Source organism: Mucilaginibacter gossypii (assembly GCF_900100945.1).
Classification (GTDB): Bacteria; Bacteroidota; Bacteroidia; order Sphingobacteriales; family Sphingobacteriaceae; genus Mucilaginibacter; species Mucilaginibacter gossypii.
The window spans coordinates 1-57,268 of the sequence record NZ_FNCG01000026.1 but is presented as its reverse complement, the minus strand read 5'-3'; the positions used below and the strand labels follow the sequence as shown (position 1 = coordinate 57,268).

Here is a 57,268-nt window from a genome sequence, read left to right as displayed (position 1 = left end):
TTAGAAGCCGTGGCTGCCGACCGTTTTAACCAGTTAAGCCAGCCGCTCATTTTTAAATTTGACGTTATGCCTTTATGGTATCAACAGTTATGGCTGCAGGTGGTGGCTGTATTAAGTGCCATAATCATCGCTTTCCTGCTGGTACGGAAATATTATCAGTCCATCATCGGCTTACAAAAAAAGGACTATGAAAATGCACTTGCCCTGCAGCGCGAACGACAGCGGATCAGCAGTGAGGTGCATGATGATTTAGGGGCAAGCATCTCCGGCATTAAGCTCAGGACCGAATTGCTCAGCCGCAAAACGGCCGATCAGCCCGCTTTTAAGGAGATAGACGCTATTCATGAAGCCATCACCGATATATCTACCCAGGTAAGGTTAATTATCTGGAGTCTTGATGCCGAAAACGACGAAGTAAGCAACCTGGCCGGCTTTATTCATAAACAAGCCATTAAAATATTTGAATACAGCAATATTGACCTTCATGTAAATACCTCCGTTAGCGAAACCCCGGTTACCATCAGCGGCGAAAAAAGGCGCCAGATATACCTCCTTGTTAAGGAAGTATTAAACAATATTGTCAAACATTCGGAGGCACAAAATGCGTTTCTGGAAATCAACCTTTACAAAAACCGGCTGCAGATCAACATCCGTGATGACGGGCGCGGATTTGACCCTGATGTGCGCAAACACGAAACCATGGGCATCCGGAATATTTACGCCCGGGCAAAAAGATTGAACGCCGAACTCAAAATTGATACCGCCCACGGTAAAGGCACCTCCATCAGCCTTAAACTAAACCTTTAGCGTATACCCCATAATAGGTATTAAGAAACCCGGGATAATTTAGGAAATTAGCATTTTATATTTACTGCAAAGCATGCTCCAGATAATTTTGTTAGAGGATAATTTACACTACCGGCGTGGGCTGGAACAGATTATTCATGATATGAGCGGCGTAACTTTAATTGGTTCTTATCCCAATGCCGAAGCCGTATTAAAAAAAATTGATCTGCTTAAACCGGATATCTTTATAGTGGATATAAACCTCGAAGGCATGTCGGGCATTGAATTTATACGGCGGGCCAAGCCCTTTGTCCCGGATGCCGAATTTTTGATGTGCACCATCAACGACGACAACACCAATATTTTTGAATCCTTAAAGAGCGGCGCAACCGGCTATATGCTCAAAGAATCTTCGGCCGATGAGATCAGGAATGCCATTATCGAAATCGCGGCCGGCGGTTCGCCCATGAGCGCCTATATCTCGAGAAGGGTCATAGCATCATTCAATGCCGACGCCGATAAACCGCCTGCCCCTGCTGCCGAAAGCCTTACGGACCGCGAGGTTGAAGTACTTAACCACCTAGCCCGCGGCCTCCAGTACAAGGAAATCGCCGACCGCCTTGATATCTCTACCGGAACCGTTAAAAAACACATCCGCAATACCTACATCAAACTGCAGGTACAAAATAAAGTAGAAGCTATTAATAAATTTCGCGCAATCTGATATACCACTTTTTCAGTATTGCAGGGCTTAATGGTTAATGCTAATTTAGCGCTATAAAGAAACTAAAAGGCCTTGTTAAAATTAACTTCCCTGTTGGTGATCTTTAAAGCCTAAACCTTATCACAATTGAAAGATCACACCGTGAAAGATGTCATCTAATTAAATCCTAAAACTACTGCCGGATTTTTTTTCTAACAGGACCAATAATTATCACTGCTTTAATCTGCACATTTGCACATCTGTAATTGGCATACCTGCAATGATTATATCTGTCCCGCTCCGTATTATCGACCTGCATGACGACGGTTTCCACCCACTGGTTGAAGTCGTATTGTTTGAAAAAACTTTTATCATGGTGCTGGACACCGGCGCGTCAAAAACTGCTTTTGATCAAACGGTGCTTTCCGAAGCCAATGAAACCATGAACATCTTAGCCAGCGATAAACTCTCCACGGGCCTCGGCACCAATACCATGGAATCTTTTACCGCAACAGTAAGTGACCTCCACATCGGCGACTTGCCTATAGCCGAATTTGAAGTAGCTGTACTTGATCTTTCCACTATTAATGCCGCATACGGCCAAATGGGGCACCCGCAGGTACTGGGTGTTTTGGGCGGAGATATTTTAATGAAATATAAAGCCGTTATTGATTATGGGAAACGGGTGCTAAAACTAAAAAAAAATCTGTCAAGCAAACGCGGTACCTTATCTATCCGAAGGTAAATTTTAATTGATCAACAGGGTTTGTTCCCAAAACACCCGCTCGGTTAAAACAAAGCTATAATTGCCATAATAGTCAAAATGACAATTATAATTTCGATATTAATCAAATAAAAAGATAATAATTCCTAAAAAGAATATTTTTTTGTTATTTTCTATTATTAAATCCATAACATTTTATTTATATATTGCGTATAAGTTAAAAGCGCTGGCCGGCTGCTGAAATTAATTCTTCTTTTACATCTAAAACGTAACGAAAACAATGAAAAGAAAACTATTATTAGGGATCGGACTAAGCGTGCTTGTCGGAATCTCTGTACTATTCTCCTGTTCAAAAGACAAGGCTGCAAAAACTACAACTACCAGCCCAACCGCTATCCCGGATGATGTACTGAAAAGCATTACAAACTTAGGGTTCAGCACAGATGAAGTGCGCAGGCAGGGCGATGGCTATCTTGTTGAAGGTGATATCCTGCTCACTAAAGCCAATTTAGCCGAAGCAAGCACCAGCCCTACTTTAAGAATTGCCGATGTTGAGCAGTACCGTACCACAAACCTGGTTAAAAATCTGCCCAGAACAGTAACCGTCTCAGTTACAAACCTGCCTACTGTTTACCTTAACGCGGCTACCGCGGCAGTTGCACGTTACAATGCTTTAAACCTCACGCTTAAATTTCAAATGGTTAGCAGCGGCGGCACAATCGACATCATCGGCTTTAACGAGGGGCCAAGCGGTGGTTATATCACCTTAGGTTCATCAGGCTTCCCGACTTCATCGGGCGACCCGTATAACCAGATCCAGATGAACACCAACGAACAAGCTTATGGCACAAACCCTGATCTGGGTTATGTAACATCAGTTATTCAACACGAGTTGGGCCATTGTATCGGTTTCCGTCATACCGACTATATGAACCGCGCGTTCAGCTGCGGCGGCCGACATGTAAACGAAGGTTCGGCAGGCATAGGCGCTATCAACATTCCGGGCACACCAACCAAGGCGGATGCCGGCTCTTGGATGTTAGCCTGCTCAAGCGGTACCGACCGTACGTTTAATGCCAACGATCAGATAGCTTTAAATTATTTATACTAATAACGCCTATAGTTGTTTTTACATTTCAACTAAATAGCTTTATCAATAAAGGGGATGCTGCAGCTCCCCTTTATTGGTTTGATCACATTACCGCCTATGACAAAAAGAATACCTGTTACCGTATTACTCCTTTTTTTATGCTTTAAAGTGTCATGGTCACAAAAACACATGAGCGACGAGGCAATTGTTTCACTTTATAATGCAACATCTTTATCTCCGCAAAAAAATTCCAACCAGTATTACCTTGTAAAATTTAAAGATCCAGCACATATCGATAACCGGAAATACAATATCATCAAACGGGTTTCCTATAACTATTATGTAGTATCATCAGCCTCGGCTATCAAAAGCGATGCTAATATTATAAATAACAGCGCCGCTTCCCCCATCTGGAAAGCTTCGGATAACCTTGCGAAGAACTGGAAGCAGCATCCGGCACGCACACAAGCCGTTGAGGTTGCCGTTACCGCTGTCAATGACACGGTTATCAACCACATCCAACAATCCGGAGCCATTACAGGTCAAACCGGCAACCTAATACGTCTTAACATCAAATTAGAAAACCTGCCTGCCTTACTTCAGCAGGACTATATATTATTTGCCAATGAGGTGCGCCAACCTCATGCAGAACTTGCCATTAGCGATATTGATCTTGGTTTAAATACCATGTCGGCCATAGTGGCTAATTTTCCGGGCATAACCGGCTCCGGCATTAACATTTCGGTAAAAGAAGACCGCTATGATAATGATCTCGACCTGTTAGGCCGTAGCTTTACATCCTTTAAAGCCTCTGATATCACATCGGGCCATGCTACCACCATGGCAACACTCATAGGCGGCAACGGCAACTCATATATCAAAGGCCTGGGAGTTGCTCCTAAGGTAAATTTCACCTCATCATCTTTTGCGCAATTAATGCCCGACAGCACTACCATTTTTAAATCATTCAGAATTTCGGTACAAAACCACTCGTACGGTACCGGCATTGAAAATTATTATGGGGCCGAAAGTGCCGCTTACGATCAGCAGATTTTTGAAAATGATTCGCTGGTGCATGTATTTTCATCGGGCAATATCGGCAATTCGGCACCTGAAAGCGGAGTTTACAGCGGTATAAGCGGGGTAGCCAATCTCTCCGGCGACTTTAAGCAGGCTAAAAATGTATTGGTGGTTGGCGGTACCGGCAGGACGGGTGTCCCCGAATCCTTAAGCTCGGCCGGCCCAGCATACGATGGCCGCATCAAACCCGAATTGATCGCGGATGGTGAAGATGGCACGTCTGGCGCGGCAGCCCTGGTATCAGGCACGGTAGCTTTGCTGCAACAAGCTTATAGAACGCAATACAAACAGATGCCATCTGCCGCGCTTATAAAAAGTGTACTCATCAACTCGGCCGATGAAACAGGCTCATCCGGCCCCAACCATAAAACAGGCTATGGTTCGTTGAATGCATTGGAAGCATTACGCACCATCAATGAAAAACGCATTTTTACCGGTTCGGTTAGCAATGCTACACAAACAGACTATTCCATAACTGTCCCAGTAAATTGCAGGGAGCTTAAAGTTTCGTTAGCCTGGAATGACCCCGCAGCAGCCGTTAATGCACCATGGGCATTGGTAAATGATCTCGATCTTACTGTCACCACACCATCCGGGCAGCAAATTTTACCATGGGTGCTCAGCAGCTTCCCCTCTGCCGATTCGTTATCTGCCCCGGCAAAAAGACGAACAGATACCTTAAACAATGCAGAACAGGTAATTTTACAAAACCCGGCAGCCGGCACATACATAGTGCATGTTAAAGGCAGAAGGATTACTAACAGTGCTCAAAAATTTCATATTGCTCATCAGGAGACCATATCAAACCTGTTCGAATGGATCTACCCCTCGGTTGGCGACCAGCTTTTTGCCGGCGAGGATAATTACCTGAGATGGCAAAGCTCTTTCAATACCACATCGGGCACAATAAGCGTTAGCTACGATCATGGCCAAACCTGGCAGGCCATTAATAATGCCACCCTTGAAAACCGCTATTATACCTGGACAACGCCCGATGTTTTTACCAAAACCATGCTTAAAATGGATATCGGGGGGCAAACTTTTACCAGCGCGGAGTTCAGCATTTCAAAGCCTTTAACACTTGATATAGGGTATAATTGCGTCAGTGGCACACTCCTGCAATGGAAACCCCAGCCAGGAAGCATAGGCTACAACATTTATACAATTAAAGATAACCTGCTTCAAAAACTTGTATCAACAGCCGATACCAGCATCATTATACCCGCGCAACAACAAACTTCAACTTATTTTGCGGTGAGCGCCACAGGTAATAGCTTTGAAGGCCTAAAAAGTTATACCATTAATGCTACCACGCAGGGAGTTGGCTGCTATGTAAAAACACTACTTGCAAACGTGGTTAACAATACCATTGTGCTCAACCTGCAGTTGGGCAGCGTTTATAATCTTAAATCCATCACCTGGGAAAAAACAACAGCTGCGGGCCAATACGTTACTTTAAATACAATCCCGCTTAGTACAGCGGTGGATTACATATACGCCGACAATAATCCCCGACGGGGCAAACAATATTACCGGGCAAAACTCACCACAATTAACGGCGATATCATTTACTCCAACATAGCCGATGCTGTTTATTTACAGCCCAACCAATTTGTTATATACCCCAACCCTGTTGCCGGCCAAATCAATATCATCAGCGGCGATATCAATAATTACGAATTTAAACTATACAGCATCGACGGTAAGTTAACCCTGGTTAAAAGCATCAATGAATTACAAAACACCATCCCCGTAAATCTCGTGGCAGGCGTGTATGTTTATACCATCGAACTAAATGGCAAAGTAGTTTATAACGGTAAGCTGATAAGTAAAAAGCCCTCCGGTTAACCGGAGGGCTTTATATACTTGTTTATTGAAAATTATTGATTAACAAACCTTTTAGCGTTTACTTTACGCTCGTTTTCGGTTAAGTAGATTTTACGTAAACGCATGCTTTGCGGCGTAACTTCGATGTATTCGTCAGCCTGGATATACTCCATCGATTCTTCTAACGAGAATTTGATAGCCGGTGCAATACGAACGTTGTCATCACTACCTGATGCACGCATGTTGGTTAACTGTTTACCTTTAACAACGTTGATCACCAAATCGTTATCGCGGATGTGCTCACCAAGGATCTGACCTTCGTAAATATCAACACCCGGATCAACGAAGAAACGGCCACGGTCCTGCAGTTTGTCAATTGCATAAGCAGTTGTGTTGCCTTTTTCCATCGAGATCAATACACCGTTTGAACGGCCAGGGATTGGCCCTTTCCATGGCTCGTAAGCTTTAAAGCGGTGCGCCATGATAGCTTCACCGGCAGTAGCAGTTAATACGTTGTTACGTAAACCGATGATACCGCGTGAAGGAATTTCAAACTCTAAGTGTTGTAAATCACCTTTTGGCTCCATGATCAACAGGTCACCTTTACGTTGTGTTACCAGTTCAATTACTTTACCGGCAACTTCGCCAGGTACGTCAACTATCAGGGTTTCAACCGGCTCACATTTAACGCCGTCAATGTGTTTAACGATAACCTGCGGCTGACCTACCTGTAACTCGTAACCTTCACGGCGCATAGTTTCGATCAATACCGACAAGTGAAGGATGCCACGGCCATAAACCAGGTATGAATCAGGCGATTCAGTTTCAACAACCTTAAGTGCCAGGTTTTTCTCCATCTCTTTGTACAGACGGTCGCGTACGTGGCGTGAGGTAACAAATTTACCTTCTTTACCAAAGAAAGGTGAGTTATTGATGGTGAACAACATGTTCATGGTTGGCTCATCAATTTTGATCACCTCTAATTGCTCAGGGTTTTCAAAATCAGCAATGGTATCACCGATATCAAAACCGTCAATACCAACTACAGCACAGATATCGCCCGATTTTACTTCGGTAGCTTTTACTTTACCCAAACCTTCGAAAGTGTAAAGTTCTTTGATCCTTGATTTCTGGATAGTGCCATCACGTTTTACCAACGACACCGGCATGTTTTCTTTGATAGTACCGCGGGCAACACGGCCGATAGCAATACGACCTACGAAAGATGAATAATCTAACGAAGTGATCTGCATTTGCAGTGTTCCTTCAGCGATAGGTGCAGGCGGAATGTTTTCCAGGATAGCATCCATCAACGGGAATATATCTTCCGTTGGTTTTTTCCAATCTGTGCTCATCCAGCCTTGTTTTGATGAACCGTAGATAACCGGGAAATCCAGCTGCTCTTCGGTAGCTTCAAGGTTGAAGAATAATTCAAAAATCTGTTCGTAAACTTCTTCAGGGCGGCAGTTCTCTTTATCAACTTTGTTTACAACCACAATTGGCTTAAGGCCTAAAGCCAAAGCTTTTTGAGTTACGAAACGAGTTTGAGGCATGGCACCTTCAAAAGCGTCGCAAAGTAATAATACACCATCGGCCATTTTCAATACACGCTCAACCTCGCCACCAAAATCGGCGTGACCAGGGGTATCAATAATGTTGATCTTAACATCTTTATACCTTACAGATACGTTTTTTGAAACGATGGTAATACCACGCTCACGTTCAAGGTCATTGTTGTCAAGGATTAACTCTCCGGTTTGCTCATTGTCCCTGAAAATGGCACAGCTGTGCAGGATTTTATCAACCAAAGTAGTTTTACCGTGGTCAACGTGCGCGATGATCGCAATATTTCTGATTTTTTGCATGAAAATGCCTCTCTAAATTTGGCGCAAAGGTAAGGTTAAATTATGAGATTATAAAGCATTTAGCGGTTATTGTTTACAATTAACATTGAGTTTACCAAAGTAAGCTTGCAGGGCAGGCTTTGAAGGGTTGATCAGCGGAAATGATCGTAAGATTTTCAGAGATAGCCTGCGAGATAACAAGGCGGTCAAAAGGATCTCCGTGATGATGAGGCAGAGATATTAATTTACTTAAATGATAAGATGCTATATCAAGAACCTCAAATTGCTTCCCTATCAAATAGCTATAAAAATTCCCATAACCAATTTCGATATTAAGCTTTTTTAAAGCAACATTGATAGCCATCTCCCATAGTGATGCCATGCTTATATATCATTGGTTATCGGGGTTTTCAATTGATTGCTTGACTGTATTAGATAGTCTGTCATCAGAAGCTTGACACCAAAGAATTGCTTGTGTATCTATAAGCAATTGCATTACATATAATCTTTAAAATCCTCAAGCGGTTCGTCAAAGTCTTCCGACACCCAAATTTTCCCTTTTAAACTTCCATATCCTCTTATAGTTTGATCGCTGTTTACCAATTCAGCATTAGTAATTTTTTTCAAAAGCCTATCCACATCTTTCTCTATCTGAGTTTGTAAATCAGGGGGCAATTGATCAAGCTTTTTTATAGGTGCAACACTAACCATGTTCTTAAACTTAATTAAGCTGATTTACAAAAACTATACGTTATCTTCCAAAAGCCCAAACCAAAAACTTAGCCATCGCTTTTCGCCAGGTAGCTGTATCATGGGTACCTCCTACTACTTCAACATATCGAATTTCTTCAGGACGTTTAAAGCCTTTAATCTCCATTTCTTTAATCAGGTCGATGGTATCGTCAATGGCATCAATAATGCCGTTTTTATTTCGATCACTGGTTTCATCTTTAGTGCCGGTTTGCAGCCAGGCATTGATAGCCGGCTTGGTTTTGGTTTCCCTGATCACCTGGTGCATCAGCCTGTCGGCATCGGTATAGCCTTTGGCCAGGTCTTTTCCCCGCCACCAAAACGAACCTGAAAAAACGCCCGCTTTATCAAATAACACCGGGTTATTCCAAACAATATCAAAAGCAGATAAACCACCAAGCGAAAAACCAGCAAAAGCTGTTATATCAAACTCATTAAAGCCTGTCAAAGCTTGTAATTGCGGCAGCAATTCTTCTTTTATAAATTGAGTATATAAACCAGCCTTAGCACCCCGGCCTTTAAAATCGGGTTTACCGGCAATGCCATATTCATCCAGGCGGCTATCTCCGGCATGGATAGCTACGATCAGCACCGGCTTAAGGCGATTGGTGTTATATAATGTTTCGAGCGTGGTTTTTAATCCGAGGTTTTCAAGCTCCTGTCCGTCATTAAGCAGCAGCAGGTTTAGCGGTTCGGCGATATCACTGTCTTCCGGCTTTAGGATGGTTAAGGTCACTTCCCGCTCAATCAGCGCAGAGGTTATATTTATTTCATGTTCGGTTATCGTCATTTCAGTATCAAGCCAGCCCGGGTACATCTCTTTCTAAATTAAAATTAAGGGCGCAAAAATAAGTTATACTTTTTACTTTTTGACAGCTAAGGATTAATATTATCAGGCTGTTGCCTATTTCAAACAAACCTCCTAACTTACAGTCATTATAAAAACCACACTGCTTTGACCGAAAAATTTCACCGCTGGCACTCCCCCAACACCAATACCGACCTTGAAATGCTGGTATTCGGCGACCGCGGTTATCCTGTGATCGTTTTCCCTACTACCAAAGGCCGCTACTATCAAAACAAAGATTTTGGCCTGATCGGGAGTGTAAAATGGTTTGTTGATAATGGCCTGGTGAAGATCTATTGCCCCGATACCATCGACGACCGCAGTTGGTACAACAAAAGCATTCACCCGGCCGACAGGGCCAAAACTTATGCAGGGTACGATCGCATGTTGGTAAACGAGCTCATCCCCTGGGCCATGCACGAAACAGGCGTTGGCAACGTAGCTCTTGCCGGCTGTAGTTTTGGGGGCTATCATGCCGCCAATTTCGCATTCAAACATCCTGAAAAGGTTAGGCATTTGTTTACCATGGGCGGCGCTTTTGATATCAAAATGTTTACTGATGGTTATTATGATGATAACATTTTTTATAACAACCCGGTCGATTTTTTGCCGGGCAGCAACCATCATGACCTTTGGCAAATGAATATTGTTCTCGGCACATCCGAGTATGACATATGCAAAGGATATAACATCCAGCTCTCAAACATTTTAAAACAAAAAGACATTAAACACTGGCTGGATATCCGCCCCTTTGCCAATCACGACTGGCCCATCTGGCGCGAAATGTTCCCGCATTATTTATCAACGATTAAATAGAAACAAGAGATCAGGATTCAAGAAACAAGAAAATAAAAGGCAAGAGTTTAAGAGACAGGAAAAAAATGAAAAAATAAAGAGCAAGACTTACATCAACCTGAAACCCAAAGAAAAACAAACATATAAACACCTACTATCATGAAAAAAATCGGTATCTTATTCGGACAGGAAGATTCGTTTCCGCAGGCATTTGTTGACCGTGTAAACCAAAAAGCAGAAAAAGGCATCAGTGCCGAGTTTGTACGGCTCGATAAAGTAATGCAGGCCGAACCGCTTGACTATGCTGTGATCATCGACCGGATTTCGCAGGATGTGCCTTACTATCGCGCAGCCCTAAAAAATGCGGCTATTTGCGGTACAGCGGTAATCAACAACCCTTTTTGGTGGAGTGCCGACGAAAAGTTTTTTAACAACGCCCTTGCTGTAAAAATTGGAGTGCCTGTACCTAAAACCGTAATTCTGCCATCAAAGGAACTTCCTGATGATACCACCAATAAATCATTCCGCAACCTGGCCTACCCGTTAGATTGGAATGGCATTTTCAACTATGTAGGTTTCCCAGCCTATATGAAACCTTTTGACGGCGGCGGTTGGAAAGAAGTTTATAAACTGGAAAATGAGAAAGATTTTTTCAGCAAATACGATAAAACCAAACAGTATGTAATGATGCTGCAGGAAGAGGTTGTTTTTGACGATTACTTTCGCTGCTATTGCATTGGCGGCAAGCATGTGCGCATTATGCAGTATGAGCCGCGCAACCCTCACCACCTGCGCTATGAGCATGGTAAAGCACCTGCATCTAAAAAGCTATTGGACACCATTAAAGATTATGTCATAAAACTAAACCAATATTTAGGTTACGATTTTAATACAGTGGAGTTTGCTGTACGCGATGGCATACCTTACGCTATTGATTTTTGTAACCCCGCCCCCGACGCCGAAGTTACCAGCGTAGGCCAGGAAAACTTTGAATGGGTGGTTGAAACAGCCGCCGATTATGCCATTGAACGCGCAAAAAAACAAAAAGACGGCTTTGACAACCTTACCTGGGGCGAATTTGTAAAAACTTCGGCAGCAAAAATGCCGTTGGTAGCAGTTGCAAAAAAAGCGGCCGTTAAAGCAGATGTTTCCGTGGCTATGGTTGACCATGCTATTGAAGACGAGGGCAAACCGAAGAAAACCAAAACAACCAAAGCACCCGCAGCAAAAGCAGCTATGGCAAAAGAACCGGCGGTAAAAGCTGCCGCAGTGAAAGAAACGGCAGTAAAAACCGCTGTGGTAAAAGAGCCTGTTGCCAAAGCTACAGCCGTAAAAGAAAAAGCAGCGCCTAAGCCTAAAAAGGCAGCTAAGAAATAAATAAAAGGTTGTCATTTCGAACGAGGAACGAGGAGAAATCTCGTACGCGCGATAAGCTATTCGTATAAGATTTCTCCCTACGGTCGAAATGACAACCGTTTTTTTTAAGTAATAACCCTAACCAATTATGAACGAATTTACCTTAGGTGTTGAAGAAGAATTTATGGTGATTGACCCGGTATCGCGGGAGCTAAAATCGCATGAGCAAAAAATTGTGGATGCAGCCCAAAAAATCCATGAAGACCAGGTAAAAGCCGAAATGCACCAGGCCGTGGTTGAGGTGGGTACCCATATTTGCCGCAATACCCAGGAAGCCCGCAAGGAGGTAAGTAAGCTTCGTACCACGGTAGCGCAACTGGCGGGTGATATTGGTCTGCGAATTGGCGCCGCGGGTACACACCCGTTTTCGCACTGGCAGCATCAATTGATTACCGATAACCCCAGGTATTTTGAAATTGTGGATGAGATGCAGGAGGCGGCCCGCTCCAACCTCATTTTTGGTTTGCATGTGCATGTTGGCATCCAGTCGCGCGATATGGCTATTCACATTGCCAATCAGGTGCGCTATTTTTTGCCGCATGTGTATGCCCTTTCAACCAATTCGCCATTTTGGGAAGGGCGGAACACGGGCTTCAAATCATTCCGTACCAAGGTTTTTGATAAGTTTCCGCGCACCGGTATCCCCGATTATTTTAGCAGTATAGAGGAGTATGACCGCTACATAAAGCTGCTCGTAAAAACCAATTGCATTGATAACGCCAAAAAAATCTGGTGGGATATCCGGGTACATCCTTTCTTTGAAACTATTGAGTTCCGCATTTGCGACTGCCCTATGCTGGTTGATGAAACCATTGCGTTTACCGCTTTATTCCAGGCTTTATGTGCCAAATTGTACAAGCTCAGGGCGCAAAACATGAAGTTTATTAACTATTCGCGCGCGCTCATTAACGAAAATAAATGGCGTGCAGCCCGGTACGGTATCGACGGCAAAATGATAGATTTTGGTAAGGAAATGGAGGTAAACACCCGTTCGCTGATTTTGGAGCTACTTGATTTTGTAGATGACGTAGTTGATGAGCTTGGCTCACGCGATGACCTTCAATATGTACACAATATCCTGGAGCATGGCACCGGAGCCGACAGGCAGCTGGCTATTTATCAGCAAAACAATAACTTTGCTGACGTGGTGGATTATATCACCTCACAAACATTGAAGGGGTTGTAAGCCCCCTCAGCGACTATATAACAACGTCATTTCGATAAAGCAACCGTGGCTGAGCCGATGGGGCAAAAGAGAAATCTTATACACCATACAAATACATAATTGCTCAGCGCATATTGTATAAGATTTCTCCTCACAACCAACGCTTAATCCCAACTGGTTCGTCGAAATGACAATTATTTTAAATTGGTAAATACGGAATCCTAAAGCAAGGATAATATTAGAAAGATGCAGCAGATGACTGAGAAACCGGAAATAAAAGTAGCCATACTTGACTTGTATGATGGGATAGCGAACGAGGGAATGCGTGGTTTCCAGGATATTTTAAAACGTTACAGGGCTGAACACAATTTAAATTTAAGTTACCAGATCTTTGATGTACGCCGTAAATGCGAGATGCCGGGCACCGGTTTTGATATTTATATTTCAAGCGGAGGCCCGGGTAACCCATTGGAAACAGAAGGTACCGAATGGGAGAAGAAATACTTTAACCTGGTTGATAAGCTGGAAGATTATAACCTGTCCAACAACAGCAACAAAAAAAATGTTTTCTTTGTGTGCCACTCGTTTCAGTTAATGTGCCGTCATTACAAGCTGGGCGATATCAATATGCGGCGCTCCCCGTCATTTGGCGTACTGCCGGTAAATAAAACCGGGCTTGGATTAAACGAGCAATTATTTAAAGGTTTAGGCGAACCATTTTATGCGGTTGATTCCCGCAGTTGGCAGGTCATCAACCCGGATGAAAAACGCTTTAAAGAGCTGGGTATGCAACTGGTGGCTATAGAAAAAGAACGGCCGCATGTTGATTTGCCAAGGGCGATGATGGCCATCAGGTATAATGATTATTTCTTTGCTACACAATTTCACCCCGAAGCCGATGCCGGAGGGATGAAGGGGATGTTGCTTCGCGAAGAAAAAAAAGACGAAGTGATCAGCGAGCACGGAGAGGTTAAATATCATGAGATGCTTGAACGCCTCGACGATCCGGATAAAATAACGTATACTCAGCGTACACTGATCCCTAATTTTTTGGATATGGCGGTTAGCCCCACCCAACCCTCCCCTAAAAGCAGAGGGCTTTTAGAGGTTAAAGAAGAATAAATAGTTTATTATAAATTATAATAAGAAAATCTCCCATGAAAGGGAGATTTAGAGGGGCTAATCATGATTCCATCAATCAGAAAAGTATTCAACGAAAAGTTTAGCACAGGAAAGTACAGCCAGTTTCTTGATAAACTCAATAGTGACTTAAAAGAACCCGTTCCTTTCCGTGTTGCGGAAACCCCCGTTTTTTTAACTGCTGATTTCCGTGATAAGCTTATCTCCGCCGGCAATGATATTGTTGATACTATCCTCAAGCCCAATTTCAAAGAACTTACAGAGCGGGCCATACCTGATTTTTGGCGGGTATCCAATGAAAATGATCATCCTCATTTTATCGCACTTGATTTTGGGATCTGTAAAGATGAGCAGGGTAATATCGTGCCAAAACTTATTGAATTGCAGGGATTTCCTTCACTTTACAGTTTCCAGGTGCATCTGGGAGATACTTATCAGGAGGTTTATGATATCCCCGCGGATGAAACCATCTTTTTTGGGGGACTGAAGGAGGAAAGTTACCTCGATCTGCTCAAAAAAACTATTCTTGGCTCTTACCAGTCCGATGAAGTTGTATTAATGGACGTAAACGCCCCAGAACAAAAAACAGCAGTTGATTTTTATCTCACACAAAAATACATTGGTACGCCGGTTGTATCGTTGAGCGACCTGATCCAGGATGGCAAAAAGCTTTATTACATGGCAGGCGATCAAAAGAAGCTAATTAAGCGCATCTACAATCGCCTTATTTTTGATGAAATAGCCGGTGATCCGGATATTTTTACCAAAGTGGCAGATATCAGGCAGCCCCTTGAGGTTGAATGGATCACACACCCCAACTGGTTTTATCGGGTCAGTAAATTCACCATGCCTTTTTTAACAGGCAATTACATTCCCAAAACTCAGTTTTTGCACCAATTAAAGCAAATCCCTGCTAATTTGGAAAACTATGTGCTTAAACCATTGTTCTCCTTTGCAGGTCAGGGTGTGATTATCGATATTAGTAAGGAAGACATAGAAACCATTACAGATCCTGAAAACTGGATCTTACAGGAAAAGGTGAATTACGAGCCTGTTGTGCAATCGCCGGAAGGTGGCGTAAAGGCCGAGATCAGGTTGCTTTATCTCTGGCCCGATGGGGATAAAAAACCCACACTTGCAACAAACCTTGCACGGTTAAGCCGTGGAAAAATGATAGGCGTACGTTATAATAAAGATTACAACTGGGTTGGCGGCACGGTTGCTTTTATGCCCCGTTAAACTTTGTACTAATTACCCTGTCTGTACGTATATATTAAATAATGCTTAATTTTGTCTTTATGAATATGCAGATCATCATTATCGCGATACTTTTTGCAGGCGCTGTTTTTTACATTGGCCGTATGATGTACAGGGCGCTTACTACTAAAAAAAGCTGCGGCGGCAATTGCAAATGCGGTGTTGATTTTTCAGGTATCGAACCCGGAAAAACCACCAAATAATGCCCAATTCTTATTTCATACAATCTTCATAAGTAACCTATACTTTTAATAAAGTAATTTTTCTTAATGTCATCAAGCAAGCAAGTTTTTCAGGCTGATAATCCCGGTAGGTGGAACCGTTTTAAATGGTTGAGCCGTGTACTACTGGCTGCATTGATTATTGGTATAATAGCCGTTATTGTTACCATCCGCTCAACCTATTACCCCGAGCTTCCCAACCTTAACCCTGCTCCCAAAAAAATGACCAGGGAGGAACTTGAGCAATTAAAAAAGTCAACGAAATTCAAATCGTTCAAAATTCAAAAATCTGAAATAGAAGCACTTGAGAGGGCTAAAAAATTACACCAGCTTAAACAACCTAATAATAAAGACCGTATAAACGCCGCTTTTTATCGTGCGTGGGAACCTCAGGCTTATAACTCGCTGGTGGTGAATATTGGCCACCTGGATATGGTAGTGAGCGAAGGCTTTTCTATATTACCTAAAACTGATACCGTTGTAACCAAGCTCGATACCGGGCTGATGAACCTCAATAAAAAATACAACAAGCCGATTATTGTATCACTGTCAAACTACGTAAACTACAACAACACACATGGCGGCTATGATACTAAAGATGTAGACCGTATTGTTAACAATAAAACACTTCGTAGTAATTTTATTAACAGCATAGCTAACTCGCTTACCAAAAACAAGTTGAAGGGTGTCAATGTTGATTTTGATGAGCTAAGGGACCGAAACAGTAAAAATTACATAGCCTTTCAAAAAGAGCTTTATACAACCTTGCATGCCAAAGGTTTCCTGGTTACTCAAAACGTAGTGCCGGAGGATGAAAGTTTTGATATCACAAAGCTCCAGCATGTAAACGATTTCCTGTTCATCATGGCTATTGATGAACATTATGAAGCAACCAATGCCGGCGATCTTTCAAATCAGCGCTGGGTTGAGCAAATCCTCGATGATGTATGTTCGAAAGTTCCGTCAGAAAAAATAATTTTAACATTCGCAGGCGGCGCCTACGACTGGCCCGAAGGCAGTGTAGGTAAAACTATAGGTTATCAGCAGGCTATCAGTACCGCCGAAGAGCAAAAAAGCAAGATCACCTTTGATCCAAATTCGGCAAATTTACACTTCACTTATATGGACAAGGACAGCCTTGACCATACCATTTACTTTACAGACGCGGCAACAAACTTTAACGTAATCCGCATGGCCGACGACTGGGCCACCGGCGGCGTGGCTTTATGGCGCTTAGGTGCCGAAGATCCGCGTTTGTGGACATTTTTCCAGAAAAACCTGTCGATAGACTCATTGAAAAAAACAGGTGTGGATATGCGGAAACTTACATCTGTAGGTTTAAACAACCGTGTAAATGTTGACTACGATGGTGATGGCGAGGTGCTTGACCTCATTACCACTCCTACCACCGGGGTAATTGATGTAAAAATGGATACATCTACATTTACTATTCTCGATCAGCATTATATAAAACTTCCCACTAAATATGTAATTCGCAGGTATGGTTATGCTCCCAAGAAAGTAGTTTTAACTTTTGATGATGGCCCCGACCCCGATTTTACCCCACGTATTTTAGATATCCTTAAAGCCGAAAAGGTACCGGCAGCATTCTTTGTTGTGGGTTCCATGGCCGAAAAAAACATACAGTTGCTGCGGCGCGAATATGAAGAAGGTTATGAAATAGGCAACCACACCTTTTTTCATCCTGATATTTCAACCATCAGCTTAAAACGGGTGATACTGGAGCTTAACTCCACGCGCAAACTTATTGAATCGGTAACCGGCCGAAGCACTATCCTGTTCCGCCCGCCATTTAATGCCGATGCCGAGCCGCAAACCCTTGCCGAGGTTATTCCGGTTGCAGAAAGCCGCCGTCAAAGCTATATTACCATCGGCGAATCTATCGATCCCTGGGATTGGCAGCCCGGCGTTACTGCCGATAGCATTATTGCCCGCACCATAAGGCAAAAAGATAACGGATCAATGATATTACTGCATGACGCAGGAGGTGATACCCGTGAAGAGACCGTTAAAGCCCTTCCTGCAATCATTCATTACTTTAAATCGCAAGGATACCAGTTTACCACCATTGCCGATGTACTGGGCAAAACTAAGGATGATCTGATGCCGCCGATTAAACCAGATCCAAGCACAGGCATTTTCGGGCCCGCCTATGATGTTTTTATCCATGGTTATTACTATGTAAACTGGGCGCTGATCTATATATTCCTGTCGGCCATATTCCTGGCTATTGGCCGCATTGTGCTTATTGGCATTTTGGCTGTAAGGCAGCGAAGCGTGGATAAAAAATCCAAAAAGCTTGATCGCAATACCGATGTGATGCCTGCCGTGAGTATCATAGTTCCTGCTTACAACGAGGAAGTTAACGCAGTAGCAACAATACAAAGCTTGCTTAAAACCGATTATCCATCATTCGAGATTATTTTTGTTGATGACGGATCAAAAGATAAAACATTTGAGGTTGTAGAATCCGCCTATAAAGGTAATCCGCTCATCAAGATCCTAACCAAACCAAACGGAGGTAAGGCATCAGCGTTAAACTTTGGTATCACCCATGCCCAAAATGATTTTGTGGTTTGTATTGATGCCGATACCCAACTCAAAACAGATGCGGTTTACCAGCTCATGACCTACTTTACCGATGAGGAAATTGGCGCGGTTGCCGGAACCGTTAAAGTTGGAAACGAAACAAATATCATTACGCGCTGGCAGTCGATAGAGTATATCACTGCGCAAAATATGGACCGCCGTGCGTTCGACCTCATTAACAGTATTACCGTTGTTCCCGGGGCCATTGGGGCATTCCGTAAATCGGCCATTTTCCGTGCGGGCGGCTTCACTTACGATACCCTTGCCGAAGATTGCGACCTTACCATGCGCATACTTAAACAAGGCTACGTGGTGCGTAATTGTGCCGAAGCCATTGCATATACCGAAGCGCCCGAAACAATAAATATGCTACTGAAACAGCGTTTCCGCTGGAGTTTTGGCGTAATGCAAAGCTTCTGGAAAAACCGGGATGCATTGTTTAACAAAAAGTACAAGTTTTTTGGAATGGTGGGGATGCCTAACATCCTGATTTTCCAAATCATATTACCGCTGTTCTCCCCTCTGGCAGACTTGATGATGCTATTCGCCCTGTTCGGTGAGAAACCCGAAAAGATGCTGCTTTATTACGTAGCATTTGTGGTGGTTGATTTTATAGTGGGTATCATCGCTTTCCGGATGGAAAAGGAAGACTACAAGAAACTCATCTATATCATTCCGCAGCGTTTTATGTGGCGGCAGTTAATGTATTACGTGCTGTTTAAATCGCTACGAAAAGCATTGAAAGGCGAATTGAGCGGATGGGGAGTGCTTAAGCGCACCGGTAATGTGAAAGTTGATGGCTCGGGAAGCAAAAAAGCACAGCCGATATATATGGTAATTGGCGTAGCGATAATTGCGGCAATTGTGTATTTATTATATAAACATTACAGTTAAACAAACAGCCTGTGGCTTACAAATACATAGACTGAGTTTTGCTGCGTGCAAACTCATCAAAATTGGTGACCAACTAAAAACTTTAGTTCGCTACCAGTTGTTTATATCTCTGAGAAAAGACATTATAACACAGTTAAAACCTTATACCGATTTTACCGATCTGATTTTTGATTGCCTCGGACAATCAAAAATCAGACATTGTTAATCTGAATAAAGTCAATGAGTTGAATTTTTTTTTGAAGAGCTAAAACACAATATAGTAGTAAAAAAAGCCATAATAAAGGTATAGCCATGGAGAACAGCTTCATTAATGCCTTATTTAAGTGCCCTACTCCTTTTCAATCAAACAAACCGCATAAGCCACAACACCTTCTTCACGACCTATAAAACCCATTTGCTCGTTTGTGGTAGCTTTAATGGAAATATCTTCTTCGCTAATAGCCGCAGCTTCTGCTATGTATGTTTTCATTGCAGGGATATGCGGGTTGATCTTCGGAGCTTCAAGACATACCATAGCATCAATATTGCCGATGGTGAAACCCTTTTCTTTGATTAGGGCAACCACATGCTGCAAAAGGACCAGGCTGCTGATGCCTTTCCAACGGTCGTCTTTATTTGAAAAGTGAAAACCTATATCGCGCAGGTTTGCCGCCCCCAGCAGGGCATCGCAAATGGCGTGTAACAATACATCGGCGTCTGAGTGGCCATAAGCACCAGCGTGGTGCTCAAGTTTAACCCCGCCTAAAACGAAGGGGTGATTTTCCTTTAACTGGTGCACATCAAACCCAAAACCTACCTTAATTTTACCCATTATCTTTTAGAAGCATTTGTTGTACCGCCAAAATTTGCCGACAAAGTGAAGCGCAAAGTATTGGCCAGGGCACTATTTTGCTGGCTGGCTGCCAGATATGAAAAGTCAAAATCAAAAACACTGTACTTAAACCCAATACCCATGGTAACATAATGCCTGTCGCCTTTGTTGGGGTTTTCATAAAAATAGCCTGCCCGTACAGCAAACTGTTTGTTGTACCAATATTCAACACCCGGCGAAAAGCTGATCTCTTTCAGCTCTTCACTGAAACCACCCGGTGCATCGCCAAACGATTGAAAAAGACCCGCCGGCACCGATACATTATCATCCTTGCCTTTGATGATCTTACCATCCTGATCGCGCAGCGGCGGGGTTGGTACCAGCAGTTTGTTGATGTCAAAGGTTGCTGTAAACTCATTAACATCATCTAACTGCCAGGTGTTAGCCACACCTAATTTCAAGTTGGCCGGCAAAAAATACTTGTTGCCCACATCGCTGTAGCTGATTTTTGTACCAATATTTGAAATGTGTGTTCCAAATGCAAAAGTATTGCCATCACCATAAGGCGCTGTATAGTACAATGAAACATCTGCAGCAAAGGCATTCCCCGCCTTTGCTGCCTGGCTTGAGCCGGTAGCGAATGAGATACTTGATATATTAGAATGAATGTATCTCGCAGTAAGGCCTAACGAAAAATTATCCCCAAACTTACGGGCAAATGACACATCTAACGAATACTCGTTTGGTGTGTAAGTACCCTGGTCGTTTGTATTATCGTCGGTAAGCTGAATGGAACCATAATTAAAATACCTGAGCGAAGCGCCTATTGTATTCCGCTCATCAATTTTATGGGCATAACTCAGGTATGATAAGCTGATATCAGGAACAAGGTGCCTTAACCAGGGGCTGTATGATACAGACAACGCATCATTACTTTCTAAAAATGCAAGCTTTGACGGATTCCAAAAATTTGCATTTACATCCGGCGACAAAGCCACGCCTGCATCCCCCATAGCCCCCGAACGCGAATCAGGTGAAATATTTAAAAAAGGCACTTCGGTGGGAATTGCATTGATACTACTTCCGTTAGGATTTGTTTGCGCAGTTGCAGCAAGTGGCAATAAAAATGGGGTAATAATAGCAAGGCCTCGAAATGTAAAAAACTTCATTTGTAGGAGTTAGGTTTTAACAATTTGTATTTTATAAATATAGGACCATGACTTGCTTCACATTTTCAAGTCTGCACTTTTGCTGTAAGTTAAATCAAAAATTTAAATCAACGCAACTAATTTCATTAATTTTTCGTTAAAACCCCCGATAATTGTAGTATTTATTTCTAAATAATGGTTCATTAGCATAAGCACTGTATCCATTTTTTTATAAATTTACCACTTAATATAACTGTAAAAATATGAAAATACTTTTTACTAAAACTGCTCTGGGATTGTTGGCTTTAGGTGCCGTGATGAGTAGCTGCAGTAAACGTGAGCAATCGCAAAAAACGGGTATAACTTATAACGATAAAAACAACGGCGGTTATGAGCGTTTCAGGCAAAGCCATCCATCTCCGGGCCCCGGACTGGTGCCTATTGAGGGTGGTACTTTTGTTATGGGAGGCAGTGCCGACCAGGACATAACTTACGATTATAATAATGTACGCCGCAGGGTTACCGTACCCTCTTTTTACATGGACGAAACCGAAGTATCAAATCAGGATTGGCTTGATTACCTGCATTGGATAAACATTACTTTCCCGCAGGATCGCGAGTTATATTACAATGCGGTGCCTGATACATTGGTTTGGCGCCATCCCTTATCTTATAATGAGCCATATGTAGATAACTACCTGCGTCACCCTGCTTTTCAGGATTATCCTGTTGTAGGCGTAACCTGGGACCAGGCACAGGATTATTGCTCATGGCGCACCGACCGTACCAACGAAAATATTTTACGCGAAACCGGAAAAATGGTAGCGTGGAAAGATATGGGCAAAAAAGGTGGTGGCGGTGACGCCGGCATTGCAGCAAACGGACAACCTTTTAATACTGATATTTACCTGAACGGCCAGATGACCGGGGCAGGCATTGATGGCAAAAAAATGATGCCTAACCTGAGCCCTAATGCCCAGGCAGGTACAGGTAAGGGCGGCAAAGCCGTTAGGCCTGTACGTATGGAAGACGGGATCCTTAAGCAAGCGTATCGCCTACCATCAGAAGCCGAATGGGAATATGCAGCATTGGCCCTTGCGGGAAACACCCAGTTTGAAAACATCGATGATGGCAAAATATATACATGGAACGGTATGGGTGTACGTTCGGCAAAAAAGAAAACACGCGGCCTAATCATGGCAAACTTTAAACGCGGCAACGGTGACAATGCCGGTGTTGGCGGTTACCTGAACGATAAGGCAGACATTACCGCCCCTGTACGTTCATATGCACCTAATGATTTTGGCTTATATAACATGGCGGGTAATGTTAACGAATGGGTTGCTGATACTTACCGCCAAACATCATTTGAGGAGTTTGAAGATTTTAACCCTTTCCGCGGTAATGAGTTTTCAAACAAACGCCTTGCAGATCCAAGCAAAGGACTTTATGCAAAAGATAAATACGGCAAGCCAATTAAAGATCCGGCACATGCTAATAAGAAGCTAAAATACAGCGAACTTTTAGCTTTACAGCAACAAAATACCGTCGCGCAAAGCGCCAATCCAAACGCGCCGGTTGCAACTACTCCTCAAACAGGTTCATTGCCGGCTGATTCATTGCTACCTAAAAACTCGGGTAAAGCTTACAATCCGGATGCGAGGGGCGAAAAAGACGAAGTTAATAAAGCTCTTTACGGTGCAACCACGCTGGTTAACGACCATTCTAAAGTATACAAAGGTGGATCATGGAACGATATGGCGTTTTGGCTAAATCCAGCTACCCGTCGTTTTATGGATCAGGACGAGGCGAGTGCAGAGGTTGGTTTCCGCTGTGCAATGACCTTGGTTGGCGCTCCTGAAATTAACCCTAATGGCAAACCACATTACCCGGTTAAAAAAGCTAAGCCGTTTAAAACACGATAATTTTTATAACAGATATTTGAAACAAATAAGGCCTTTCAGTAATGAGAGGCCTTATTTGTTTAACCAAAATGCATTATCACCAATCAGTATAGATCTTGCTCAACAATGGGCTATCCGTCAATCGGCTCAACCCATTGACTTCGCCAGGCCGGGGCTTCGAAGGGATCCGCGAAATACTGTGTTTCACGTATTACCTTGTCCTCACGAAATTCCATAATGCTTACCGTGTAAGCCAGCTGCTCCTGATAGTTAATAGTATATCCCGTGACCCAGGTATCACCTTTTCCCAGCATCCTCCTGACACGGAACCCGATGGCTTACCCGGATGATGCCCGCGCAAGGCCTGTAAATTAATGCGCCCAAAAATCCGCTCGCCCGACTGGGGATAATCACAGATCACATCATCATGGTAGATTTCATGCTCTGCGTGTATCTCCCCGGCTGCCGATGCCTGCCAGTGAGCATTCAGGGCGACAGGTATTTGTTGTTCGTCCATGGTATTGGATTTTGGATATCTCGATTAACAAAAAATCCCGATGATTGATAGTCACCGGGATATAAATATCTAAAAGAATACAATTGTTATTGATACCCTTCGTTTTGTGTTAAGTTGGGGTTAGCATCACGCTCACGTTTTGGGATCGGGAAGACCAGTTTTGGCGAGTTCCACTCAAAAGTATCTGCCACATTTCCGTCTTCATCTGTAGTAACTGTACTCCCTTTGTAGCGTTTTAAATCAAACAACCTGAAACCTTCAAAAGGGAGTTCCACACGGCGTTCATTCTCTACTGCATCACGTAACGCCTGCTTACCGCTTGCAACAGTTGTATTGGCTAATCCGGCCCGGTTCCTTACAACATTCAAATCAGATTTAGCACCTGTAAAATCGGGGGTAGTTTTTTGCGACCTGGCTTCTGATCTGATCAAATACATTTCGGCAAGCCTCATCACAATCACGTTGCCAAATTTATTGTTAAATTTAGCGGTGTAATTATCCCCATCATTATAAAACTCATCAGCCCTTGCGTCCCCCGGTTCATATCGGGCGAAGTGCTGGTCGTTGATTACGGTTTCACCCCTGCCTGCAAAATCAGCACTTGCAAATACCTCGTTTAATGCATTGAAACCTGATTGAGGTGATATCTGGATAGCAAACACATCTTCGCTTGAGTTGAATACGCGTGTCGCCTGTTCATAATTTTGGAACTCGTCCTTAAAAACAGGTACCAAAGAGTATAAACCTGAACTTATTACCTTAGTAGCTTCCTGTTCGGCAAGTTCAAATTTTTCCTGTGTGAGATATATCCGCGCGAGCACCGCTGAAGCATCGGGTGAGTTAGCGAATGATGTTTTATACGTATCCAGTTTTGCTTCGGCGTCTGTAAGATCTTTTATGGCTTGTGCATAAACTTCAGCAACTGTGTTGCGTGAAGGCTTCTGAATACCAGGGATTGAAGTTGTTGGAGTTAATATTATTGGTACAGCCGGATTTGAAGCCGGCGTCCCATCATTCCATGCTTTAGCAAACACCCTTGCCAAATCAAAATAGATCATCCCCCGCAAAAACTTCGCTTCACCCTCCACTCTGTCCTTATTGGCAGCATCAACCAGATTTAAGTTGGTCAAAACGTTGTTGCACACGTTAATAGCATTATACCCGCTATCCCAAACACCTTCAACAAAAATATTATTAACGGTTATCGCTTTATTTGCCAGTTCGGTATATTCTGAAAAAGTTCCGAAATATGAAAAGTCGCCATCGTCAGCTAAAAAGTCGGTGGTTGATTGAAACCGGCCTCCATATAGGCCCCTTAAGCCGGCGGCCGTATAAGCACCAACAAGTACGCCCTGAACATCTTTTGAAGTTTTAATTGCAAGGTCCTGCTCAACAGAATCCTGGGGTTTTATATCCAGTTGCTTTTGGCAGCCGGAACTATATAGCATTGCTAATGTACTCAATGCTATAATTGTATATTTAGTTTTTTTCATTGTTCTTCAGCTTAAATTAAAATCCCACGTTTATACCAAAAGTTATAGTTTTAGCCTGAGGTGCTGCATAAAAATCATACCCTTGGGTAATATTTCCCGAAAATGCATCCGAATTCAGCTCCGGGTCCCAGCCTTTGTATTTTGTCCAGGTGGCCAGGTTAGTAGCTTGAGCGTAAACTCTTAAGCTCGATAATTTAATCTTGCTTATCCAAGCTTTCGGGAAGTTATACCCTAACACAACATTTTTCAAACGCACATATGAACCGTCGTCCAGGAACCTTGAGCTCGGATTAACACCATTTCCACCAAACAAACGAGCTTGGGGTACATTGGTAATTTGTCCGGGCTTAGTCCAGGCCTGCAGCTGATCACGGGTTTGGTTATCAAAACCATTATTAAAACCAACTGACATGTACTGGCCACCGCCGTTATAAATTTGGTTCCCATTAACTGATTGTATCAGAAAACTAAAATCTATACCCATGTAACTGATACTGTTATTTAAGCCTGCGATATATTTAGGATTCGGATTACCAACTACAACAGGAACCGCCTGGTTATAATCATTAGTTTTGGTACGGTCTCGTTTACCGTTGCCTAAATCGGCATTTTTGTAATATAAGGCATCACCATTTGCAGGATCAGCACCGGCAAACTCCGGCGCTACAAATATGCCCAAAGGCTGACCCTCCATAGCGCGGTTAACAGCATCACCACTACCGGTTATTATCTGTCCTTTAAGGTCTGTAATTTTATTGCGGTTGAATGAGATATTAAAGCTTGTATTCCAGGTTACTTTACCCACAAGATTTTTTGAATCTATTTGGATTTCTAACCCCTTGTTCTGCAATTTGCCAAGGTTTTGTGTAATGGTAGTAAATCCGGAAGTTGCCGGTACCTGTACATTCAACAGCAGATCTTTTGTTTTCTTCAGATAAACATCAAACTGCCCTGCTAAACGACCTCCGAGGAAAGCTATATCCAAACCTATATCCGTTTGAGCAGTAGTTTCCCACTTTAAATCGGGGTTTGGTAATTGTGTAGGCCTTGCACCGGCAACACCAGCGTAGCCAAACTCTGTATACAGCCCCCGTGCAGGGAAATTGCCTATTTCGGAATTACCTGTTAAACCATAGCTACCCCTTAATTTTAAATCGGATATCAGCCTCTGCTTTTTCATGAAACCTTCTTCAGAAACTATCCACCCAACAGAACCTGCAGGAAAGAAACCATATCGGTGATCAGCGCCAAACCTCGAAGATCCGTCGATACGACCACTTACTGATAACAGGTACCTATCATGGTATTTATAATTAGCCCTTGCAAAATAAGATAGCAATGAATAAGCTGTTGAAGAAGACAAAGCGCTGGTGATACTTGCCGAACTGGTTAATTTCTTGTAAGCATCACTTGGAAATTGTTCACCATTTAACGAATTCAGATCGTTTTGCTGTCTTTGGTAAGTCATACCGCCAACCGCGTCAATAGTGCTCTTTCCAAAATCTTTTAAGAAATGCAAAAAGTTATTGGTATTGAAATTAATAGAAGTTATGGATGAGTTAAAGCCTACTCCATTATTAGTACCTGAATTACGCGCTGTCAAGCTACCTGAATAATTATCCTCAGTTGAATTTAAAATATCAACTCCAACTTCACTCCTGAAAGTCAAAGACGGTAATATTTTAATCTCTCCAAAAACATTACCGAGATTTCTGTAGTCAGTAGTAATGAAATAGCTATTCTCGGAATTTAACAGCGGATTAAAATATACCGGAAAATTACTATTAGGTAATCCCGTAGCCGGGTCAAGTTGACCACTTAATAAACCGGTACGCGGATCAATTACTGGCGTTATAGGCGACAAGGCTACGATTTGCTCAGGAGTAGAAAAAGCATTGTCATTATCCAAACGATGGTTTTGCGTACGCGAAACACTCAAATTAGCCCCAATTGTCAACCAGTTGTTAGCCTGGTTCTCGATATTTGTACGTAGGCTGTATTGATTGATCTGGTTTTTCAGTATCCAGCCTTTTTGATCATTATACGTGCCAGATATGTAAAACTTTGTTTTTTCAGTTCCTCCCGAAAACACGAGGTTATAGTTTTGAACGGGAGCATGTTGGGTAATCTGATCCTGCCAATTGGTATTTACACTTGTATTTGCATAATCTGTATTTCCTGCTGCATACCTGATTAAGCGGGTCTTCGCATAACTTTCCAAACCACCCGCAACAGCAGCTGATTGAACAAGATTTAGATATTCTTTTGAGTTTAAAAATTCACGCTCACGGGTCGGCTTACTAAAACCATAATATTGGTTATAAGTAATTTTTGTTGAACCTGCTTTACCCTTTTTTGTGGTAACCAAAACAACACCGTTTGATGCTCTGGAACCATATATAGCTGCAGCAGAAGCATCTTTTAAGATATCAATAGACTCAATATCATTTTGGTTCAAATCCACAAGTGGATTGGTGGATGCTCCGTTACTTGAAAAATCATCTACGGTGATCGGTAACCCATCAACAACGTATAATGGCTGGCTGCCCGCTGATACAGAAGATGCACCACGTACCCTGACTTGGATGCCCTGCCCTAATTTACCATTTTGGGCCTGGATATACACACCAGGGCTCCGGCCTTGTATAGCCGATTCAAGGCTTGGTACAGGAATATTCTCTATATCGCCGCCCTTAATTTTTGAAACAGAGCCTGTTAACGAACGCTTGCTTTGTGTACCATATCCTACAACTACAACTTCGTTAAGCACTTTTGAATCGGTGGTTAACTGCACATTTACGTTGGCTCCATTTATTGAAACTTCATGAGGGAGGTATCCCAAAAAGTTAAAAGCCAAAACTTTGGCGGTAGCAGGTACACTTAATTTGTAACTTCCATTAATGTCGGTTTGGGTGCCCACTCCTGTTACGCCTTTTACGGTTACGCTTACTCCCGGTAAGGGCGAGCCGTCTTTCTGGTCGGTTACTTTACCTGTAATAACCCGGTTTTGAGCAAAAACCATAGCCATACAAGAAAACAGTAACATGACTGTTAGTAGATGTTTCTTCATAAAAGTTAATATTGTTAATTAAGAAAGTAAGTTCGTAAAAAAAATGTGCAGAAACAACAAAAGCCTTAAAATTACGTTCAGTTCATTGCAAAAATGTTATTATCGCATATTTAAGCGATAACACTTAGTTAAAACGACATTAAGATTTGCCCTTTTTCAACTTTATCTCCTGATTTTATTAATATCTTTTCTACAACAACATCGGCCGGCGATTTAATAATATTTTCCATTTTCATGGCTTCAAGCACAAAGAGATTATCACCTTTTTTTACGATATCTCCTTTATTTACAAATACTTTTAAAACCAAACCTGGCATGGGGGCTTTTATTTCACTAATCCTGGCACTGTTTAAATCACTAAATCCAAGCTTATCAAGTAATATATCAAACTGATCTTTAGCGGTAATATGATAAATATGATTATTAACCTTTACTTCAGCAGTTTTTTCGTCACCGTTAAAATTAACTATCTCGACATTGTATGAGCGGTTGCTTTCAATAACATGATAGATTCCCGGCCTTAACTGTTTAATATCGGCTTCACTTTTAAACCCGTTAATAAGTAAGCCTGCAGCAACGGTTCTTTCAGCTTCAATACTGTAGCGTTCATTAATACTCAATTTATACATAGGATTTGGATTTGAGGATAAGCGGTTTATTTATTATTTGTTTAGGGGATTGGTATAAAGCTAAACATATTATATATAAGCTGAAAGCAAAATGCAAAAAGCTTATTATTATTCAATTGCTTTATATAAAACCTTTAATAAATCCCGTATAATTTCACTTGCAATACAGCAACGAGTAAATTAAACCCTAAACTGATAGTGCTAAAAAGAATCACCGTATGAAAGCTTCAGGTAAGAGCAGCTACTATTGAGTAAAAATATACTGAATTAAATTTGCGCCCATTTTAAGAGCTTTTTGGCGGGCTTCCTGGGTATCGCCGGCATAGGTACCATAATCCTCCCAGCCATTGCCTAAATCGCACTCATAGGTATAAAAGCAAACCAGTCTGCCCTTGTATATCAAACCAAAACCCTGGGCGCGCTTGCCGTCATGTTCATGAATTTTGGGCAGGCCGTTCGGGAAGGCATATTTTTGATGGTAAATGGGGTGATTTACCGGCAACTCAACAAAATCGAGCTCAGGAAACACCTTTTTCATTTGCGGCCGAATATATTGGTCGAGCCCGTAATTATCATCGATATGCAAAAAGCCGCCGCCGGTGAGGTATTTACGCAGGTTACGGGCTTCCTGATCGGAAAAGATCACGTTACCATGCCCTGTCATAAAAGTGAAAGGATAATTAAATAAAGAAGCACTGCCTACTTCAACCACCTCATCATCATCATCAAAATTGGTTTTGAGGTTTTCGTTACAGAATTTGATCAGGTTAGGTAACGCTGTACGGTCGCCATACCAATCACCGCCACCGCTGTATTTGAGGCGTGCAATTTTATAGGCAGGGGCATTAAAGCTGCTCATTGCTATAGCTGCAAATAAAACAACCAATGCTAACCTTATTTTTTTCATCACCTGTTTAAAAAATTCACCTCAAAGCAAGCCTCCAGCGCAGCCGTTTCCGTACGCAGGCGACTTGTACCTAAAGATATCGGTTTAAAATCGTTTTGTAAAGCCTTATCAATCTCAGCCGGAGCAAAATCCCCTTCCGGGCCTATCAATATTAAATAACGCCCCTGCGGGGTTATTTCGTCTTTCAGATTAAATTTCTCTCCGGGCTCGCAATGAGCAATAAATTTTTGCCCCTTAAAAGGTTTATCAAGTAGTTGATTTAGCGTTACAGGCTCATTTAATATGGGGTGATAGGCCTTAAGGGATTGCTTGATAGCCGCCGTAATAATTTTATTTAAACGCTCTGTTTTGGCTTCCTTACGTTCCGACCGCTGGGTGATAATTAATGACACCTCATCAATACCTATTTCTGTAGCTTTCTCTAAAAACCACTCCAGGCGTTCGATATTTTTTGTTGGTGCTACCGCAAGATGCAGGTAATGGTTACGTTTTTCAAACTCGGTGTTTACCGATGTTATTTTTAGAATGGTACGCTTAGGGTGTGCATCATGGATCTGAGCTGTATATAAGCCTCCTCTTCCGTCAATCAATTGTACCTCGCTGCCTGTTTCAAGGCGCAGTACACGTATGGCGTGTTTGCTTTCCTCTTCGCTCAGAAAATATTGGGGATGCGAGGCATCAATATCAGGTGTATAAAAAAGTTGCATTATGAATAAGCAGATTAATGTAAATCTACTGCATCTTCTTCATTTATCAGTAATTCGAGTTTAACTGATTCTATATTCTGGTCAGATTTTTTCAACACGGTGATATTGTACCCGTTGGATTCTTTTTGCTCACCAACATCGGGGATCTTTCCGAAGATATCACCAAGCCAGCCCGATACGGTATCAAAGTCGCCATCTTCAGGTAAATCATGCGGTAAATGCTCATTTACATCATAAATAGATGCAAGTGCATTTACTATAAACTCACGTTCGTTTACCTTTTCAACAATTGGCTTTTCTTCATCATACTCATCCTGGATCTCTCCCACCAGTTCTTCAACAATATCTTCCAATGTAACCATGCCTGCCGTGCCGCCAAACTCGTCAAGTACAATAGCTATCTGGATACGCTTTTGCTGCAATTCGGCCATCAGATCGTTGATCTTTTTGGTTTCGGGGATGAAATACGGTTTGCGGATAATATCTTTCAGTACGATCTCTTCATTACGGGCCAGTAGTGGCAAAATATCTTTGGCGTGTACAATACCGATGATCTTATCTATCACATCGTCATAAACCGGCATCCGCGAATAACCTTCGTTGATGATCATATCCAGCAGCTCTTCTTTGGTTGAAGCGATATCGACTCCCGAGATTTTGGTACGCGGTACCATGATGTTTTTTACCACACGCTCGTTAAAATCAAACACGTTCTGGATCAGTTCGTGCTCATTTGAGTCAAGTGCGCCGGTCTCTTTACCTTGCTCCAACAAGTATTGCAGTTCTTCCGAACTATGATGGGTTTCACTGCCTTCAACGGTGCTTATACCCAATAATTTCAGAATGAAATTTGCAAAATTATTAAGTACCCATATAAATGGCCTGAAAACTACAAAGAAGAACCTGAGTGGCAATGAAACAGCCATCACTGTACGTACCGATTTTTGGATAGCTAACGATTTAGGCGCAAGCTCACCAAAAACAATGTGCATGATGGTAATAACGCTAAAAGCCAGGATATGACTGGCCGTGATATAACCGGGAGAAAGGGTTATGCCGACGCTCAGGAAAGCGCGGATAACGATGTTAGTGGCAACCTCCTCACCTACAACACCGAGCGCCAGCGAAGCAATGGTAATACCCAGCTGTGTGGCAGCCAGGTAACCATCTAAATTATGCAATATGCCCCGGGCAACTTTGGCTACGCCACTGCCGCCTTTGGCCCTAATTTCAATTTGCGAACCCCGAACCCTTACCATGGCAAACTCCGCGGCTACAAAAAAGCCATTGAGTAAAACCAAAAACATGGTAGCGAAAATGTAAAATAAACTAATCTCGTAATGTGCGGGGTCCATTTATTTATGATTGATACACAGGGAACGTAGACTTGTACAGCTCCAAACTCTCGGTTATCACTTTATGCGCATAACGTACACCTAACAAATGTTCGATGGTTACGTTTTTGCCTTCCAATTTTTTGTAGTCTTTAAAAAAGCGAACAATTTCGGTCATGGCATGTGGAGGCAATTCGTTTAAGTCGTTAATATAATTTACCGACATGTCATTTTTAGCCACTGCAATGATCTTATCATCCTGCTCACCATTATCAACCATGTGCATTACACCTACTACCTTAGCCTCAATGATAGACATAGGGAAAACGTCAATTGAGCAAAGTACAAGGATATCCAAAGGATCTTTATCATCGCAATAGGTTTGAGGGATAAAGCCGTAGTTAGCCGGGTACATTACAGATGAAAATAATACACGATCGAGCTTCAGTAAGCCTGACTCTTTATCAATTTCATATTTCGCTTTTGATCCTTTTGGAATTTCAATAATAGCGTTTACTATTTCAGGGATATTATCACCTGGTGAAACCTGGTGCCATGGATGCAGAGTACTCATTTATCTTTATTATATAGTATATAAAATTATTAACTAATCTATTTTTTCGTTTTTTTCACGAAGTTTCTTTTTAACATAAGCAATAACCAGCGGAATTGTTGTAATTACAATCAGTCCCAGTACAATGTATTGCAGATAATCCTTCAGTTGAGGGAACCTTCGCCCTAAAAAAAAACCGCCCAGCGTAAATACACATACCCAGGCTACGCTGCCAATAAGGTTATAAACTGAAAATCTTTTTACATCAACCTTAACAACACCTGCAAATATAGGAGCAAATGTTCTAACAATAGGGAAAAATCTCCCTAAAATAAGCGCCATCCCTCCATGTTTGTTGTAAAACTCACTGGCCAGTACTACGTAGCGCCGCTTAAAAAATAGTGAGTCGTTTTTATTGAATAATACCGGCCCCGTTCGGTAACCAAACCAATAGCCTGTAAAATTGCCTAATACTCCGGCGCCTATCAATGACAATACCAGCGTAGTTATAGAAACATCAACTTTACCAGCGGCACACAATAAACCAGCCATAAACAGCAGGTAATCGCCGGGCAGAAAGAAACCAAAGAATAAACCGGTTTCAGCAAAAACAACAATAAGCAAGAGATAAAAACCACCCCTGCTTATTATGGATTGTGCGTCAGTTAAATTTTGAAGGTATTCCCAGAAACTTTCCATTCACTATATCTGTAAAACTACAAATATTATATCAATTTGCAGTTATCAATACCGATTATATGAAACGGGCTATAAGATCGGGATAAACACCAATAAGGATTGTGGCGAGAGCTGAAAGCGCGAATACTACTTTATAATAAACCGGCACAGTAAGCTCTGCGCGTTCGTCGGTACGGAAGTACATGGCGATGATGACCCTGAAATAGTAAAAGATACTAATGATAGCGTTAATCACAGCTATAATAACTAAACCGATATGATAACGGCTTACCGCTCCCGAAAACATGAAGAATTTACCGATGAAGCCCGCAGTAAGCGGAATCCCCGCCAATGAAAGCATGGCTACAGTTAACACAAAGGCAAGGAACGGGTTCTTCTTACCCAAACCATTAAAGCTTTCAAAGTTATCACTTCCACCTTGTTGCTGTACTAATATTAAACCGCCAAACGCAATGATTGAAGCTATCGAGTATGCTGTCGCATATACAAATACCGAATTACCTGAGGCAGCGCCTAATGACACGATTGCAAATAATAGGTAGCCGGCGTGAGAGATACTTGAAAATGCAAGCATCCTCTTAAAGCTTTGCTGATACAACGCGGTGATATTGCCTATAAATAAGGTAATGATAGTAATTACAAGTATTATTGGTGTCCAGAAGTCAGATAATGGCTGGAAACAGGCAGAGAACAAACGCAGGAAGGCTGCGAATCCCGCTGTTTTAACTACTGTAGACATGAAAGCCGTGATCAGCGTAGGCGCACCTTCGTATACATCCGGTGTCCAGAAATGAAAGGGGGCTGCACCTACTTTAAAACATAAACCTACAATGATCAGGGCTATGCCTGTATAAAACATAGGGTCGATATGTGGATGGTTAATTACATACTCCCTGATAGTATCGATATTGAATGAACCCGACGATCCGTACAACAGCGCCATACCAAACAGCAGGAAACCGGTTGAAAAAGCACCCATCAAAAAGTATTTCAAAGCTGCTTCATTTGAAGCGAAATCGCTCTTTTTAATACCCGCCAGGATGTATAAGCTCACCGACATGATCTCGATGCCGATAAACAGCATCACAAGGTTATTAAACGATACCATTACGATTATGCCTGTCAGTGAAAACAGGATAATAGCATAATATTCCGCCGTGTGCCTGCTGATACGCTCAAAGTAACCTTTTGACAGCAACAGGATCAGGATAGTAGATATAATGGTAACGCTTGAAAATACAACCGAGAAATTATTGAACAACAGCATGCCGGTATAAAGCGGCTCAGCTGTATCTTTTGAAGTCCATTGGCAAATTGCAAAACCCAAAGCAGCCAGCAATCCTATAACAGTAACGGGCAGCAAAGCCTTTTGCGCTTTATATAACCCTAAATACAGCAGCACTATAGGTAAAACAGATATGATGATTATAGTATTCATTCTTTTCTTTAAAATCTTAAACCTACATTGTAAACTTTGAACCTATCTGATTTACCAGTTGCGTTACCGCAGCTTCAGAGATATGCAGAATAGGCTGAGGATAAATTCCCAATACAATAACCAGGGCACAAATGATGCACAACGTCAACTTTTCAGTACCGCTAACATCAGCAAAAGTCGCTGTAAGCGGGTTGGTTTCGCCCTGCATTACGTTTTTATAAAGGCGTAACATGTAAACCGCACCAAAAATGATGGTAAGGCCCGCAACGGCAGCCAGTACCAGGTTTACATAGTGCAGTACGCTAAAATCAAATACACCTTTCAGCAACAGGAACTCGCCGATAAAACCATTGGTAAGCGGTAATCCCACTGTACCTAATAATATGATCAGGAAACCTATTGCAAATTTAGGGGCTACCTTCGCGATACCGCCAAGCTGATCTATCTCACGGGTGTTCAGCCTGCGGCTGATGATGTCCCAGATAAAGAACATACCAACAACGTTAATACCGTGGTTAAGCATCTGAATCATGGCGCCCTGAACACCGGCAATATTCCAGGCAAAAATACCCGCAGCAATCAAGCCAACGTGTGCTATTGATGAATAAGCCACCAAACGTTTTCCGTCTTTTTGTTTAAAGGCGATAATAGAAGCATAAACTACACCTATAACCCCAAGGATCATGGCCAACGCCTGGAAATGATAAAAGCCAAGCGGGGCATTAGGGATCATCCAGCGGATAGCACCGTAAATACCCATTTTAAGCATGATACCTGATAACATCATGGTACCGCCAGATGGAGCTTCGGTATAAGTATCAGGCTGCCAGGTATGGAAAGGGAACAAAGGCATCTTGATGGCAAAGGCCAGAAAAAATGCCCAGAAGATCCAGCTCTGATGTTTAACATCCAAAGTCATTTTATAAAAATTGTGGATGTCGAAAGTTTTGTCTGGAGATTGGAGGTACAGGTAGATAATGCCTACCAGCATGAACAACGAACCGGCAAAGGTGTAGATGAAAAATTTAATGGTAATACGGATGCGGTTTTCACCTCCCCAAAGGGCACAAATGAAGTAGATCGGGATCAATGCCGCTTCCCATCCAACGTAAAACAAAAATCCGTCGAGGGCGGTAAATACAACCAGCATACCAGCCTGCATAAACAGGATGAGACCATAAAAGGCACCTTCATTTTTGTATTGATGCTGATAGGTTGTTAAAATAATTAATGGTACAAGCACCGTGGTTAACAAAACCAGGATCATACTGATCCCGTCGATACCGGCACTGAAGTAAATTCCAAAACTGCTGATCCATGGCACATCAATTACAAACTGGGTTGATGCATCCGGAACAAACTTGCTTAAAAATATAAGCGCTATTACCAGTTGGGCAACAGAGAAAAATAATGCAGCATGTTTAGCTATCCCGTTTTTAAGTAGGGCAGTTATAACAGCGGCAACTATTGGCAAAAAAAGTAATATACTAACGGTCATTTTTATGTTGCTAAACGCTTATCGTTTATATTTTAGTTAATCCAAATACGCTATATACTAATACCGCGATAATTCCCAGTACCATTACAAATATGTAGAACCCTACGTTACCGGTTTGCAGCAGGCGCAGGCCTTTACTGGTTTCAATTGTTCCTCTGCCAATCCCGTTCACCAAACCATCGATACCTAAACGCTCTATGATGTTATAGAAGAAGGTTGAAAGCCAGTCGAGTGGTTTGCGAACAATCAGGTCATAAAGTTCATCAAGGTAAAACTTGTGGTATGACAGACTTGTAAGTGCCGGGCGCTCTTCAGTATCAGCAACAGGTACACTGCCATTTTTAGCATATTTCATATAGGCATAAGCCATAGCAGCTAAAGCCAATGCTACCGAAGTGCCCATTAACGCGTATTCAAGTGATTCGGACAAATGATGCTCGCCCAAAATTTCGTTTGATTTATGGAAAACAGGCTCAAGGAAATGTGCCAGTTCATGATGTCCGTGTAATACTTCCGGCACACCTATAAAGCCTCCTAAAATTGAAAGGATAGCTAATACGATAAGCGGAATAGTCATTGTTGGAGGCGATTCATGTAAATGATGCTCCTGCTCATGAGTACCACGGAACTTTCCGTAAAATGTAAGGTACATCATCCTGAACATATAGAATGAAGTTAACATAGCGGTTAATACACCTACGGCCCAAAATATAGGGCTATGCGCGTAAGCATGTGCTAATATTTCATCTTTTGAAAAGAAGCCTGCCAACGGAGGAATACCGGCAATAGCTACAGTACCAATCATCATGGTGGTAAATGTAGTTTTAATCTTGCCTTTTAAGCCGCCCATTTTGCGCATATCCTGTTCGCCGCTCATAGCGTGGATCACAGAGCCTGCACCAAGGAATAATAAAGCCTTAAAGAAAGCATGTGTTAACACGTGGAAGAAAGCACCTGTATAAGCACCAACCCCCAAACCTAAAAACATATACCCTAATTGAGATACAGTTGAATAAGCCAATACCTTTTTAATATCTGTTTGCGTTAATGCAATAAGAGCCGCGATAAGCGCCGTGGCCAAACCTACATAAGCAATGATCTCCATTGTATCCGGAGATAAAGTGTAGAATATGTTTGAGCGGGCAATCATATAGATACCGGCTGTAACCATGGTAGCAGCGTGGATCAAAGCCGAAACCGGAGTTGGGCCGGCCATCGCATCAGGCAACCAGGTAAATAACGGCAACTGCGCAGATTTACCGCAGGCACCAATGAATAGTAAAATGGTAATGATAAACAGTGGACCAGCGCCTGATTTCATAACAGCTGCCTTCGGGAAGATCTCTGCAAACTGGATGCTACCGAAAACATAAATAATGGTGAAGATGCCTAATAAGAAACCAAGGTCACCGATACGGTTCATTACAAACGCTTTCTTCGCTGCATCTGCATAATCAGGGTTGGTAAACCAGAAACCGATCAGCAGGTATGAGCACAAGCCTACGCCCTCCCATCCAATAAACATGATGAGGTAGTTTGAACCTAAAACCAGCAGCAGCATGAAAAAAACGAACAGGTTGAGATAAGCGAAAAATTTCCCGAAACCTTCGTCGTCATGCATGTAGCCAATAGAATACAGGTGGATCAGGAAGCCAACACCTGTAATGATCAGCAGCATGATAGCGCTTAACTGATCTATAAGGAATGCGAAAGGAAATTTTAATGACCCAACCGCAAACCAGGTAAAGTAGTTGACATTAATAGGAACTCCGGTTGATTTTACCTGGAAAAAAGCTGCAATGCTTAAACCAAATGATACCAGTACAAGCAAACTGCCAATAAAGCCAATTACACTTTTTGATAATGAATTACGGCCAAGTCCGTTTATAACAAAACCGGCTGACGGTAGTATTGGAATAAGCCAGATATATTTATCCATGTTCGATGTTGTACGTTTTACGCGTTACGTTATACGTTTTTAATTATCTAATCGCTATTGCGGGAAAGAGGCAACAACGTTTGTTTTATTACTAATCAGCTATTACAATTCCGAAATTGAAACTCCGAAATCGGAAATACCTGTTACCATTTCAACCTGTTTAGTACGTTGATATCAATTGAGTTTGTATTACGATAGATCATCACGATAATAGCCAAACCAACTGCAACTTCAGCAGCGGCCAGCGCCATGATAAAAAACACGAATACCTGCCCGGTTGCATCACCCCTGTATACCGAAAACGCGGTAAGCAAAAGGTTAACCGAATTAAGCATCAACTCAACCGACATGAAGATCACGATGGCATTACGGCGGATCAATACGCCCATTACGCCTATAGCAAAAATGATTGTGCTTAACAATATGTAATGATTAAGCGGCACGGCGTGCATAGTATTTGTTAAACTTTCCATTATGCTGCTTTAGGTTCTTTTTCTTTAGTAGCCAATAATACCGCACCTACCATAGCTGATAAAAGCAATACAGATGATATTTCAAATGGCAATAAAAATTCGTTGAACAATACTTTACCTAAGTTTTTTACAAGGCCCAGATCAGGGTTTTGTAACAATACCGGGTTTGATGCGCCCATCAGTTTAAGTGAAGATGCAACAGCTACAGCCAAGATGCCGCCGCCAAAAACACCAGCTATTTTAACCATGAAAGGCTTTACAGGCTCCGACTCCTTGTTAAGGTTGATGAGCATCAGCGTATACAGGAACAATACCAATATAGCGCCCATGTACACGATGAAGTTTACAATCGCCAAAAATTGAGCGTTAAGCAAAATGTAGTGAATGGTGAAAGTAAAAAAGGTAAGGATCAGATAAAGGATACTATGTACCGGATTTTTGGCCGAGATTACCAATATCGAAAAGAATATGGACAAAAATGCGATGAAGTAAAATGTACTCATGTTTTTATTTACAAAATACCTTTACCCTTTTAGGCAGGGCAAAGGTATAAAACTTCTTTATTGATTTAAGGGTGCTTCTACTAATTTGTCTTTACCGTAAATAAAATCCTTCCTTAAGTAGTCGGCAGGTACGATATCACCGTCAAGATAAATAGCTTCCTTAGGGCAGGCCTCTTCACATAAACCGCAAAAAATGCAGCGCAGCATGTTGATTTCATAAACAGCAGCGTATTTCTCTTCGCGGTACAGGTGCTCCTCGCCTTTCTGGCGTTCGGCAGCTGTCATGGTAATAGCTTCTGCCGGGCACGATAATGCGCAAAGGCCGCAGGCTGTACAACGCTCCCTGCCATCCTCATCGCGTTTAAGCGAGTGCATGCCGCGGAAATTCTCTGAAAATTCACGCTTTTCTTCAGGATAGCTGATGGTTACCGGCTTTTTGAAAAAGTGTTTCATTGTAGTGGATAAACCGCCCACAATGGCCGGCAGGTAAGCACGCTCTAAAAAATTGAGTGGCTTAACTTCCAGTACTTTTCGTTTATTGCTTAATGATTCCATTTTTTAAAAACTCCAATCTATTTAAGTAATGTACTAATCACGCCTGTCAGCACGATGTTGGTGATGGCCAATGGAATTAATATTTTCCAGCCAAGGTCCATCAACTGGTCATAACGGAAACGCGGGATAGTCCAACGCACCCACATGAAAAAGAAGATAGAGAAGAATATCTTACCAAATAATACAACAACGCCAATAAGCGGTGCAATGGTTGGTCCGGCCTGAGCCGCAACCCAATCCATACCAGGGTAATTGTAACCACCCCAGTACAGGGTAGCCATTACTGCCGATGAAATGAACATGTTGATATACTCGGCAAACAGGTAAAAACCTAATTTCATTGATGAGTATTCGGTGTGATAGCCACCTACAAGCTCGGTTTCGCACTCAGGTAAGTCAAACGGTGAGCGGTTGGTTTCGGCAAAAGCACACACCAGGAACAGCAGGAAGCCAAGTGGCTGTCTCCAAACATTCCAGGCAAAACCATGTTGTTGCTCCGCGATTTCCTTAAGACTTAAAGTACCGGTAAGCATCAGCAATGCGATGATGGATAAACCCATCGAAATTTCATAGCTGATATTTTGTGATGCCGCGCGGATAGCGCCTAATAATGAGTATTTATTATTGGAAGCCCAGCCGCCAATCATAATACCATAAACGCCCAATGATACCACACCAAAAATGTAGAGTACACCTACGTTAATATCGGTAACCTGGAGATCAAAAGTGCGACCGCCAATTTGGATAGCCGATCCCCATGGAATAACAGCCGAACCGATGCAAGCAGTTAAAATAGCCAGTGAAGGGCCCACAATGAACAGGAAGCCGGTTGCATTGGTAGGGATGATCTCTTCTTTCAAAAACATCTTGCCACCATCGGCAAGGGGTTGTAAAATACCCCAGGGGCCGGCACGGTTAGGGCCTATCCTATCCTGGAAAAATGCAGCAACTTTACGTTCGGCATAGGTTGAATACATAGCCACAACCAGGCTGATAGCGAAAATCACAACGATCAGTACGATCCTGAATATTAAATCGGTAGTTTCCATTATAAGCGGGTCTCCCTTTCAAATTGTTCTTTATTAGCTTCCATCAGTACCGGGTTGGTTTTAACAACCGGCAGCGGTGTAAACTCGTAATGGTTAGCGCTGATCACAGAGTGGTGAGATACTTTACGTGGGCCTTCAATAACCCAATCGGCAGTTTTCTTTTTATCGAATCGGCAGGTATTGCAGATAAATTCCTCAACTTCACCATAAACATCTTTACGGCCAGTTACCCTGATCACATCTTCGCCTTTATACCAAAGTGTTACTTTACCGCAGCATTTATCGCAATCGCGGTGTGCTTCAACAGGCTTGGTAAACCAAACACGGTTTTTAAAGCGGAAAGTTTTATCAGTTAAAGCACCTACCGGGCATACGTCAATCATGTTACCCGAAAAATCGTTATCAACAGCTTTGCTGATATATGTGGAAATTTCAGAATGATCGCCCCTGTTCAGGATGCCATGTAAACGGGTATTGGTAATTTGATCGGCAGTAAACACACAACGGTAGCAAAGGATGCAGCGGGTCATGTGCAGCTGAATTTTGTCACCTATGTCGATCTTTTCAAATGTACGGCGGTCAAATTCATAGCGCGTTTTAGCTGCCCCATGCTCAAAGCCCAGATCCTGCAAGTGGCATTCGCCGGCCTGGTCGCAAACAGGGCAATCAAGCGGGTGATTGATCAGCAGCATTTCTACCACGCCTTTACGGGCTTCAATAACTTCTGGCGAAGTAATATTTTGTACCTCCATCCCATCCATAACACCAGTGCGGCATGAAGCCACCAGCTTAGGCATAGGGCGCGGATCTTTTTCTGATCCTTTGGTAACTTTAACCAAACAGGTACGGCATTTACCACCGCTGCCCTGCAGTTTAGAGTAATAGCACATAGCAGGCGGAACAATATCACCTCCTATCTGCCTTGCGGCGTTCAGGATGCTTGTTCCGGGTTCTACGTCAACGGTTATTCCGTCTATTGTTACTTTCATTGACATTTAATAATAACGTCGTTTGTTAATTTCTAAAATTCTTCGCCTCTAAATCAATTTTAAAAGCTAAACCACTATGTCATTGCGAGGCACGAAGCAATCTCGTAGCTATTCTTTTCATGCGACGAGATTGCCACGCTCCGCTCACAATGACATATAGTTATATATTTACGCCGTCTCTGCAACTTTCAGCGGATCAGCGTAATGTGCCAAACCGTAGTTTCTTGAAGTTGCTTCGCTCGCGTTAGTTACGTGCCATTCAAACTCATCCCTGAAATGGCGAATAGCACTGGCCACAGGCCATGCTGCCGCGTCACCCAGCGGACAAATGGTATTTCCCTCTATTTTCTTAGATACATCTACCAGCAAGTCCATGTCGCTCATTTTGCCATGGCCATATTCCAAGCGATGTAATACTTTCTCCATCCAGCCAGTACCCTCACGGCAAGGCGAACATTGTCCGCAACTCTCGTGGTGATAAAAACGGGCGAAATTCCAGGTATTACGTACAATACAGGCATCTTCATCATAAGCGATGAAACCACCCGAACCCAACATGGTACCGCTTACGAAACCACCATCTGATAATGATTCATAGCTCATCAAGCGGGCTTCATTATTGATAGTTTTCAGGATGAGGTTAGCCGGTAAAATTGGTACTGATGAACCACCGGCAACAACAGCTTTCAGGCGTTTGCCATTGGCGATACCACCGCAATACTCATCAGAATAAATAAATTCTTCAACAGGTACACCGAGTTCAATTTCATAAACCCCAGGTTTTTTCAGGTTACCACCTGCAGAGATCAATTTGGTACCTGTACTACGACCGATACCTATTTTAGCATATTCGTCGCCACCCTCATTAATGATAGGTACAACCGCCGCTATAGATTCAACATTGTTCACCACTGTAGGGCAACCATATAAACCGGCAATAGCCGGAAACGGTGGTTTAATACGAGGGTTACCGCGTTTACCTTCCAATGATTCCAATAAAGCAGTTTCTTCACCGCAGATATAAGCACCACCGCCTGGCTGAACGTAAAGCTCAAGATCGTAACCGGTACCTAATATATTTTTACCTAAAAAGCCTTTTGCTTTTGCTTCAGCGATAGCCTTTTCCAGGATCCTTACCTGTGGCATCATTTCGCCGCGCAGGTAGATGTATGATGTATTAGCACCAAGCGCAAAACTTGATACAATCATGCCCTCAATCAGCAAGTGAGGGATATAAGTCATCAGGTAGCGGTCTTTAAAAGTACCAGGTTCCGATTCGTCACCATTACAAACCAGGTAGCGCGCAACGCCTTCGGGCTTAGCCAAAAAGCTCCATTTCATGCCGGTAGGGAAACCCGCACCGCCACGACCGCGTAAGCCCGATTTTTTAACCTCCTCAACAATCGCCTCAGGCGACATGGTTTTCAATGCTTTCTCCACAGAAGCATAGCCGCCTTTTGAACGGTAAACATCAAAAGTATTGATGCCGGGTACGTTTATATGTTCTAAAAGTAGTTTCCGTCCCATAATTTAATTCTTAGCTTTCGCTTTTAAATCACTGATCAATTTATCTACCGACTCGTTGGTCAGGTTTTCATAAAAAGTATACTCAGGGCCAATTTGCAATACAGGGCCAAAACCACAGGCAGCAAGGCACTCCACCCCTCTCCAGCTAAATAAGCCGTCGGGAGTAACTTCACCTTCTTTTACACCAAGGGTTTCCTCTATATGATCCATGATCTTTTCGGCACCTACCAGGCAGCAACCGCTTGTGCGGCAAACTTCCAGCACATACTTGCCCTGCGGGCGTAAAAAGTACATGGTATAAAATGTAGCAACCTCGTATACCTCAATAGGCAGGATGCTTAAATATTCGGCAACCTTATCCATCGCGGGCGCGCTTACCCAGCCAAATTCGGCCTGTACCAGGTGAAGGATCGGCAGTAAGCCCGATTTTTGCTTCCCCTGCGGATAACGGCTAACTATTTCATCAAATTTGCTGATCAGTGCCGGCGAAAATTCAACCGGTTCCTGAGCTTCGTCAACTCTAAGCATCTAACTCTCCGGCTATAACGTTTAAACTACTCATGTTAATAATAGCATCTGATAATAACATACCGCGGCTCATTGGTGCATACATCTGGTAATTGATGAAGCTTGGCCTGCGGAAATGTAAACGGTACGGTGAGCGGCCACCATCATTAACCAGGTAAAAGCCCAGCTCGCCGTTAGCACCCTCAACCGAATGATAAACTTCGGTTTTGGGGGTTGGAATTTCGCCCATCACAATTTTAAAGTGATAGATCAAAGCTTCCATGTTATTATATACTTCCTCTTTTGGAGGCAGGTAAAATTCAGGTACATCAGCGTGGAAAATATCGCTTGGTTCTTTATCAAGTTTGGCTAAAGCCTGTTCAATGATCCTTAAGCTTTGCCACATTTCTTCGTTGCGAACCAAAAAACGGCTGTAAACATCACCATTGTCGCCTACCGGCACTTCAAATTCAAAGTCTTCGTATGATGAATATGGGTTCATAGCCCTTACGTCGTAATCAACACCGGCAGCACGTAAAAGCGGCCCGGTCCAGCTGTAGCTCAAAGCGGTTTCAGCGCTAACAGCAGCTACGTCCCTGGTACGGTCAACAAAGATCCTGTTACGGTTAAACAGGCTTTCAAACTCTTTAAGGGTTTTAGGGAAGTTCTTTAAAAATGCGCGCAGCTTATCGAATGCACGGCTGTTGAAGTTACGCTCAAAACCACCGATACGGCCAATGTTGGTTGTAAGGCGCGATCCGCACACTTCTTCATATATTTCATAAATAGCCTCACGGTGCTCCATCATGTACAGGAAGCCTGTAAACGCGCCGGTATCCACACCCAATACACCGTTACAAATGATATGATCGGCTATACGGGCAAGCTCCATCACAATTACGCGCAAGTAATCAACGCGCTTTGGAGTTTGGATATTTAACAACTTTTCAACTGTCATATGCCAGCCCATGTTATTGATGGGTGATGAGCAATAGTTTAAACGGTCGGTAAGCGGGGTTATCTGGTAAAAAGGCCTGTGCTCGGCAATTTTTTCAAATGCGCGGTGTATATAACCAATGGTTGATACACCGCTAACGATGCGTTCGCCATCAAGCTGAAGCACATTTTGAAACACCCCGTGGGTAGCAGGGTGAGTTGGCCCCAGGTTAAGGGTTGATAGCTCGCTTTGCGGATCGTTATCTGTATATACAGGATGATTTTGCATCAGTATTATTAATTAGAGTCAGGAATTTTTAGCGTCAAGAATCAAGAAATAAAGAGTCAAGACGGGAAACTTCTCCCCCTTTCTTACTTTCCTATTTCTTGTTTCTTATGTCTCAATTTCTTGTTTCTATCTATGTATTATCTTCCGAAATAGAAATCCTTCTTGTCAACACGGTTAGGATCTTCCAGCGGAAACTCCTTACGCATTGGGAAAGCGGTCATATCATCTACGTTCAAAATCCTGCGCAAATCCGGGTGACCGTCAAATAGTACACCAAAAAGGTCATAAGTTTCGCGTTCCATCCAGTTTGCACCATCCCAAAGCACCGTAGCAGTTGGGATATGCACATCAGCATCGGCCAAAAATACCTTGATCCTAATGCGGGTATTGGTAGTGAGGCTATGCAGGTGATAAATAACGCCTATCGGCTTTTCCTGTTCAGGGTAATGGATACCTGTAATATCTGTCAGAAAAATGAACCTAAGAGCCGGATCCGTTTTCAGGAATGTAAGCAGATCAATGATTGTTTCGCGACCTGTTTCAACAGTAAGCAATTCATATGGTTCGCCAATAACTGTTACTGAAGTATCAAATTTATCGGCTATAGCTTTAATAAGCTGTTCGTTAGGTATCTTAGCCATTATTGGATTCCGTATTTAGCTAACAATTCCTGGTATTTAGGCTCATTTCTGCGGCGCAGGGATTCCGTTTTTACCAGCTCCTGAATATTCATAAAACCATCTATAATAGCCTCTGGCCTCGGCGGGCAACCCGGCACGTAAACATCTACCGGGATCACCTCGTCAATACCCTGTAAAACCGAGTAAGTATCAAATATACCACCGCTTGAAGCGCACGCGCCAACAGCCATTACCCAACGCGGTTCGGCCATTTGCAGGTATACCTGGCGCAGTACAGGAGCCATTTTCTTGGCTATAGTACCCATAACCATTAACAAATCGGCCTGTCGTGGTGAAAAACTCAAACGCTCGGCACCAAAACGTGAAAGATCATAGTGAGATGCCATGGTGGCCATAAACTCAATACCGCAACACGAAGTAGCAAATGGTAAAGGCCATAATGAATTTGAGCGCGCTATGCCTATTACTTTATCAAGCGAGGTAGCAAAAAACCCGGCGCCTTCAACTCCGGCAGGGGCATCAACTAATTGAATATCACTCATTGAACTAAATTGATAGAAAAACCATCACCACTAAATGTGGATAATAGCAGCAAATTTACAATAATAACGATGTAAAAAGTACACTACGGGTATAGAGGGGGTATATTTAGAATCAATCTAAACTTAATCCCAATCTAAAGCTCCCTTTTTTATTACGTAGATAAAACCCAGCAGAAGTGTCGCCATGAAAATAAACATTTCAATAAGACCGGTAGTACCTAACGCCTTGAAATTTACCGCCCAGGGGTACATAAAAATAACCTCCACATCAAACAGCACAAACAAAATGGCTACCAGGAAATATTTAATAGAGATTGGTGTCCGGGCATTACCCACTACCTCAATACCCGACTCAAAAGGTGTCAGCTTATCTTTTGTTTTTCTTTTGGGCCCTATTTTGTGCGTTACAAACATTGTTGTTACCACAAACCCTAAAGCAACCACCATTTGAAATATGATGGGTAAATAATTAACCGGTAAACTTTGTGCTTCCATGCTGCAAATATACTAATGCCTTAATAATAAAAAAGTGTGATTTATAAGGTTGTTAATCATTTCTGCAATTCAGTACTAATCTTGATTACAAATCGCCATCATTAATCAATTTCTCAAACCGGAGAAATAAAAAAAGGCCTCTTTTCAGGAGGCCCTTCATATCTGTTTATATAATGTTATTTACCTTTTCCAGCTCCGCCCTTGCGTTGGAAGTAGGCGGCGGCACTTTTGTTAGCAGGATCAAGTTCGCGCGCTTTAGCAAAGTTTTCGGATGCTTTAGCGTCGTCTTTCTCTTTATACTGGTAAATCGTGCCTAGATAAGCATAGGCTTCCGCTAAACTTTTCTTAGTTTTTTCGTCAGGGGCGCCCTTTGCGTTAACCACTTCTATATACTTTTCGTAGTATGGTTTCGCATATCCTGAAATGTTATTACGGTCTTTTTCTTTTAAATCGTTAACACGTGCACGATATAAAAAAGCATCTGCAAACGGACTGCTAGCTGTTTTGGCTATTACATAGCTAAATGCACTGTCGGCGCGTGTAAGCAGTGAATCGTTAGGCGCTTTTGTATCATAACCATAATAATAGCTGATACCTTCGTAAAAATAGTCGGTTAACTTAACGCTGTGGCCACCTTTAAGAGTAACTTCCCTGTAAGCATCTCCAGCTTGCGCGTATTTCTTTTGGCGGAAATACGATTTAGCGATCTCAGCGTACACATCAGTCTGAGTACTGTCAAGAGTTAAAGCTTTCTGTAATGTAATGATACCTACCGAATCCTGATTAAGAGCGATCTGCAAACGACCCTGATATAAATAGTCACGCGGGATGATACGTTTTGGATCAGCTTTCTGGAACCAGGTGTTGATTGCAGTTAAACCATTTTGATAATCTTTGTTTTCGTAAGCCGCATAAGCCAGGTAACGATAAACCCTTGCATTAGTGCTTGCTGATTTTGACAGATCAGTAGCTACCTGTTGTAAAGTTTTATAATCACCAGCCAGGATCAGGAAGTCGGCATAACGCATTTGAGATTCTACCGATTGATCTGTTAAACTCAGGTATTGTTTGTAGTGATCAACAGCTTCTTTAATTTTAGCAGAAGCCATTTTGGGGTCAGTTAACGACCAGCGCAGGTCGGTTTCAGCCCATTCGCGGTAAGCAGGGCCATAGTTGGCGTTGATAGCCAATGCGTCTTTAAATTGCTGCTCAGAGCCATCAAAGTTATTAGCAAATTTATACAATACACCGGTTGCAACCTTAGCAGCCGGGTTTTTAGGATCAAGCGTAGAAGCGTCAGAATAGTTTGAGTACGCTTCGTTACTTTTTAACACAGAGCGGTAAGCATCACCTAGAGCGATAAGCAAATCAACATCTTTTGCATTGATAGCTTTTCCTTTAGTCAGTACTGCAATAGCAGCATCTGCATCAGCAGGAGTTACTTTTTTATCGGCAGTGGTAGGCAGCAAATATGATAAACCCACATACGTGTAAGGTTTTGCGTCCTTACCTGCCAAAGCTACAGCCTGATTAAAGTTAGTTGTTACACCGGAGTTATCCTTATCTAAACGGGCAACAGCACCTAAACCGGCATAATTTAATGCTGATTTTGGATTTGCAGCAATACCTTTATTGAAAACGACTTTCGCCGAATCAGCATAGTCCTGTTTAATGTACACCCAACCCAGATAAAAGAAATTCTCATCTTTGGTTGGCTGAGTAGTAGTAAGCGTTTTGAGCATCGACTCTGCTTTCTGATATTGTTCGGCGTCAATAGCTTTTTTGGCGTCGGCAAGACTTTGCGCAAAAACTGATGATGAACCTAAAAATACCAGTCCTAATGAAGCCTTAGCTATTTTACTGATCATTTTCATCTTTATTTAGTTATAGTTTACTTTTTTAAAATTATCTCTCTCGGGGGAATTGAATCAGGTAGTAAACCCGATTTCAATATTATCCGTTGCCCCACATCACTGGCCAGGAACGTAACAAATCCTGCTGCTAAACCATTCTTACTTGAGCAGTTGATCAAATATAAACTCCTGCTCAAAGGGTACTGTTTTAAGACAAGTGATTCTTGCGAAGGTTTAAAATATTCAATAGGATACTGCTTGTTTCCTTCATCTCTAACCCCTACAACTTTCACTTTTTCAACATAATCTGCGTACTCTTTTTCCGGGTTATTAATCCAGCTAAAGCCTATAATGCCTAATGCATCAGGATGTTCGCTTACGTACTTAATAACTTCGATATTTGATTTGAGCGCGTATATATTCTTCTGCTTAAACTCCTTATTACCAGAGAAGTCCTTCAAATACCTTACCAAACTTGAGTTCGGATTGTCAAAAACTATAGTTTTATTTCCGTCCCCCTGGCCTTTAAGCTCCTTTTTTAATTGAGCGACAGTAATAGCGGTATCATTCGACGCCTTATTAACTATCAATGTAATTGCGTCAACTGCAAAAGGTACTTCCTCAACACTCAATGTACGGCGGGTTATTATATTACGCTCCGCGGTATCAAGCCTGCGCGATAATACCGCAAGCCTAACACTGTCGTTTAACAACATATTTACAGCCTGGTTTTCTGTTTTATAAATAAATACCGGGTCGGCGTTGGGGTACCGGCTTCTGTAAACATATTCTTCCTGTGCTACTATTGGAGAAAAAGATTCATCGGCTACGAAAGTTGCTCTTCCGGCGTTGAAGCTGTCGGTTGGTACGGATTTTACTTGTTTTTGCTTACAAGCCTGTAAAGCGGCTATTAAAACAATTAAAACCAATACATATACAACCCCTAATTTAATCTTCATACTGATCCTTCTTAAACAATCTCGAAAACCTCAAAATCGCGTATCCTATAATAAACGCACCGAAAAGTAAACGTTGATAATGTTGCAGTTGCAGCGGGAGCGCGTCCCAAAACATGATCATGAGACCTAAAACCACAAAGCAAATAAATGCAGCAGTTCCTAAAATAAGCAAAAACCGCCTTTTGGGCGATTTTTGCTCTTTATTGTAATTAAATGGCATTACTTATTCTTCAGATGCTAAAGTAAAGCTGATTGGAACACTGTATTGTACACGAACCGGACGACCGTTTTGTATACCCGGTTTCCATTTTGGTGAATTTTTCAATACACGAACCGCTTCTTCGTCGCAACCGCTGCCGATGCCTCTTACAACCTTAATATCGGTTAAAGAACCATCCTTTTCCACAACGAATGTACAAATTACACGTCCTTGTGTATTGTTTTCGCGGGCTACGGCCGGATACCTGATGTTTTTGCTCAAATACTGACCAAATTTCTCCAAACCGCCAGCAAATTCAGGAACTTGCTCAACGGAAGTAAAGATCTGGTTAGGATCGGCTTCCACAACCTGCTTAACGTCTGAGTTACCTACCGGCTCATCAATTCTAATGTCTGCGTTAGGATCACCTTTTTGGTCTTTTTGACCCGGATCGGCAACAGCAAGTTCTTTTACTGTTGGTGGATCTTTCTCCTTAACCTCGTTATCTGGTTTTACAACCGGAGGAGGGAAACGTACCTGGTCTACCTTTGGTTTTGGTGGTTCAGGTGGCGGCGGAGGTGGTTTTTTGGTTTGGTCAACCGGTGGCGGAGGTAACAGAACCACGTCTGTTATCTTCACTTTTTCGTCTTTCGCTGGGATAAGACCTTTGATCTTGTTGATGATAGTTGGCAAAGAAACTATAAATACAAAAACCACAATAGCAATGATCAACGACTTGCTGGTGTTTTTTGAATTCTCTTTCCTTAGCTCGTAAGCGCCATAGGCTTTATTACGATTACTAAAAACAACGTCGATCCATTCCTGCTTTAGTATGTCTAATTTTGATCCTAACATCTGTTAAGGCTTTAATGGAAGTTTATAACGTTATTTAATATTATTTATTATCGTTGTACAAGCCGTCTTTTTTAAGCAACTCAATCTCCGGCGCTGTTATATCAACGATACCATAGCTTTGGATATTGGCTATATTGATCTCATCAAGCGTGCTAACCATATTTTTATATTTTGATTTATCGCTTGGTTTAATCACAACAAACATGTATTTGCCTGTTTTTTGCTGTACTTCTTTGCTTTTTTCAATTAACGTTTTACGTAACCCGTTAGGGCCAAAATTGTCAATTGTGGGCGCTGATTTTCCCGGCTCGCCGATGTACCACTCCAATTTATCGTCGCTTCCCAATAAAATGGTCATCGAACGTGAAGCGGCAATATCCATCTGATCTTTTGTTTTCTCATCCTTATCAGGCATGGCCAAGTCCATCGCTTTTGGTTTAGCGAGTGTAGTGGTCATGATGAAGAAGGTGATCAACAAGAAAGCCAGGTCAACCATCGCGGTTAAATCTACACGGGTTGATTGCTTCTTACTGCGAACCTTACCGCCTTTATGTTTGCCTCCCCCGGAGGTATCTAATTCTGCCATGGTCTTTTATTTTTTTGGAGCACCACCGGCGCTGCCCAAATCCGTAATTAAACTAAACTTGTTAACTTTTTGCTTTTGCAAAATACCGATAACATCCTTTATAACCGGATATTCCTCTTTGCTATCACCTTTAATAGCTAAACGAAGTTCCTTGTTATGTAAGGCTTTGGTAGCTATACGGGCCTGGCGAATCCAGTTGGTAAGTTCTGCCGAAACAGAGTCTCTCGGGATACCCGGCTGTGCATATTTCTTTTGCTGATCAGCAGATAAAGCAATAAACTGTTTCAACTGGTTCATTGGCACGCCAAATGAATTGATAGAAGAAAACCTTGTTTGCTCTTCAGGGGTAAAGGTCATATGATATATCGAACCCATCTGGTTCAACATTTCCTTGCGGATATCAACACCTTCAACACCAAAGAAAGCTTTTTGATCACCTACAGATACTGTAGCAAAATCAGACTCAGGCACTGGCTGCTGGATTGAAGACTTTGGTATATCAATAGGTACCGGATCCTCGGTTTTTACTTTTGCGGTCATGATGAAGAAAGTAAGCAGCAGAAACGCCACGTCGCACATAGCGGTCATGTCAATTGCGGTGCTCTTTCTTGGAACTTTTATCCTTGCCATGTTAAATTTCTTAAAAATATATAGTGTTTCAGTATTAACTATCTTGCCCCTAACTTATTGTGCATGAGGCATAGCACTAATATATTCTTACTTGTTTTTGTGAGATGAAGCAAATGTTTGTACAATGCTAAATCCTGTTTCGTCAATAGCATAAGTCAACTTATCAATTTTTGACGTAAATACGTTGTACATAACAATTGAAATAGCTGAAGTACTGATACCAAATGCAGTGTTGATCAAGGCTTCAGAAATGTGAGCTGATAATTCAACCTGGTTAGGTACACCGGCAGTTGCTAATGAAGAGAACGCTTTGATCATACCCACAACCGTACCTAACAGACCGGTTAACGTACCGATAGATACCAAAGTAGCGATGATAGTTAAGTTTTGCTCAAGCATTGGCATTTCTAAAGCAGTAGCTTCTTCGATATCTTTTTGGATAGCTAAAGTTTTTTGATCAACGTCAAGGTTTGGTTCAGCTTCCATTTCGCCGTATTTTTTCAGTGCTGATTTGATAACGTTAGCAACAGAACCTTTTTGTTTGTCGCACTCTGCAGAAGCACCTGCAATGTTACCGGCATTTAAAAGAGATTGGATTTTCCTTACGAAGCTATCAACACTACCAGTACCTGAAGCTTTGCTGATAACGATGAAACGCTCGATAGAGAAAACGATAACCATTAATAAGAAACCCATGATCACCGGTACGATAACACCACCACTGTGAACTGTGCCGAAAATGTCTGTTGGGTAAGCGTTAACATCACCACCTTTAAAGTGGCTTGGATCACCTAAAATGAATATAAAGATACAAGTTGTAACAATAAGACAGATTGGAATGGTTAAAGAAGCAAACATGCCAGATGCACTTGAGCTTTCTTTCTTAACAGGAGTAGTTGGTTTTGTTGGTGCGTTTGCCATTACTTTTGAATTTTTAGTTTTTGTTTTTGTTTATTTTATAAGTTAGTTAAAATGCGCTGTTTGTTGGGAATAACAAAAATAGAATTTTATTGAATTAAAAAAACCATTTATGTTATTCTTTACAATTTTTTAATACAGAATATCATTCTGTGTATTGTTGGTGAATATAAACGCAACATTACAATTTTATTGTGTGTTACCAACACAATTATATGCAATGAAAACCATTTTTTTTAAAAATAGCAAGTGATAACACATAAAATTTGTGTTACCAAGCTAAAATAGCCCGTTTTTTTTAAGTTTATAAAAGGTATCTGTACCTTTTAACTATGATGCAAGCTTTGTAACAGATAGTTGTGCACTTTGTTTAAAAATGCTTCTTTCAAATAAGTTTGTTAAACTACCGGTTTATAATTGTTTATTTTTTTCTCAGATCACCCGCCGGCTTTTTTAGCTTTATAACCGTCGGTTTGTAATAATAGCAGTATTTTATCCCTGAAATCGCCCTGGATCAGTATTTCGCCATCTTTGACAGAGCCACCAACCCCGCATTTCGATTTCAATTTTTTCCCCAACGCTTCCAGGTCAGCATCGGCGCCAATAAACCCCGCAATGCGCGTAACCAGTTTGCTGCCTCCTTTACGGTCAAGATATATTTTAACATTTTGCTGCTGTGGCGGCAATGTTTCGGCCCCTCCCCCACCGGTTTCCTGGTATTGAAAATCGGGGTCGGTTGAGTAAACTACGCCTGTAAAATTTTTCTTAGCCATATTGATCAATTTTTAAATGACGGGCCAACTATAACCTTTAATGATTTTGGCAATATATTAATATCTATGCCCGTACCCGCCACCTGGGGTTCGCCATCCAGGTGAATAGGGCCGGCGTGCTCCCTTTTTATCAGGATCTGCTTACCGCGGATAATTTCTACGTATTTTGAGCTTTCGGTTGCTTTAATCAGCATGCGCATGCTCATCTCCGGAAACCTCCACAGCGGAAAAGGCTTTATCACGCACACATCCAGCAAACCATCCTGCAGGCTTGCTTTGGGCGATATATGCACATTATTGCCGTATTGCGAAGAATTGGCTATACTGAGCATAAATGCCTTATAATCATATTTCTTTCCGTCGATATCCAAGTGATAGTTTTGCGGCTGGTAGCCAACCACCTCTTTTATCGACGATTTTATATAACTGATAAAACCGCGCTTTTTACCATGCGAAAAGATCTCGCTGATGTGAGCGTCAAACCCCATGCCTGCCATATTAAAAAACGGCTGCCCGTTAATCCTGGCCGAATCAATAATTTCGGTACGGCCCGAGGCAAGATTTTTAATGGCATCCCTTGTATCCATAGGGATCCCTAAAAACCTCGAAAGCCCGTTACCTGAGCCAAATGGTACTATACCAAGCGATGTATCTGTATCCACAATGGCCGAAGCCACTTCATTAACTGTACCATCCCCCCCAACTGCAACCACTATATCAAATTTGCCAATGGCTTCGGATGCGATAACCCTTGCATGTGCCACGCCGTCACTAAAAGCGATAACCGGCTCAATTATACCGGCATCAATAGTATCTTTAATCAGTTCAGGCACCCCGTCCTTCTTCTTCCCGCCCGAAATTGGGTTTATTATAAATAACGCTTTCCGTTTCAACTATATATATTATTTCAATCTTCAAAAGTAAATGTATTTTCGGCTTTGTGAAATTTGTTTTATTTTTACCGCCCGAATGTGGACTGATTTAATGCTCCCCTTTACACCGGAGCCGGATTGCAACCACGTAAAAAAGTGCTAAAACCATGCTTCTTTTTACTGCCCGATCCGCCTTAAAACCCTCCCAGTCGATTTTTACTTTACTTATTTAAATTTTATGTCATATTTATTTACTTCAGAGTCTGTATCAGAGGGTCACCCGGATAAAGTGGCCGATCAGATCTCGGACGCGCTGATTGATCATTTTTTAGCATTTGATGCCGAATCGAAAGTTGCCTGCGAAACGCTGGTAACCACAGGCCAGGTTTTTTTAGCCGGCGAAGTAAAATCAAAAGCCTATCTCGACGTACAAAAGATTGCCCGCGAGGTGATCAACAGGATCGGGTATACCAAAGGCGAATATATGTTTGACGGCAGTTCATGCGGTGTGCTATCGGCCATCCACGAACAATCGCCCGATATTAACCAGGGGGTCGATCGCACCGCCAAAGAAGAGCAGGGTGCCGGCGACCAGGGCATGATGTTTGGTTACGCCACCGTTGAAACCGACAACTACATGCCGCTTGCCCTTGATATAGCCCACGCTTTATTAATTGAGCTCGCAGCCATCCGCCGCGAAAACAATGAGATCAAATACCTTCGCCCGGATGCAAAATCGCAAGTTACGCTTGAGTACAGCGACGACAACAAGCCGCAGCGTATTGATGCCATCGTTATATCAACTCAACACGATGATTTTGACGACGAACCGGCCATGCTTGCCAAAATCAGCGCCGATATCATCAGTATCCTGATTCCGCGTGTTAAAGCTAAATATCCTAAATACGCCCATTTCTTTAACGACGATATTAAGTACCACATTAACCCAACCGGTAAATTTGTTATCGGCGGGCCGCATGGCGATACCGGCTTAACCGGTCGCAAAATTATTGTGGATACCTACGGTGGTAAAGGTGCACATGGTGGTGGTGCTTTCTCGGGTAAAGATCCTTCAAAGGTCGACCGCTCGGCTGCTTACGCTACCCGCCACATCGCTAAAAACCTGGTTGCCGCCGGTTTGTGCGATGAAGTGCTTGTACAGGTATCCTACGCAATCGGCGTAGCGCAACCAATGGGTATTTACGTAAATACTTACGGCACCGCCAAGGTAGACCTGCACGACGGCGACATTGCCAAAAAAGTAGAAGGCATTTTTAACATGACCCCATACGCCATTGAAACCCGCTTTAAACTGCGCAACCCTATTTACAGCGAAACCGCAGCTTACGGGCACTTCGGCAGGCCAAACGAAATAGTTACCAAAACTTTTGTTGGCCACGACGGCAGCAAGCTCGAACGCGAAGTTGAGCTGTTTACCTGGGAAAAGCTTGATCATGTTGATAAGGTTAAAGCAGCCTTCGGGTTGTAATTAATTACACCTATATAATATACGCAATAGCGACGGGCTTACCTGTCGCTATTGTTGTTTAAGCCCCCTCTATATCTCCCCCGGGTTGGGGAGAATTGAAGTCCCTCTCCGCCGGAGAGGGATTTAGGGTGAGGCTCCTTCCTAATTAAATTATAAATACATACATTTATCACCCAAAATCCCCCGAGCCAATTAATGCCCGCTAACACCCGAAACGCCATAACCGCCATCATAAACTTTGCTGCATCAGTCATGATAACTGCATGGTTCATTGAACAAAAGTTTGGTTATGTGGTTACACCCGAGGCTATATTGTTATCCAACGTTGTTGCATGCAGTAAATGGGTGATCATGGTTATAGCGGCTATCATCCTGCTCGAAACCAATAAATGGGTCTTCATCAAGCGTATGAGCTTTGCCAGCCTGACGGGAAGCTGCGCCATGTTTTCTGTTTATGCGTTCAGATATATACCCGTAAGCAGCTGGCAGCAATTCACCTACGCCATGGCTTTTGCCCTGCTGGTAATGACCATATTCTTTTTTAAGGCAGTTATAAATACCCAGCTATCGCTTAAATGGTTTGCGGCATGGTTGGTTTGCCTTGTTATAAGTATTGTATTACAAGTTAAAGTGGTGTTTAGCCTGCACCCCGGAATTGTAACAAATGAGGTGTCCCATTTTTTTGATTCCCGAAAAAAAAGTGAAATTTCCTAACCCCTTCTTTTTTTAAAAAACCGGGTGTCCCATTTTTTGAAAGCCGAAACGCGAAACAGGCTTTTCATGAAACACCTTAAAAATCAACTATTTAGCATTTTTGGTGAAACATAGTTAAATATTTGATTATCAACAATTAAAGCTTTTTACCAGTAAATTTAACCGCTCATTAAAGCAGTAGTTCAACCGCGTTTTCATCTTTTATTTTTCACGTTTTTTTGCTGTTTTTTGGGCATTTTTATTTGAACCCTCCATTTTACCGGCAGGTACTGACAAAACAGCGCCACCAATATTGCAAAAACCTAAAGCTAAATTTGGGCCTCGCACAACCCTCTCCTTTGGAGAGGCCTATGAAATTTCCCCGGGGGCATTAAGTCAATAGTTCTGAGTCGGAAGCCATAAGTCGGGGTTATGCCGTAAGTGTTCGGAAGGTTTTTAATTCCCTCCGCTGGGAGCATAGCCGTTAACTTAAGAGGTTAATTCAGCTTAACGCATCAAACTCCCCTCTCGAGAGTAATAGCCCATGAAAAGGCAGGAATAATTTGTATATTTATGATAATGAATATCATAGAGACGATTAAGCGTTTTCCAGATCAGTCCAGTTGCATAGACTATCTTGAAGGATTAAGATGGCAAGGATTGCCAGAATGCCCGTATTGCAACAGCAAACGGAGCAGCAAGCGCCAGGAAAGCCAACGGCATATTTGCAATAGCTGTAACCGCAGCTATAGCGTTTTGGTCGGCACTGTTTTCGAGGGCACCAAACTTCCTTTGCCGCAATGGTTTTTGGCTATTTCATTAATGCTGAATGCGAAAAAGGGGTTATCTGCACGTCAGTTAAGCAGGGATCTGGGATGCAATCGTAAGACAGGCTGGTATTTGCAGATGCGGATACGGGAAGCCATGCGGGACGGCGGGGATGGCGGTTTGTTTAAGGGTATTGTTGAGGTAGATGAGACTTATTTAGGTGGTAAAAAAGCCAATCACTCAAAGAAAAAGCGGCAGGAAAGGCGCGATAATAATTTGCAGGTCACCGGCATGCAGGATAAACAGCCCGTGATTGGGTTATTGGAGCGGGATGGCCGTCTAAAGCTTCAGGTCATAGATAAGGCACATGG

The 57,268-nt window shown here is 42.4% G+C and carries 53 protein-coding genes; 16 read left to right on the top strand and 37 right to left on the bottom strand.

Features of this window, described 5'->3' with window-relative positions:
• From BLS28_RS28675 to BLS28_RS28655, 5 genes are all read left to right on the top strand, one after another.
• Positions 1 to 807: sensor histidine kinase (locus BLS28_RS28675; RefSeq protein ID WP_218134521.1), on the top strand; the 807-nt coding region annotated here is incomplete at its 5' end.
• A gap of 73 nt (positions 808 to 880) precedes the next feature.
• Positions 881 to 1,510, top strand: a complete 630-nt coding sequence (locus tag BLS28_RS28670; RefSeq protein ID WP_091175861.1) for a LuxR C-terminal-related transcriptional regulator — start codon at positions 881 to 883, stop codon at positions 1,508 to 1,510.
• A 259-nt stretch (positions 1,511 to 1,769) separates the two neighbouring features.
• On the top strand, positions 1,770 to 2,234 hold the full coding sequence (locus tag BLS28_RS28665) for an aspartyl protease family protein (RefSeq protein ID WP_369596639.1): 465 nt from the start codon (positions 1,770 to 1,772) through the stop codon (positions 2,232 to 2,234).
• 259 nt (positions 2,235 to 2,493) lie between these two features.
• Positions 2,494 to 3,324, top strand: a complete 831-nt coding sequence (locus tag BLS28_RS28660; protein WP_091175858.1) for a M57 family metalloprotease — start codon at positions 2,494 to 2,496, stop codon at positions 3,322 to 3,324.
• Between the two features lie 96 nt (positions 3,325 to 3,420).
• Complete coding sequence (locus BLS28_RS28655; protein ID WP_176844587.1) at positions 3,421 to 6,231, top strand: S8 family peptidase; 2,811 nt, start codon at positions 3,421 to 3,423, stop codon at positions 6,229 to 6,231.
• Between the two features lie 32 nt (positions 6,232 to 6,263).
• On the opposite strand, the gene typA is transcribed toward BLS28_RS28655, so the two are convergent.
• The 4 genes from typA to BLS28_RS28635 form a co-directional block, all read right to left on the bottom strand.
• On the bottom strand, positions 6,264 to 8,075 hold the full coding sequence (typA, locus tag BLS28_RS28650; protein ID WP_091175853.1) for a translational GTPase TypA: 1,812 nt from the start codon (positions 8,073 to 8,075) through the stop codon (positions 6,264 to 6,266).
• A gap of 91 nt (positions 8,076 to 8,166) precedes the next feature.
• Positions 8,167 to 8,436: a type II toxin-antitoxin system VapC family toxin gene (locus BLS28_RS28645; protein WP_091175848.1), complete on the bottom strand. Its 270-nt coding sequence runs from the start codon at positions 8,434 to 8,436 to the stop codon at positions 8,167 to 8,169.
• Positions 8,437 to 8,549: 113 nt separating this feature from the next.
• Positions 8,550 to 8,765, bottom strand: coding sequence for a type II toxin-antitoxin system VapB family antitoxin (gene vapB / locus BLS28_RS28640; protein ID WP_091175845.1), 216 nt, complete (start codon positions 8,763 to 8,765; stop codon positions 8,550 to 8,552).
• 40 nt (positions 8,766 to 8,805) lie between these two features.
• Positions 8,806 to 9,621 (bottom strand): alpha/beta hydrolase, encoded by an 816-nt coding sequence (locus BLS28_RS28635; RefSeq protein ID WP_091175842.1) that lies wholly within the window; start codon positions 9,619 to 9,621, stop codon positions 8,806 to 8,808.
• 138 nt (positions 9,622 to 9,759) lie between these two features.
• Between BLS28_RS28635 and BLS28_RS28630 the strand changes: the two genes are divergently transcribed.
• From BLS28_RS28630 to BLS28_RS28600, 7 genes are all read left to right on the top strand, one after another.
• The gene (locus BLS28_RS28630) at positions 9,760 to 10,467 is read left to right on the top strand and encodes an alpha/beta fold hydrolase (RefSeq protein WP_091175839.1); all 708 of its coding nucleotides are present in this window, start codon (positions 9,760 to 9,762) and stop codon (positions 10,465 to 10,467) included.
• 138 nt (positions 10,468 to 10,605) lie between these two features.
• Complete coding sequence (locus BLS28_RS28625; RefSeq protein ID WP_091175836.1) at positions 10,606 to 11,823, top strand: ATP-grasp domain-containing protein; 1,218 nt, start codon at positions 10,606 to 10,608, stop codon at positions 11,821 to 11,823.
• 127 nt (positions 11,824 to 11,950) lie between these two features.
• On the top strand, positions 11,951 to 13,048 hold the full coding sequence (locus BLS28_RS28620; RefSeq protein WP_090533867.1) for a carboxylate-amine ligase: 1,098 nt from the start codon (positions 11,951 to 11,953) through the stop codon (positions 13,046 to 13,048).
• 234 nt (positions 13,049 to 13,282) lie between these two features.
• Complete coding sequence (locus BLS28_RS28615) at positions 13,283 to 14,149, top strand: type 1 glutamine amidotransferase (RefSeq protein WP_091175865.1); 867 nt, start codon at positions 13,283 to 13,285, stop codon at positions 14,147 to 14,149.
• 63 nt (positions 14,150 to 14,212) lie between these two features.
• On the top strand, positions 14,213 to 15,406 hold the full coding sequence (locus BLS28_RS28610) for an ATP-grasp domain-containing protein (protein WP_091175832.1): 1,194 nt from the start codon (positions 14,213 to 14,215) through the stop codon (positions 15,404 to 15,406).
• A 41-nt stretch (positions 15,407 to 15,447) separates the two neighbouring features.
• Positions 15,448 to 15,627 carry a FeoB-associated Cys-rich membrane protein gene (locus BLS28_RS28605; protein WP_243770706.1) on the top strand — a complete coding sequence of 60 codons (180 nt, stop codon included), beginning with the start codon at positions 15,448 to 15,450 and terminating at the stop codon, positions 15,625 to 15,627.
• 66 nt (positions 15,628 to 15,693) lie between these two features.
• Complete coding sequence (locus BLS28_RS28600) at positions 15,694 to 19,149, top strand: trifunctional glycoside hydrolase family 18/polysaccharide deacetylase/glycosyltransferase family 2 protein (protein WP_091175827.1); 3,456 nt, start codon at positions 15,694 to 15,696, stop codon at positions 19,147 to 19,149.
• Between the two features lie 328 nt (positions 19,150 to 19,477).
• Here the strand turns inward: BLS28_RS28600 and ispF are convergent, their stop codons facing one another.
• Positions 19,478 to 19,960: a 2-C-methyl-D-erythritol 2,4-cyclodiphosphate synthase gene (ispF, locus tag BLS28_RS28595; RefSeq protein WP_091175825.1), complete on the bottom strand. Its 483-nt coding sequence runs from the start codon at positions 19,958 to 19,960 to the stop codon at positions 19,478 to 19,480.
• Entirely contained in the window at positions 19,960 to 21,129 is a 1,170-nt protein-coding gene (gene porV, locus BLS28_RS28590; protein ID WP_091175822.1) for a type IX secretion system outer membrane channel protein PorV, read from the bottom strand. The genes ispF and porV overlap by 1 nt, the downstream gene beginning before the upstream one ends.
• Before the next feature lie 242 nt (positions 21,130 to 21,371).
• On the opposite strand from porV, the gene BLS28_RS28585 reads away from it, so the two are divergent.
• Positions 21,372 to 23,033 carry an SUMF1/EgtB/PvdO family nonheme iron enzyme gene (locus BLS28_RS28585; protein ID WP_091175819.1) on the top strand — a complete coding sequence of 554 codons (1,662 nt, stop codon included), beginning with the start codon at positions 21,372 to 21,374 and terminating at the stop codon, positions 23,031 to 23,033.
• Between the two features lie 220 nt (positions 23,034 to 23,253).
• Here BLS28_RS28585 and BLS28_RS28580 read toward each other — a convergent pair whose 3' ends face one another.
• From BLS28_RS28580 to BLS28_RS28425, 31 genes are all read right to left on the bottom strand, one after another.
• Complete coding sequence (locus BLS28_RS28580) at positions 23,254 to 23,529, bottom strand: hypothetical protein (protein WP_218134520.1); 276 nt, start codon at positions 23,527 to 23,529, stop codon at positions 23,254 to 23,256.
• A gap of 86 nt (positions 23,530 to 23,615) precedes the next feature.
• A complete protein-coding gene (locus BLS28_RS28575; RefSeq protein ID WP_091175817.1) occupies positions 23,616 to 25,022 on the bottom strand; it encodes a RagB/SusD family nutrient uptake outer membrane protein in 1,407 nt (468 codons plus the stop codon).
• 16 nt (positions 25,023 to 25,038) lie between these two features.
• Positions 25,039 to 28,092 (bottom strand): SusC/RagA family TonB-linked outer membrane protein, encoded by a 3,054-nt coding sequence (locus tag BLS28_RS28570; RefSeq protein WP_091175816.1) that lies wholly within the window; start codon positions 28,090 to 28,092, stop codon positions 25,039 to 25,041.
• A 128-nt stretch (positions 28,093 to 28,220) separates the two neighbouring features.
• On the bottom strand, positions 28,221 to 28,721 hold the full coding sequence (locus tag BLS28_RS28565) for an acyl-CoA carboxylase biotin carboxyl carrier protein subunit (protein ID WP_091175814.1): 501 nt from the start codon (positions 28,719 to 28,721) through the stop codon (positions 28,221 to 28,223).
• Positions 28,722 to 28,965: 244 nt separating this feature from the next.
• Positions 28,966 to 29,628 carry a DUF4159 domain-containing protein gene (locus tag BLS28_RS28560; protein ID WP_176844586.1) on the bottom strand — a complete coding sequence of 221 codons (663 nt, stop codon included), beginning with the start codon at positions 29,626 to 29,628 and terminating at the stop codon, positions 28,966 to 28,968.
• On the bottom strand, positions 29,628 to 30,335 hold the full coding sequence (locus BLS28_RS28555) for a 16S rRNA (uracil(1498)-N(3))-methyltransferase (protein ID WP_091175812.1): 708 nt from the start codon (positions 30,333 to 30,335) through the stop codon (positions 29,628 to 29,630). Before BLS28_RS28555 ends, BLS28_RS28560 begins: the two co-directional genes overlap by 1 nt.
• Before the next feature lie 14 nt (positions 30,336 to 30,349).
• Complete coding sequence (locus BLS28_RS28550; RefSeq protein ID WP_091175810.1) at positions 30,350 to 31,690, bottom strand: hemolysin family protein; 1,341 nt, start codon at positions 31,688 to 31,690, stop codon at positions 30,350 to 30,352.
• A 4-nt stretch (positions 31,691 to 31,694) separates the two neighbouring features.
• Positions 31,695 to 32,243, bottom strand: a complete 549-nt coding sequence (locus tag BLS28_RS28545; protein WP_091175807.1) for an inorganic diphosphatase — start codon at positions 32,241 to 32,243, stop codon at positions 31,695 to 31,697.
• Between the two features lie 33 nt (positions 32,244 to 32,276).
• Entirely contained in the window at positions 32,277 to 32,921 is a 645-nt protein-coding gene (locus BLS28_RS28540; protein ID WP_091175805.1) for a DedA family protein, read from the bottom strand.
• A gap of 55 nt (positions 32,922 to 32,976) precedes the next feature.
• Positions 32,977 to 34,359: an NADH-quinone oxidoreductase subunit N gene (locus tag BLS28_RS28535; RefSeq protein ID WP_091175804.1), complete on the bottom strand. Its 1,383-nt coding sequence runs from the start codon at positions 34,357 to 34,359 to the stop codon at positions 32,977 to 32,979.
• A gap of 22 nt (positions 34,360 to 34,381) precedes the next feature.
• Positions 34,382 to 35,857: a complex I subunit 4 family protein gene (locus tag BLS28_RS28530; protein ID WP_091175800.1), complete on the bottom strand. Its 1,476-nt coding sequence runs from the start codon at positions 35,855 to 35,857 to the stop codon at positions 34,382 to 34,384.
• Positions 35,858 to 35,882: 25 nt separating this feature from the next.
• Positions 35,883 to 37,796: an NADH-quinone oxidoreductase subunit L gene (gene nuoL / locus BLS28_RS28525; protein WP_091175797.1), complete on the bottom strand. Its 1,914-nt coding sequence runs from the start codon at positions 37,794 to 37,796 to the stop codon at positions 35,883 to 35,885.
• A 143-nt stretch (positions 37,797 to 37,939) separates the two neighbouring features.
• Entirely contained in the window at positions 37,940 to 38,269 is a 330-nt protein-coding gene (gene nuoK / locus BLS28_RS28520) for an NADH-quinone oxidoreductase subunit NuoK (protein ID WP_090533902.1), read from the bottom strand.
• Positions 38,269 to 38,772, bottom strand: a complete 504-nt coding sequence (locus BLS28_RS28515) for an NADH-quinone oxidoreductase subunit J family protein (protein ID WP_091175794.1) — start codon at positions 38,770 to 38,772, stop codon at positions 38,269 to 38,271. Before BLS28_RS28515 ends, nuoK begins: the two co-directional genes overlap by 1 nt.
• Positions 38,773 to 38,829: 57 nt before the next feature.
• A complete protein-coding gene (locus BLS28_RS28510; protein ID WP_090533905.1) occupies positions 38,830 to 39,327 on the bottom strand; it encodes a NuoI/complex I 23 kDa subunit family protein in 498 nt (165 codons plus the stop codon).
• Positions 39,328 to 39,344: 17 nt separating this feature from the next.
• Positions 39,345 to 40,376 carry an NADH-quinone oxidoreductase subunit NuoH gene (nuoH, locus tag BLS28_RS28505; RefSeq protein WP_091175791.1) on the bottom strand — a complete coding sequence of 344 codons (1,032 nt, stop codon included), beginning with the start codon at positions 40,374 to 40,376 and terminating at the stop codon, positions 39,345 to 39,347.
• Positions 40,376 to 41,365 carry an NADH-quinone oxidoreductase subunit G gene (locus BLS28_RS28500; protein ID WP_371328329.1) on the bottom strand — a complete coding sequence of 330 codons (990 nt, stop codon included), beginning with the start codon at positions 41,363 to 41,365 and terminating at the stop codon, positions 40,376 to 40,378. The genes nuoH and BLS28_RS28500 overlap by 1 nt, the downstream gene beginning before the upstream one ends.
• A 168-nt stretch (positions 41,366 to 41,533) precedes the next feature.
• On the bottom strand, positions 41,534 to 42,892 hold the full coding sequence (gene nuoF / locus BLS28_RS28495; protein WP_091175787.1) for an NADH-quinone oxidoreductase subunit NuoF: 1,359 nt from the start codon (positions 42,890 to 42,892) through the stop codon (positions 41,534 to 41,536).
• A gap of 3 nt (positions 42,893 to 42,895) precedes the next feature.
• On the bottom strand, positions 42,896 to 43,420 hold the full coding sequence (locus BLS28_RS28490; protein WP_090533912.1) for an NADH-quinone oxidoreductase subunit NuoE family protein: 525 nt from the start codon (positions 43,418 to 43,420) through the stop codon (positions 42,896 to 42,898).
• Positions 43,413 to 44,624 (bottom strand): NADH-quinone oxidoreductase subunit D, encoded by a 1,212-nt coding sequence (locus tag BLS28_RS28485; RefSeq protein WP_175490103.1) that lies wholly within the window; start codon positions 44,622 to 44,624, stop codon positions 43,413 to 43,415. The genes BLS28_RS28490 and BLS28_RS28485 overlap by 8 nt, the downstream gene beginning before the upstream one ends.
• Before the next feature lie 137 nt (positions 44,625 to 44,761).
• A complete protein-coding gene (locus BLS28_RS28480) occupies positions 44,762 to 45,265 on the bottom strand; it encodes an NADH-quinone oxidoreductase subunit C (protein WP_091175783.1) in 504 nt (167 codons plus the stop codon).
• Positions 45,265 to 45,807, bottom strand: coding sequence for an NADH-quinone oxidoreductase subunit B (locus BLS28_RS28475; RefSeq protein ID WP_091175781.1), 543 nt, complete (start codon positions 45,805 to 45,807; stop codon positions 45,265 to 45,267). The genes BLS28_RS28480 and BLS28_RS28475 overlap by 1 nt, the downstream gene beginning before the upstream one ends.
• 123 nt (positions 45,808 to 45,930) lie before the next feature.
• Positions 45,931 to 46,302, bottom strand: a complete 372-nt coding sequence (locus BLS28_RS28470) for an NADH-quinone oxidoreductase subunit A (protein ID WP_090533920.1) — start codon at positions 46,300 to 46,302, stop codon at positions 45,931 to 45,933.
• Between the two features lie 176 nt (positions 46,303 to 46,478).
• The gene (locus BLS28_RS28465; RefSeq protein WP_256337569.1) at positions 46,479 to 48,170 is read right to left on the bottom strand and encodes a tetratricopeptide repeat protein; all 1,692 of its coding nucleotides are present in this window, start codon (positions 48,168 to 48,170) and stop codon (positions 46,479 to 46,481) included.
• A gap of 23 nt (positions 48,171 to 48,193) precedes the next feature.
• Complete coding sequence (locus tag BLS28_RS28460) at positions 48,194 to 49,114, bottom strand: PstS family phosphate ABC transporter substrate-binding protein (RefSeq protein WP_091175776.1); 921 nt, start codon at positions 49,112 to 49,114, stop codon at positions 48,194 to 48,196.
• A 223-nt stretch (positions 49,115 to 49,337) separates the two neighbouring features.
• Complete coding sequence (locus BLS28_RS28450; RefSeq protein ID WP_091175774.1) at positions 49,338 to 50,168, bottom strand: energy transducer TonB; 831 nt, start codon at positions 50,166 to 50,168, stop codon at positions 49,338 to 49,340.
• Between the two features lie 40 nt (positions 50,169 to 50,208).
• On the bottom strand, positions 50,209 to 50,754 hold the full coding sequence (locus BLS28_RS28445; RefSeq protein ID WP_091175771.1) for an ExbD/TolR family protein: 546 nt from the start codon (positions 50,752 to 50,754) through the stop codon (positions 50,209 to 50,211).
• Positions 50,755 to 50,760: 6 nt separating this feature from the next.
• Positions 50,761 to 51,384, bottom strand: coding sequence for an ExbD/TolR family protein (locus BLS28_RS28440; RefSeq protein ID WP_091175769.1), 624 nt, complete (start codon positions 51,382 to 51,384; stop codon positions 50,761 to 50,763).
• A gap of 87 nt (positions 51,385 to 51,471) precedes the next feature.
• The gene (locus BLS28_RS28435) at positions 51,472 to 52,305 is read right to left on the bottom strand and encodes a MotA/TolQ/ExbB proton channel family protein (protein ID WP_090533930.1); all 834 of its coding nucleotides are present in this window, start codon (positions 52,303 to 52,305) and stop codon (positions 51,472 to 51,474) included.
• Positions 52,306 to 52,739: 434 nt separating this feature from the next.
• The gene (locus BLS28_RS28430; protein WP_091175766.1) at positions 52,740 to 53,075 is read right to left on the bottom strand and encodes a translation initiation factor; all 336 of its coding nucleotides are present in this window, start codon (positions 53,073 to 53,075) and stop codon (positions 52,740 to 52,742) included.
• A gap of 5 nt (positions 53,076 to 53,080) precedes the next feature.
• Entirely contained in the window at positions 53,081 to 53,968 is an 888-nt protein-coding gene (locus tag BLS28_RS28425; RefSeq protein ID WP_091175763.1) for a diacylglycerol/lipid kinase family protein, read from the bottom strand.
• Positions 53,969 to 54,185: 217 nt separating this feature from the next.
• On the opposite strand from BLS28_RS28425, the gene metK reads away from it, so the two are divergent.
• From metK to BLS28_RS30660, 3 genes are all read left to right on the top strand, one after another.
• Positions 54,186 to 55,436 carry a methionine adenosyltransferase gene (gene metK, locus BLS28_RS28420; protein WP_091175761.1) on the top strand — a complete coding sequence of 417 codons (1,251 nt, stop codon included), beginning with the start codon at positions 54,186 to 54,188 and terminating at the stop codon, positions 55,434 to 55,436.
• Between the two features lie 195 nt (positions 55,437 to 55,631).
• On the top strand, positions 55,632 to 56,150 hold the full coding sequence (locus tag BLS28_RS28410) for a hypothetical protein (protein ID WP_143020902.1): 519 nt from the start codon (positions 55,632 to 55,634) through the stop codon (positions 56,148 to 56,150).
• Between the two features lie 558 nt (positions 56,151 to 56,708).
• A partial coding sequence (locus tag BLS28_RS30660) for an IS1595 family transposase (RefSeq protein ID WP_176844585.1) occupies positions 56,709 to 57,268 on the top strand: 560 nt, incomplete at its 3' end.

Bases quoted from the DNA above. Each gene is read 5' to 3' on its own strand.
- BLS28_RS28670 (WP_091175861.1), top strand. From the start codon at position 881: ATGCTCCAGATAATTTTGTTAGAGGATAATTTACACTACCGGCGTGGG.
- BLS28_RS28665 (WP_369596639.1), top strand. From the start codon at position 1,770: ATGATTATATCTGTCCCGCTCCGTATTATCGACCTGCATGACGACGGT.
- BLS28_RS28660 (WP_091175858.1), top strand. From the start codon at position 2,494: ATGAAAAGAAAACTATTATTAGGGATCGGACTAAGCGTGCTTGTCGGA.
- BLS28_RS28655 (WP_176844587.1), top strand. From the start codon at position 3,421: ATGACAAAAAGAATACCTGTTACCGTATTACTCCTTTTTTTATGCTTT.
- typA (WP_091175853.1), bottom strand. From the start codon at position 8,075: ATGCAAAAAATCAGAAATATTGCGATCATCGCGCACGTTGACCACGGT.
- BLS28_RS28645 (WP_091175848.1), bottom strand. From the start codon at position 8,436: ATGGCATCACTATGGGAGATGGCTATCAATGTTGCTTTAAAAAAGCTT.
- vapB (WP_091175845.1), bottom strand. From the start codon at position 8,765: ATGGTTAGTGTTGCACCTATAAAAAAGCTTGATCAATTGCCCCCTGAT.
- BLS28_RS28635 (WP_091175842.1), bottom strand. From the start codon at position 9,621: ATGTACCCGGGCTGGCTTGATACTGAAATGACGATAACCGAACATGAA.
- BLS28_RS28625 (WP_091175836.1), top strand. From the start codon at position 10,606: ATGAAAAAAATCGGTATCTTATTCGGACAGGAAGATTCGTTTCCGCAG.
- BLS28_RS28620 (WP_090533867.1), top strand. From the start codon at position 11,951: ATGAACGAATTTACCTTAGGTGTTGAAGAAGAATTTATGGTGATTGAC.
- BLS28_RS28615 (WP_091175865.1), top strand. From the start codon at position 13,283: ATGACTGAGAAACCGGAAATAAAAGTAGCCATACTTGACTTGTATGAT.
- BLS28_RS28610 (WP_091175832.1), top strand. From the start codon at position 14,213: ATGATTCCATCAATCAGAAAAGTATTCAACGAAAAGTTTAGCACAGGA.
- BLS28_RS28605 (WP_243770706.1), top strand. From the start codon at position 15,448: ATGCTTAATTTTGTCTTTATGAATATGCAGATCATCATTATCGCGATA.
- BLS28_RS28600 (WP_091175827.1), top strand. From the start codon at position 15,694: ATGTCATCAAGCAAGCAAGTTTTTCAGGCTGATAATCCCGGTAGGTGG.
- ispF (WP_091175825.1), bottom strand. From the start codon at position 19,960: ATGGGTAAAATTAAGGTAGGTTTTGGGTTTGATGTGCACCAGTTAAAG.
- porV (WP_091175822.1), bottom strand. From the start codon at position 21,129: ATGAAGTTTTTTACATTTCGAGGCCTTGCTATTATTACCCCATTTTTA.
- BLS28_RS28585 (WP_091175819.1), top strand. From the start codon at position 21,372: ATGAAAATACTTTTTACTAAAACTGCTCTGGGATTGTTGGCTTTAGGT.
- BLS28_RS28580 (WP_218134520.1), bottom strand. From the start codon at position 23,529: ATGGACGAACAACAAATACCTGTCGCCCTGAATGCTCACTGGCAGGCA.
- BLS28_RS28575 (WP_091175817.1), bottom strand. From the start codon at position 25,022: ATGAAAAAAACTAAATATACAATTATAGCATTGAGTACATTAGCAATG.
- BLS28_RS28570 (WP_091175816.1), bottom strand. From the start codon at position 28,092: ATGAAGAAACATCTACTAACAGTCATGTTACTGTTTTCTTGTATGGCT.
- BLS28_RS28565 (WP_091175814.1), bottom strand. From the start codon at position 28,721: ATGTATAAATTGAGTATTAATGAACGCTACAGTATTGAAGCTGAAAGA.
- BLS28_RS28560 (WP_176844586.1), bottom strand. From the start codon at position 29,628: ATGAAAAAAATAAGGTTAGCATTGGTTGTTTTATTTGCAGCTATAGCA.
- BLS28_RS28555 (WP_091175812.1), bottom strand. From the start codon at position 30,335: ATGCAACTTTTTTATACACCTGATATTGATGCCTCGCATCCCCAATAT.
- BLS28_RS28550 (WP_091175810.1), bottom strand. From the start codon at position 31,690: ATGGACCCCGCACATTACGAGATTAGTTTATTTTACATTTTCGCTACC.
- BLS28_RS28545 (WP_091175807.1), bottom strand. From the start codon at position 32,243: ATGAGTACTCTGCATCCATGGCACCAGGTTTCACCAGGTGATAATATC.
- BLS28_RS28540 (WP_091175805.1), bottom strand. From the start codon at position 32,921: ATGGAAAGTTTCTGGGAATACCTTCAAAATTTAACTGACGCACAATCC.
- BLS28_RS28535 (WP_091175804.1), bottom strand. From the start codon at position 34,359: ATGAATACTATAATCATCATATCTGTTTTACCTATAGTGCTGCTGTAT.
- BLS28_RS28530 (WP_091175800.1), bottom strand. From the start codon at position 35,857: ATGACCGTTAGTATATTACTTTTTTTGCCAATAGTTGCCGCTGTTATA.
- nuoL (WP_091175797.1), bottom strand. From the start codon at position 37,796: ATGGATAAATATATCTGGCTTATTCCAATACTACCGTCAGCCGGTTTT.
- nuoK (WP_090533902.1), bottom strand. From the start codon at position 38,269: ATGGAAAGTTTAACAAATACTATGCACGCCGTGCCGCTTAATCATTAC.
- BLS28_RS28515 (WP_091175794.1), bottom strand. From the start codon at position 38,772: ATGAGTACATTTTACTTCATCGCATTTTTGTCCATATTCTTTTCGATA.
- BLS28_RS28510 (WP_090533905.1), bottom strand. From the start codon at position 39,327: ATGGAATCATTAAGCAATAAACGAAAAGTACTGGAAGTTAAGCCACTC.
- nuoH (WP_091175791.1), bottom strand. From the start codon at position 40,376: ATGGAAACTACCGATTTAATATTCAGGATCGTACTGATCGTTGTGATT.
- BLS28_RS28500 (WP_371328329.1), bottom strand. From the start codon at position 41,365: ATGAAAGTAACAATAGACGGAATAACCGTTGACGTAGAACCCGGAACA.
- nuoF (WP_091175787.1), bottom strand. From the start codon at position 42,892: ATGGGACGGAAACTACTTTTAGAACATATAAACGTACCCGGCATCAAT.
- BLS28_RS28490 (WP_090533912.1), bottom strand. From the start codon at position 43,420: ATGCTTAGAGTTGACGAAGCTCAGGAACCGGTTGAATTTTCGCCGGCA.
- BLS28_RS28485 (WP_175490103.1), bottom strand. From the start codon at position 44,624: ATGCAAAATCATCCTGTATATACAGATAACGATCCGCAAAGCGAGCTA.
- BLS28_RS28480 (WP_091175783.1), bottom strand. From the start codon at position 45,265: ATGGCTAAGATACCTAACGAACAGCTTATTAAAGCTATAGCCGATAAA.
- BLS28_RS28475 (WP_091175781.1), bottom strand. From the start codon at position 45,807: ATGAGTGATATTCAATTAGTTGATGCCCCTGCCGGAGTTGAAGGCGCC.
- BLS28_RS28470 (WP_090533920.1), bottom strand. From the start codon at position 46,302: ATGGAAGCACAAAGTTTACCGGTTAATTATTTACCCATCATATTTCAA.
- BLS28_RS28465 (WP_256337569.1), bottom strand. From the start codon at position 48,170: ATGATCAGTAAAATAGCTAAGGCTTCATTAGGACTGGTATTTTTAGGT.
- BLS28_RS28460 (WP_091175776.1), bottom strand. From the start codon at position 49,114: ATGAAGATTAAATTAGGGGTTGTATATGTATTGGTTTTAATTGTTTTA.
- BLS28_RS28450 (WP_091175774.1), bottom strand. From the start codon at position 50,168: ATGTTAGGATCAAAATTAGACATACTAAAGCAGGAATGGATCGACGTT.
- BLS28_RS28445 (WP_091175771.1), bottom strand. From the start codon at position 50,754: ATGGCAGAATTAGATACCTCCGGGGGAGGCAAACATAAAGGCGGTAAG.
- BLS28_RS28440 (WP_091175769.1), bottom strand. From the start codon at position 51,384: ATGGCAAGGATAAAAGTTCCAAGAAAGAGCACCGCAATTGACATGACC.
- BLS28_RS28435 (WP_090533930.1), bottom strand. From the start codon at position 52,305: ATGGCAAACGCACCAACAAAACCAACTACTCCTGTTAAGAAAGAAAGC.
- BLS28_RS28430 (WP_091175766.1), bottom strand. From the start codon at position 53,075: ATGGCTAAGAAAAATTTTACAGGCGTAGTTTACTCAACCGACCCCGAT.
- metK (WP_091175761.1), top strand. From the start codon at position 54,186: ATGTCATATTTATTTACTTCAGAGTCTGTATCAGAGGGTCACCCGGAT.
- BLS28_RS28410 (WP_143020902.1), top strand. From the start codon at position 55,632: ATGCCCGCTAACACCCGAAACGCCATAACCGCCATCATAAACTTTGCT.